The organism is Sulfuracidifex metallicus DSM 6482 = JCM 9184 (assembly GCA_032834875.1).
GTDB lineage: Archaea > Thermoproteota > Thermoprotei_A > Sulfolobales > Sulfolobaceae > Sulfuracidifex > Sulfuracidifex metallicus.
Genome location: CP135238.1, coordinates 1,880,514 through 1,938,011, shown reverse-complemented (window position 1 = coordinate 1,938,011; position 57,498 = coordinate 1,880,514). Strand labels below are relative to the sequence as shown.

The following is a 57,498-nucleotide window of genomic DNA, read 5'->3' as shown; positions in this document are numbered from 1 at the left end:
ATAAATATATTATTATAATTTAAAATCCTATATACTAATTATAGTCACATTTATTCGACATTTATTATATAATCTTATAGCTTTACAGAGAAGGGGGTTAAGGGGGCTAAGGGGGCGGAAAGCCTCGCCCTTTAGGGCGGGGATGGATAGCCCACTTATATTTAAATATTTCTTTTTCTTAAATTCCATTAATGGCTAGGAGGGGTAGTAAAGCGATCAGAGCAACTGTTTCGATGAAGATCGCAGTCTCAGACTCCCTCCTAGCCCTTGTGAATAACTACGTTAAAGCACTCCGTTTTTCGTTGTTTTGGTTAAAGGAAAATGTGAAAAACCCGGAAGAGAAGGGAGTGCTTTCAAAAGTCCACGAGGAGTTATACACGAGGTTAAGAGAAGAGTACAATCTACCGTCTAAAGTTGCTGAGGACTGCTATAGGGAAGCTCTCGCGACATACAAGGGTTGGTACAACAACCCGAGGAGGGGGCGTTTTCCAAGAGTGTATAAGCCAACTGTTTGGCTAACTCCTAAAGCGAGCTATAGCGTGAACTTCGAGAGGATGACTGTTAGGATTGCTGGTGTAGGTGAACTACCAATCTTGGGTTTCCCTAGAAACCTCAAGGACTACTTGAGTTGGAGGATTAAGGAGGCTAGGTTAGTGGTTAAGGATGGGAAGGCTTTCCTCAAAATTGTTTTTGAGAAAGAAGGAGAGAAGGTTGAGCCAAAGGAAAGTATTGCCGTAGACATTAACATGGCTGAAGTAGTCGTAGGGAAGGACGACAGAAACTACGTTAGGATCCCAACTCGTCTCGAAGAGGTTCACCACTGGAAGTCATTAGCTGAAAGCCTACAAAAGAAGTACCCTAGAAGGTGGAGGAGGGAAAATAAGAGGATCCTTCACAGGGTTCGTTCCTTCCACCTAAAGGCTAAGCGTATTATGGAGGATTTCGCTAGAAAAGTGGGGAAGTGGGTTGTCGAGATTGCTAGAGGTTTTGGTTCCAACATCATTAAGTTGGAGAACCTCAGGAACCTCCTCAAGAATGTTAACAAACTACCTAAGGAGTTTCACGATAAACTGTATCTGATGCAATATCGTCGTTTGCAGTATTGGATTTCTTGGCAGGCTAACAAACACGGAATGATTGTTGAGTTTGTTAATCCCAGTTATTCATCAGTCTCATGCCCTAAGTGTGGTAGAAGGATGGAGGAGAAAGGATATCGTTGGTTTAAGTGCTCATGTGGTTATGAGAACGACCGTGATGTAATTGCAATCATGAATTTAAATGGGAGGGGTTCTCTGAGCCTCTCGACTGCCCCTCAAATGAGAGATGTAAGAGCGAATCGATGAGGGGAACCCTCGCCCTTTAGGGCGGGGAGGAAGTCAGAGTAAACTTTTTAAAGCTAAAACAACTTAGCCTACTTAGATTGAACTTAGGTTTAATAAAAGAAAACATAAATTTAAATATTCTATTACTTAGATATATAAAGAACTATTTTAAAATTATTAAAAAATATTTGAATAAAGAAGGAGAAATAGACTTCGATGTAACATTTAGGAATAACTACTCTATTAAGATTAGAGATATTCATTCTCTTGTTTTTTTACTTAATCTTTTCAGTAAAGATGGGAAATAAAGAAATATTCGTCAGATCAAATATTATTATGCAAAGATATCTGCATTTACCTTAGAACTTTAAAAGGAGCTGATATACTTCACTTATACGAAATATTTGAGGAAAGGGCTTATGGTGATTCGTTCAAAGGTACTATAATTGATGTAGGAGCTTCTAACGCAGATTCATCTATTTACTTTGCAATAAATGGTGCAGAAAGGGTTATATCGTTAGAACATTTTCCGGAATCTTATGAGTTGGGTAAAATTAATGTTAGTATAAATAAGCTTCAGAATAAAATAGAGTTATTACCTTTTGCATTATCTGAAAGAGATGATAAGATACCAATATTTATTTATCTTCATCATCAAGCTTTCTATCCTCTCAAGGAGATAGAGTATCTGCAGCATATCTTCTGGGTTCATACTCTTTAGGTCTATATCAATTCTCCGCTCTGGTAGCAAGCGTACCTGTAATGTTTCTAGGAACTCTAGGAAACGTCCTCTTGCCTACTGCTTCGTTTTACAAGGCTCTCGGAAGCGACGAGAAGAAGATGTCATCGATCTCTTTCCGTGTATTTGCATTGATCTCCTTTCTGTCTGTGATAGTATCAATACCGGTAGCAATTTTCACGATTGATAGGTTCTTCCCTGAATATAAGAGCGGAATAAAGGTATTAATCCTTCTCCTGCTTGCATCGACTCTACCTTATCCTATTCTCTCTCACTAACATGATAATAGCTTCCAAGAAGAGCCTAACTCCATTCCTACTTCTTTCCCTGATAAACGCTGGACTAGTTCTTTCTACTTCTTTTCTCCTCATTCCTAGAATGGGGATAATAGGAGGAGCCATCTCGCAGGTTATAGTATCAATCATCTCTTCTTCTTACGTGTTGATTTACGCGTTGAAGACGTCTACCTTTGCTCCTACAGCGAAGAAGGTCTCTCTCATGGCCATGATGCCATTGATAGGAGCCTATGAGATTTTCGTAGATCCCCCTTACCTTGACCTTTTGTTAGTAGTGTTAACTCTCCTCGCTTTCAAGTCAATCAAGATAATCACTCCTGATGATGTGAAAATAATTGAATCTTTCCTTCCGAACAAGCTCAGATTCGTCACTTTCTTGTTGAGGATAATAGTATAGGTTACTAACCTTATTCCATTCTATGTAAAGTCGCTTTATATCGCCATATGTAAAAGTGGTTATATAGACAAGCTACATTTTTATGATAATTCCCAAGACTAAGATGATAAGCATGAAATATACCTTATATATAGAATAAAGCTTCTTCACAAGCTGGTAAAAGCTCAAATTTATTATATCATAAGTTAAGGGGGAGGAAGCCCCATAAGGGCAGGATAGTTCACTATATAGTCTTTGAAATGACAAAATGCTCTCTTTGCCTTCTTCCTCTCGTGTTTAACAATGTCTCCTTCTGGAAGGCTAGGACATGAACTCCTAATGAGGGTCGATTAGTCATCTTCTCGACGTTGATAAGGCATACTCGACTTTTTGCAAGACCCCGACCTTCAAACCTTGGACCTTCAAGATAGTAGAATTCAAATTTTCGTGTAAGACAATAGCCTTGATAAAGTTTGGTTATCGCGTGTACGAGAGACTGTTACGATACTTGTATCTTTGACGACAATCATAAACCCTTAACCTTGTTCCCAATTAACGGTTTCACGTGTTACAGAGGTAACATGGACATCAAGAGGAACTCCCTTAACAGAGTTCACAGACCGTTGGTCGACGGTAAAGAGGTGGAAACTCAGATAGCCATAGATGAAGTAGTTAAGGAATTGAAAAGGGTTTCCCCCCACGAGGTATTACACGTTGATTATGACGGGAACCAGGGGCTTTTAACGTGGTACTTTCCAGCCAGGCTGTGGTACGCACTTCACTCTGCTACAACTGACTATTCCATATGTAGCGCAGAAGGACATGAGGCGATATCCAGGGTTTACGGTTCGTCTTTCGGTGAAACTCCCGAGAATTTCTCCAAGTATAACGCCTTCGTAATATGGGGGTCTGACCCCAAGACCAGTTTCATTCACGGCTGGAAGCTAATGAAGGACAAGAGGAAGGTCGTCATAGACGTTAGAGTGAGCCAAACAGCGAAGGAAAGCGACAAGCTCTTCCTCATAAGACCGTCCTCTGATGCCTTCCTAGCTGTTGGGGTGTTGAAAGTATTACGGGATAGGGGTTACCTGAATCAAGGGATAGACGTGAGTTGGGAGATCATTGAAGACGAGACAGGGTTACGGAGGAGGGACGTGGAGGAAATGGCAGAATTCTACTTGGACATGAAGCCACTTACATTGATAGGGTTCGCCTTAGGTAGAACGTTCCAAGGAGGCAAGGCAATATCCCTCATTTCTACCATACCTTCAGTAATAGGCATGAAGGGGGGATTCTTCTATTCCAATTCGTCTTACGGGATAGACTTCTCATACCTTAGGGGGAAGTTCAACAAACCCTCGAGGGTCGTCCCCATGGCAGAGGTATCAAAGGAGGTAGAAGAAGGTAAGATCAAGTTCATGTTCGTTTGGAACTCAAATCCGGTGCATTCCCTCCCCGGTTCAGATAAGATAATTGAGGCGGTAAATGAGGGCAGGCTTTTCCTGGTAGTTCACGACCCTTTCATGAGTGAGACCGCTAAGGTAGCAAACGTGGTAATTCCTGCCCCTACTTATCTGGAGAAGGAAGACGTGGTGTACAGTTACTGGCACAGGCTTTTGGTTTACAACAAACCGATTTTGCCACCCAAAGGGATAGACGAGATAACGTTAATGAGGGACATAGCCCGCAGGATGGAGATAACTGACTGGTCAGTTTGGGAAGACCCTTGGGTAGCAGTCTCCAAGGCTACAGGGGTAAACGTCCAGCAACTGAAGGAGAAAGGGATTGCTAGGCTTCAGGATCCTCCCTTGAGGGAAGCCAGGGTTTCAATCCCTACCTTGGAGAGAATACCTAAAGGGACAGTCTTGGTGTTTGGTTCTCATCCCAGCTTCACTAACTCACAGTTCAAGGAAATCTTGAAGATGGAACCAACAGCTTTTAACAACAAGTATCAGGGCATAGGTTACGTGAAGAGTAAATGGGGGAAAATCAAGGTAAGGTTCGTCAAAAGCGACGACGTCCCCGAGGGTGTGATTTTCATGTTTAAGAACCAACTGGTGGATTTAGAAGGTAAGCCAGTTAACTCCATAGTTGGTCCAGAGAAGGGGGAAATGGCTGGGACTCCGCTCCTCAATTTCGTTAACGTTGAGGTAGAGATTACCCATCAGTGAAGCCTTGATATTGCGTTTTAGTGCCAAAGGTCATGACTAATATTTTAGAATAGGCCTAGGAGTGGATAAACTCGTAACTACCTCTGACGGTGTAGTAATAGAGAACCCCAAGGTTTTTGATAAGGTCGAGAAGAAGACGAAGATCTTACAAAAGTCTTTATCTACAAAGAAGAAGGGGTCTGGAAACTACGAGAAGGTCAGGGAAAAACTAGCTAAGCTTCACGAGCATATGAAGAACTTGATGAGTGATTATATTCACAAGGTAACTTCGTGGCTCATAGAACAGTATGATGAGATCTACGTGGGAGATCTTGATGTGAAGTACATGGTCGAGGACAGTGAAAGTAAAACTTTGAGAAAGCATATTCTTCATTCTAACTTCTCCAAGTTCATGAGTTACCTCTCCTACAAGGCTAAAAGAGCTGGTAGGAGAGTAGTGAAAGTAGATCCGAGGAATACTTCTAAGACATGTGCTAGGTGCGGACATGTTAAGAAGGACTTGACTTTGGCTGACCGTGTGTTTGTATGTCCTTCCTGTGGCTGGACTGTAGACCGTGACTATAATGCTTCTCTAAATATTCTTCGTGCGGGGTCGGGACCGAGAGCTTGTGGACAGGAGACCTCTGCTATACATACCCTTCTCTGAGGGTGTGTATAGTAAGTTTCCTGGAAGAAGCAGGAAATCTCCATCGCGAGGTGGAGATGCCCCGTCCGTAAGGAGGGGCAGTTCACAAGTCTTTCACGCAAAAGCTTAATACATGGCTCAACTAGTTAAACTATAGCGAAGCTAGTTTGACATTAAGGGTAGAGGTAGGGAAGAAGGGCTACATAATAATACCTAAGAACGTGAGGGAACTAGTAGGAATAAAAGAGGGAGATACCTTGATCTTAACCGTGAGTGGTAACAGAATAATCCTAGAATCAGAAAAGAGGATAGACAAGGAAGAAATAATAAAAAAATTCAAAGAGCATGAGAAGAAAGTCTCCATTAAGGCTAAGCTCGGTGACCTTAAGGGAACCGATCTTGAGGAGGAGTTTGAAAGTTGATCTTCCTTGACGCCAACTTTCTAGTTTACCTCAACCTGAATGTTGATGAGATCAGGGACTACTATTTGGAGCTTCTGGATCAAGAGTCCCTTTTCCTTGACCCATTGGTCATGGATGAAGTGATTTACGTATCTAGGAAAAAGTATAGCGTCAATTTCGTTGACACAATTAATTTCCTCGATGAGTTAGTCTCTCCTTACGTTGTCCTTTTATCAATAACCGCTAAAGAATACGAGAAAGCTAAGGAAGTCATGCTAAAGTATGGACTGAAACCGTCTGATGCGTTTCACGTTGCAGTTATGTTAAATAATTCAATCTTGACTGTTCTCAGCGAGGACTCTGATTTCGATAAAGTTAGTGAAATAAAAAGAGTATGGCTGAAAGTAAAAGGAGAGTAATATTATTTATTTAATAGCTCGGGCGATTCAGGGATCCATTGTGGACTGTGTTGATTTCGTCCTAACTGATATAATATATTCAGTTTAATTGTCATGACACTCTACTCACACACGTCTAAGATTGAAGTACTTTATCGTGGGTTATTTAAACAAAGTGAATTCGTAAAGGAAACCTGAATCGTCCAATACCTCACACAGTTCCTGAGTTTTCACACTTGTAATCTAAGTTGCCTCATAATAATATATTTTTGACGTTTCTATGTCTCTATGGATTTAATAGAACTACTCCAGCCCTTACTGACTGCATCCCCACCTCTCGGTGAGGATTTCCTGGTTCTCTGAGCGACCACGATTACCCTTCACTAACGGCAGAGGTTCCACCTAACGGAACCGTTCTTTGATACCCCGTGTGGAAGAGTTAGGGGGTCCACTCTCCACAAGCGTAAGTCTCCCATTCCCGAGGGTACTGCACAGCTCTTATAGGTAGGTCTGCAACTATTTTTGATGGTTATAAGAACCTCTATAAGGGACTGTCTACCCCTCACGGTGGCCTTCCGTCATCTTAACCCACGATATGATAAAAATTAGAGGTAATGTAAGATACCTTGACAAGCAGTGAAAAATAGGAAAAAACCCAAATAAAGACAGAGAAAGATAGCGTGAGAAAATGAGAAAAGTTACTGCAAACTATTATAAAATATCAGGCCAGCCTTGTACCCAATAGCCTTGGAGTTGAGCTTCGCCAAAGCCCTCATGTCCTCGTTCTGGGCATCATAATATGCGACCTTCACCTTTGGATAGACCGTCATATCTTCTAGGTGTGCAGTAAAACTTAACGTCAGTGTTAAAGCCCCATTAGTTTTGTTGAAACTCTCGGCAACGGAGAGCGAGAACTCCCTCCCCATTTTCTCTATCTCGTTCCTATCTGAGTCTGCGCTTTCTTGAAGCATTTCCCTTATCTCTTGTAATTTCTCCTTTATTACAATGTTAGCCAGTCCCCTTAATAGATCCTTTTTGCCTAAAGTAATCGACTTTATAGCTCCTATTTTTTGCGTCCAGACATCGCAAACCTTACCGCAGACCTCCCCGTAACATAGACCGCAGTACTTTCCAAGGAGCACCTTAGATAGTATTTCCCCCGTCCTTTTCACGTCGTAGTAATAATAAACCTCACCTTCCCTTATTGCTCTGTCTAAGTAATCGGAGAATTCTCCAGCTTCTTTTACCTTAGACTTTGACGTGAGGAATTCGTAAAACATTGCGTTTCTCTCAACGTTCCTCTTGTCCCCCGTCCTCATCATGTATTCCTCCAACGAGATGTCCTTTCCGTGAGTTACCTGCAGGAAGGAGACCTCACCGTTGGACTTCTCCACCATATCTATTACTCTGGCAACTGGTCCCTTACCGCTCTTCTTTTCCACTATGTAACTTACGTCAACTCCTTCGTTGAACAAGTTCCTCATGGCTTCGTCAAGGTTATCGTATTCTGGTGTCTTAGGCGTGAGCGTTACTACTAAGTATTTTAGTCCTCCCTCTCTTTCGTTCTCTCCCTTCCTGATTAGCCTGCCTAACCTTTGATAGAAGCGCAGCGGACTTTGAGGGACGTCTGTCATTATCAACAACTTAGCTTCTGGGATGTCAACTCCTTCTTCTCCTACTATGGTCGAAACTATCACGTCGACGTCACCCCTTTTTGCTTCGTTAACTATTTCCTTCCTTTCCTCCTTGCTTGCATCCCCCGTGAGGACTTTTACTTTGCCTCCAATTGAGGCTAAAGTAGCCTCAAATTCGTTGGCAGTAGCCTTTCTGGAGGTGAAAATGAGAACCGGTCTAAAGTCCTCGATCCTGTACGCCGAGAGCACCTGCTTCAGTGCCCTTGCCTTATGACCTGGTCCGTCGCTTGTACATAAACCTTGGAGCGACGGATGATCATCCTTAACCTTTTCCCTCAACCTTTCTAAGCTGTCACAGAATGCCCTTTTACCGTAGCTGTATAACGTGGACTCGAGGAACTTCACCGTGTCCTTGTTTCCCTTCACTTTACCCATCATCATTGCCTCGTATGCTAGATCTTCCAATCCGTCCATCTCAGAATCGAAGAGGTCAGCTATAGCTTTAGGTGGATGGAACGAAGGGTCTATCTCTGCAAGGGTTTTAAAATCGTAAGTAAGAAGTATAGGAGATCCGAATTTATTGTATATCCTAGTATCTAGTTTATACCTTCTGCTACTTGGTAGTAAAGCTGTGAATCCCACGATGAACTTGGGACTGAGATCGAAAATTGCGTCAGAGTATCTAGGGTCTCCGAAGGCGTGATGAACTTCATCTACAATTAACGAGTCCACCTTAGGAGCGCATTTGGACGCAGTGAAAGGCGTTGAAACTATCAAAGATTTCCCCTGTTGGAAGCTAGAGCACTCCCCTTCATATTCCTCTCCTACGTCTTGGAACACCTTGCTCCAGAAGTTGTGATACATTTGGTCGCAGAGTAATCTGGTCGGTTCCAGCGGTATAACGTTCTTGTGGCCGCTACGTATTAAGTAATACGCCACTGCCAGTTCTACCACAGTTTTTCCTGAACCGGTGGGCATTGAAACTACGACGAATCTGGAGTTCTTTAGGGAAGCTATCACGTCCTCCGTTACTCTCTCCTGATAAGGGTACATGGAAAATCCTAGGCTCTTCTCTAGAAGTCCCTTAAAGTCGTCTATCCAATCCATGGTATAAGCCAGTGGATTCAACTAAAATCCTTTCCTCTCCGGCTAAGTGTTGGAATATGCCTAATTTTACCCTTCGTTTTCTCCAGGCTCAACCTTTCAATTTCTGCTTAACTTCTCGTTCTCGTTAAAGAAAATCTCAGGTTCTATGCTGATACATACCTTATTATATTATTATGAGCATTTTCCTAAAGTGCAATAATTTTGAGAGAAACAAGGAGCCCGAACTAGTTCAGCTTGTTGTAAACAGGGATTTCAAGAGTTTCTTCCTCACTAGAGACCACGTCCGTGAGGCATTTTACAAAAGATTGAAAGGCTAACCATTCAGGGCTGGGAGGAGTTCAGCGTAAGCTATCCATCTCAGGTAAAAAAAGGGGAAAAGGTGAAGGATACAGTTCCTTAACGCATTAATCTTTACTTAGAAAAGCTTTTTTAGATTGTAGGAAAAGTATGAATTATGTTCGGTAAAAAGAAGAATAATAACAACAATAAGGATAGCAACTCAAAGGATAACGGAAACAACTTCAACGATCCTTTCGCAGAACTTTTTGAGAGAATGATAAAAGAGCAGGAAGAACTGCTCCGTTCCATGTTTGGTGACTTTCCTTCAGCTTCCAACTCAGTAGTAACTAAAGTAACTGTAGGCCCTGACGGTAAGCCAAAGGTAGAAAAGTTCGTGAACGGAGTTCCTGTAGAGGAGGAGACTCAGAACGACATAGAGCCAGAACTAGTAGAGTCAGGTGACAAGGTTATCGTGACCATGGAGTTACCCAATACGAAGAAGGAAAATATATCCGTGAAATTGAGGAACAAAACTAAGCTAATAGTTATGACTGAGGACGGGCTAAGAAAGGAAGTTCAGTTACCGGGTCCAGTATCTCCATTGAGCGCTAGGTATAAGAACGGGGTTTTATCGTGTACCTTTCATAAGGATTATCAAGACAGTGAGGAAAACATAGTGGTGGAGTAAGAAGAGATTTTTTCTTATCTTAAAATAAAAAAGATAGAGAAACATACATCATAAACATATGAACTATTAACATATTCTCTCAATTTTTGTTTAACCAGATTTTAGTTCTGTTCCACTCCGTAAAATAGATCTGTGCCGGATTATTGAAGCTAATTTATCTATTTTTTAATTAGTGTTAATGCTATAATAGCAATTTTCCCTAAATGGGAAGCTTAGTTACTATATGGGTACCAAGATATTGTACGTAAATCATTATTACTTAATACTTTAAAATACGTAGTGAGATATGTAGTAAATGGATTTAGTAAAGCTTACATCGAGACTCATAGAGTTACCCTCAGTTAATCCGCCCTCAAACTCTCTTAGGGAGACTGCGGAGTTTATATCGGACTGGCTTCATGAACACGGTGTAAACGCTGAGATACTGGAGCTAGATAGAGGATATCCTATAGTAGTATCTAAGAGCATGAAGACCTACAGCAAGAGCTTAATGCTGAACGGTCACTTTGACGTTGTTCCTCCTGGAGATTTAAAGGCATGGAAATACTCTCCTTTTTCACCTACTTTGGTAGACGGAAAGCTTTTCGGCAGAGGCTCGTCTGATATGAAGTCAGGTCTAGCAGTGTTCATGCAGCTTTACGTTGACTTGATAGATCGCGTAGATTACAACCTAATATTTACAGCAGTTCCAGACGAAGAGACAGGAGGAGAGCATGGAAGTAAAAAGCTGGCAGATATATATAAACCTGATTTAGTTTTAATCTCTGAGCCCACTGGAAAGGACAGAATAGTTCTTGGAGAGAAAGGAATGCTCACATTTAGGCTTAAGGCTAAAGGGAGGAGCTCCCACGGTAGTATTCCTTCACAAGGTGAAAACGCTATCATGAAGCTGACAAGGGACATCACTAACCTTTCGAGAATAAACATGGAGGAGACCTCGCCCCCCATGAGCACAGATCAGGAGTTTGAAAGCGACATGAAGAAGGTAACCATTAACGTTGGAGTTATTCGTGGAGGAATAAAGTCTAACGTGGTACCAGACTTCTGCGAGGCTGAAGTTGACGTAAGAGTTCCCCTTTCTTTCTCAATTGAGGACGTAATGGAGGGGGTCAAGAGTGTAGCCAAGGAATCGGAGATAGAATTAATTAACTCATCTCCTCCCAATTTCACTCACCCTTCGACTCCTTATGTGACATTCTTAGAGAAGGCCATAGTGGAAGTTACCGGGCTCTCTCCAAAAAAGGTTGCTGTTCCTTATAGCACGGACGGAAAGCACTTCAGAAAGAATGGCACATCTGTAATAGTATACGGTCCAGGGAGCATAAAGCAAGCCCATTCGGTGGACGAGTTTGTTGAAGTGGAAGAGATTAACTCCATTTATAACGTTTACAGCTCGTTTTTGAAGAGTTTGAGGCTATAGTTACACAGTTTTTAATTGTTTAGCTTTAGAAAAGCTTATATTTTCCTTCTCCTAGGGACTTTGAATGGAAAGGAGACAGAGGTTTATAGTTATAGGACTAATAACTATGCTATTTAACTCGCTATATCAGTATTCATGGAACGCACTCGAACCTCTCTTCAGGGTTGGCTTTGACGTTTCCTTAGTAGAGGTGGAAGTAGCTTTCACGCTGTTTACCATTTTCTCTACCGGGTTCCAAACTGTAGGAGGTCACTTTGCAGATAGGGACGGACCTAGAAAGGTGGGTGTGATCTCAGCAATCTTAGCCGCTGCCGGGTTTTTAGGAACTTCCTTTTCAAATTCAATATACCAGTTCTATGCTTGGTGGTCTTTAGGTAGCATAGGAGAAGGAATTCTATATGGTATAGCATCTAACTTAGCTGTAAAATGGTACCCTGACAGGAGAGGTTTCGCTACTGGTTTAGTGTCACTGGGTTTTGGCGTTGGTGCCTCCGCTATAAACCCTCTTATAGAAGGCTTCACTTCCTTCAGGGAGCCTACTTTAATCATAGGTATCGCTGAGATTTTTGCTATCCCTTTGCTAATGTGGTTCGCTGAGTATCCGAAGAAACAGAACCTTGGAAAGACCCCTGCAGACTTGTTAAAGACGTGGGGTTGGTGGGCTTTGTACTTGTCCTTCGTTATGGCCGCTGTCCCCCTAACTGTGATGTCATCATCTTTAGCTTACCTAGCAAAGGATTTCTCTCCTCAGTATCTGGCTTTGTTAATAAGCGTCTTTCCCTTCATGAGCGGAGTAAGTAGACCAATCATAGGTCATTTATCAGACAAGATAGGCAGAGTGAGATCCGTAGCTATGACAGACTTAATGATGTTCTTTGGCTCCCTGTTCCTATTTTACGGTGTGTTACCAATATCTGCAGTGATCATAGGGTTCTTCGGAGGTTCCACTATTACGTTATACTTCTCTTTGGTTGGCGACCTTTTCGGATCTAAGTACTCCACTTCAAATAATGCAATTCTGTATACTGGCAAGGCAGTTGCTGGAGTTCTAGGCGGAGTGGTTTTCAGCTACTTGTTCCTTGTTTCACATATAGACTCATTCATTTACGTTACGTCAACTAGCGTTCTAGGCTTAGTTCTTCTTTTAGTCTCAGTGAAGGTAGTTAGAAGTAGAGAGCAAAAGGATCAAATTACTACCCGTTGAGTGCTGTAGCCGTGGGAACACGGAAGCTAGACCAGTAAAGAGGAAATAAAAAAGAGACAATAATTTATGTGTTTCATTATTATTTACTCTTGTTTAACTTTCATGTTTGCTATTTTCTTCCTTGTCACTCTTGTCAGGACCTTTGAACACTTCTTCCTCCCTTTCCTTGTATCTATCAAGCATAGAAGTGAAAGTAAGCGTTCCCATCAGTTTTCCTCCATCTACCACTGGTACCGATGTAGATCTAGATGCAACCATTACCTCCCAAGCATGTTCTAAGGAAGAATCGGGAGATATTACGGGGACTCCCTTAATTACGAAGTCTCTAACTTTCCTTCCACGCTTTAGATTTCTGGTGTAAATTACACCTACGAAGTTATTGTTGTCATCAGTTACCGGGACGGATCTAAGTCCTTTCTCCTTTGTTATTCTTAATACCCTTTCTATTTGGTCGTCTTCTCTTACACTAGTCTCATCAAGGTGACATTCTCTTACTCTTATCTTTTCCAGGAGCGGAACTTCGAATTCAGCTGAATGCACGGGTGACTCTTTCCTAGATTCTGGCAGACCTTCAATAAGAGAATATCTTCCTGATACTATATACGAAATAGCTACAGCTATCATCGTACCAGGGAGTAGTTGTATACTGTCCGTAATCTCAGTTACCAGTATTATTGCAGAAAGAGGTACCTTTACTGATCCAGCAAGGAAAGACACCATTCCTATTACCACTACTGGAGCTACATAGGGGACTACAGTTGGCGTTATCTTGTTAAATATCAAGCCCAAGTCCAAACCTGCAAACGCACCTATAACAAGACCAGGGGCGAATATACCTCCGCTTCCTCCCGATCCTACTGTTAGGTCTGTGGCAATTATCTTAGCGAAAGGTAGAAAAAGTAAGATAAGTATGAAAGGAAGCGGAGATGAAGAGGAGAACTTGGTTAGATCTTGAAACTCGGCTAAGTCTATCCATCCATATCCTTTTCCTATAACTTCTGGAAATAGAATTCCGATTCCTCCCATGATTATTCCTCCTATTGTAGGGGATATCCATAGAGGTACCTTGGAAAAAGTTTCTTTCACCCATCTAAAGGATTTAACGTAAAAGATAGAGAGGATTCCGCTTATAACTCCCATTATGGCGTAAATGGGAAGTCTCAATGGGTCAAATGGTAAATTATAAAATCCTAGGAGTGGTTCGTATCCCGTGAAATAGCCGTAGATTACGTAGCCAGTAGAGGCTGAGATCAATGATGGAAATATGACGTCAGGTTCTAAGTCTCTTCTATAAAGTATCTCTGCAGATAGTAATGCGCCTGCTATTGGGCTCTTGAAGACTATCCCAATTCCCGTTCCTATACCTATTGCGATTGCTCTCCTGCTATCCTCTAATGGTAATCCCAATCTTCTCGTTAAAGAATTTCCTATGGACGCACTGATCACCGCCGACGGTCCTTCGTCTCCAGCACTGCCTCCAGAGCCTAGGGTTAAAGATGATGCAACGAGCTTAATTGGCGCTATGTACCATTTAATCTCCTTTGAATTATGATATGCTGAAATGGAGTAGTCGGTTCCGCTTCCTTTTATTTCAGGAATAAAGTATAAAATTATTCCTACCATTAGACCTCCCAATCCAACCGACAATGGAAGTAGATATATATATCCTCTAGGCAAGGGTAAACTCAAGGAAGCTACGTCACCGAACGCTTTAGGAGGCTCAATCCCGGAGATTGTCCTCAAAATCAATATAGAGAATAACTCAGTTGTAAAGTAGAAAAGCGTTATTGTTATGCCAGAGATTACTCCTATAAGGAATCCCGCAATTATCCATTTCTCGTAATATGGTAGCTCCTTTAACCCTATCTTCATCTTTCTCACCTAAGACCCCGTATTTAAGGGCGGGGCAGTTTAGTTCGCGTCTATACACTCATTTGATTATTTAAATCATTATGGGTATTATATATAGTCAACTTCTTAATAGTATCCAATAAATAGATAATATAGAAAATGAAAAAGGCTCTCAAATATCAGTAGCTTACGTTAATTGATGATGGCTAGATTGTGGAATAATTGGGATGCCTATTAGGAGGAGCTTCACGTCCAGTCTTCTCGCACCATAAAATTTCAAATGCTCAATTTACCTAAGTCTAAGTATATAAAAGAAAAATATTTACTCATGTATTATTTTCTAGGTATTCACTTAAAAACTTAAATTTATTTATTAAAATAATAATTTTCTAAGGAAATTTCCTAATACAAAGGCTATTATGACCGACATGACTATCCACATCGCCACAGCAGTAGACACTTCCTGGTTCAAATTAAATGGCGAAAAAGAGTAGACTGAGTTGGAATAGGCAGGGAATTGCAAGAGTAAAAAGATTGAGAAAATAGTGTCCACAATCATCCATAAAACGAAAAGTACCAACCATTTAAGAGTTGACATGGAAGACGTGGAAATACCTATAAGCATTCCCACTGCTACCATACTTACGTCGCACATTATCCTAAATAAGGTCATACTGCCTGCCATAGCATAGAAATATGGTAAGTGCCAAACAATTGCTATTGCGGCAGCTGGTATTATCAAAAGCTCTTTCCCTTTGATTAGCTTATATGTCAACAAGAAACCTGATATGGCTAGCAAGTAATGGCTCGTCATAAATAGCCATTCTTGTTGGGTCTCCAACGCTTCAGTCAGTGGATTGACCATGGACAAGATGATAGTTATGGCTAAGGGGTAAGTTAACTTCCATACCTTGTGGTCTTCTTTACGATCCTCTGCAAATATCTCTCTCATTATCATTACTTCTTCTTTAGTTCTTAAAAATGTTTCTATTAACATTTAAAAAGAATAAACAAATAAAATCTTATATATACATTTAAATAAAAATAACTTTGCTTTTAATTCTAGTTGAGATATATAATCATCTTGAATACACAACCCGATGATACAAGTTTATGGCGTAACCCCAAAGGAACATTATGACTCCCAAGTCGATTCCAGACAAAGTAGCCTGTATTCCAACGCTTGGCAAGGAGAACATCAGGAACATCAGTAAAACCGTGATAATGAAAATGACTGGAATTGCATAGAAACTAATCTCTCTATATACCCTTTCGTAAGAAGGAGATCCGAAAGCCTTGATTACCTTGTTCATGAAGTGGTACACGAAAACTGAAGCCAGGGGGATTAACGCTAATCCTGCTATGGAAGGTTTAACTAAGAAGTCGCCAAAAGCTCCAGCTAGCATCAGTATGCTAACTGATGCACCTAGAAATGAAGCCGGACCTACAACTGGTGCCTTTACACTGGGGCTCTCTAACGTTGCCTTCTTTCCTCTTCCTGTCGCATATATTAGACCTGCAATGATAATGGCAGGTATGCCAAGAATCTCCATTTGTTGAGCGAACGTAGCTGGAACTCCTGGCTGGAGGTAGCCCCATATGGAAAGAGCAATTAGCGAGTAGATAAACATAGACATTACCCAAGTCCAGAACTTGCGGCTACTTATGAACATGAGCTGGCTGTTCTCAAAGAATGGTATGAGCATGATAACTACAAGTCCAACTGTTAGGACGGATATTACCATTGAAGGCAGTAAAGGAAGTCCGTTTGGTAATAGGAAGTCCACGAATTTGTAAAGGAACAAGAAGAACCACGGTGGATAAGGTGCAGTATTGGTCGCTGCAGCGGTGAAAGCTTGAGGAGCAGGGAACGGGTTTATTACCAGAGGTAAAGATACTTGAATACCGAAGAATGTACCGTCATTTATGTTGACTAAGACGTTCGGCACTATAAGTATGACTCCCCAAGTCATTAAAAGGATAGATAACATGTAAACGAAGTTCCTAGGCCACCATGGGTTAAACTTCTGTTGCTCTTCCTTGGTGTAATAGGCTGGAACCTTGGGTTTTTCCCTAACTGATGGCGTCATGCCGTACCTTTCAGATAACATTAAGTGGACTGCAAACAGCAACCCTATGAGGGCCACGAGTATTATGTGCCATCCTAAGATCCTATCGAAGAATTCGCTCCTTACTATAGGATTTGACGATTGGACAGCGTCTATTCCTGGACCGAATAGCCAGCCTACTATGGTAGTTGCTCCTGGGAAGCCAGTACCTATTAGAAGGGACGAACCTATGTCTACAGCGTCTATTCCTAATACATCTCCCACTAGACTGTAACCGAAGAAGGATGCTCCTAATGTTAATGCCAGCAAAAGTACTCCTGTGACCCACTGTAATTCCCTTGGTTTCTTATAGGCACCTTTGAAATAGTTCCTAAACATGTGAACGTAAACGAGCACTATCATTATGTAAGAGCCATATAGGTGGCTGAAGAGAAGCACCGAACCGTAAGGTATTGAGTTAATGATTACTTGAGTTTGTCCATAAGCGTTGGCTGGCTCGTAAAGGAGCAGAAGTATCAACCCAGTGATTACGGTAAAGAAAAAGCTCGCCGCTACCATCGCTCCAAGCCAGTAAGACGCGTTATACATATAATCAGGTGTCCTGAATAGGGGCGCCTCGTTTATTCCCACCCTATCTAGAATCTCGTCGAACAGACTGTGTCTTTTCGTCTCAGGGTTATTGGTCTCTTGAGATACTTTTCTGTCTCCAGTTATCTCTTCTCTCTTTATCTTTCCTTCATCCTTATCCTTGTTTTCCCTTCTTTCATTTTCCTCCAATTTTTTCACCTCTATTTACGGGTTTATTCCCAATTTCCTTCACCGTTTCCCTCATCTCCTTAAAAGCCATGAAGGACGGTGGAGGCGGAGAAGGTGAAAACGCGTTCACCCTAGAGGCGGATGAACCTGCCTTTAGGTACTCAGCGATGGCAGTAGAAATAGTGAGGACTAAGCCTGGAATTCCTACCTCAGCTAAGAATGACATTAACTGCATGTAATCTGTGAACATCGGTGGATATGCGATAACTCTCCTCAGTAGACCCAAATAACCGGCCATGCTCATGGTGTATCCTACTCCCACGAAAGGCACCGTCCATAGAAGTATGCCTATTAACATGAGTTTTCTCGACTTTACGCCATATTCAAGATTGGGTCTAGAAGCCTTCAATAGATCCAGAAAGACTCCCGTAAAGCCTACCAGTATTAACGTCCATATGACCAGGTGGAAGTGTCCTACTACATAATATGTGTTGTGAACTACACCGTTTATGAGATTGACAGGAAGTGGTAAGGCTTGTACTCCTCCTATTATAAATCCTATTAAGGCAATGAGGAAGGTCATACCTAGCGGATCCTTGTAATTATATCCTTTACCTGTTAATATCGTAAGACCCAAGTTTAGCACAGTTAATCCTGACCCTGATGCTAACACTAAGGTAGAAACTGTAATCCACGCTCTAAGGTCTGTGGGAAGAGGGAAGGTCTGTAGGTGATGTACCCATATCAGCATCGATCCTATTGCAAGGAGGAAGATGTTTAACCTTGCCCATCTCTCGCTAAACAGAGGCCTCCCGGCATAAATTGGAATGTAATAGTAAAGGGCACCAAAAAGTGGAAATGGAACATAATATACTACTGGATGTCCGTAGAACCAGAACAGTATTACCCATAACAATGGGTTTACCTTTATCGCTGAAGGAAACCATATTGCAAGTACATACCAAAGTTCAGATGCTGTTAGTGCAGGCAAGGTTACTCCAATGACAAGGGAGAATGCAACTCCATACGCTGCGAATATGTTTATTTTCTGGTCCTTCTTTTTGGTCAGATATGAATCTACTACAAGCACGAGGGCAGCCATTGCACCAGCTGCGCTGTTCAGTGCAAGAAACAGATAAGCCAGCCCCATAGTAGCTCCATGATAAAGCCTGAAGGCTTGAAACGCAGCGTTATCGGTAATAGCTAGAGGAGGGTACATGTACCATCCCATGTCTGGTCCACCAAACAATGCTAAAGCCAAGGAGATGTTTGCTATCCAGAATAAGGTTGTGATAGCGCGAACGTGAACTACTGAAAGATCAGACTTATACATAGAATAGAGTATTACCGCCAGTGCTGCATCTGGAACCAAACCCAGCATAGCAGACCATCCATGGATTGTTAGGAACGTATAATAGATCGGTCCTATTGTTGGGGAGTTTGAGTTGTAAACTAAGTACGTCCTCATGTTCATTGCAGCAACTCCCAGCGTTATTAGCCATGCAATTGACCCCAGCATGAAAAGCCACGTAAGACCTAAAGTGTCCCTAGGTCTGGCTACGCTTAGTATCTTCCTTAAAAAATCGCTCAATTTATCTTTTATTGCATCACTTTTTAGGAAGTTCAAGTATTCCTGCATCACCTTATTTCACCTCCAGAGTTCCGGTCCAGTAAGAGAAGTTATACCCAGAATATTCTGGATCCCTCCAAGTGTAATTCCCCGGCTGAGAAGGAGTCACAAAATACACATAACTCGTGTACCCCGGCACTACGTTAACGTTTACTACTCCGTCTTGAAACCTCATGAAGAACCCAGATATAACTTGAGGCGACTTGAGTATCACGACAACTGGCTCGCTGGAGTTCGCAACTATCACATCTGGGCTAAATCCCTTGAAGGTTACGCTCATGTTAACGACCAAGACTCCGTTTACGACCTCCTGAGACGAATCAGGTCTGGATTGGTACTCATCAACTGCCTTCTGTGCATTTTCAGGAAGTCCACTCTTTAGGGGCAATCCGTATCTATAACTGGTGCTGGATCCACTAGTCACTCCTGCTATGTTCCACCCTACGAAAACTGCAATAATTACCAACATCACTACGAACCACGATACTTCCGCGTGCTCCTTTATCTTCTCTAGGAAACTCATATCTCTCAAGCTTACCTCTTTATTTGAGCTTAAAAATGCTTTTTTAAATAAATTAAGATGTTTTCAATAGTTTCATCAATATGTAAACTTTGTTACGTTTTATAACGTGTAAAATTTAATTAAAATATTAAACTATTTAAGCGACTTACTTTCTAAATTTTCTACATGATAAATTATTTTTATAAAATAAATTGCTAAAACGAATTAGTTAATGATAAAAAATATTGAAAATTGCATTAGAAAAGCTTTTATCAGGCACACTTTAAAAATCTAACATGATGTAACCTTGAAAAAGGTAATTATAAGCAGGGACGAGCTCGCTTTTGCTTGGAAACTTCTATGGAAGATGAGACACGGGAAGGAAAAGTTCGACGAAAAGAAGTTCGTCAAGGTAGGAAGAGATTACTTATATAATTATGCTGAAAACAACGTGGAACCTTTAAGTCCAGGAAGGAGAGCCTTCCTCAAAGGAGTTCTAATAGGAGTTGGTGTTGTAACGGTAGCATCAGCGTTGCCCATACTTTCAGTTCTAAACCCTCAAGAGGTCCAGTTGAAAAATTTTCCATGGATAATAATAGTAGATTCAAACGGTACACCGATAAAGGCGTCGTCTGTGCCAATTAATGACCCAACCATCATGCTTTTCCAATATCCTATGTTGGGGGACATAACCTTCTTACTGAACATGGGAGACGAGAATAATAACCCAGTTTCCATACCTCCAACTAAGGTATTAATACCACAGAACGGCGCCACTTATGATTTTCCTGGAGGAGTAGGTCCTTTCAAGTCCATAGTAGCGTACAGTGCAATATGTCAACATTTGGGTTGTGCACCTCCGGAAATTCATTTCTATCCTCCCAAGTACTTCTCCCCTGGAGGAAACGTTCCCAATTACTTACCTTCAGAAGCCTACCAAGCAGCTTTAAGTGCGGGAGCTAAAAGCGTAATTCATTGTGACTGTCACGGTTCAACTTATGATCCTTGGCATGGAGCAGGCGTTCTCACTGGACCTACAGTGAGGCCTTTACCTTACGTTCAACTTTACTGGGATTCAAATACAGACTACATATACGCAGTTTCCATGAATACTAAAGCCCCTCCAATTATAGATCATCCCTCAGATCTAGAAGGTGCAGCATACCTAGACTCCTATAATAAACAAACAGAGTGCGGGAAGTTATTATTGAACAAGGGGGAAAAGCCAAGCGATTGCTACACGCAACTTCAGAGCGACGGAAACACTTTCTCGGGTGGATCCTGATGAACAAGCTGGGCTTATTGATAATAGGTCTAATATTCGGTGCTACGGCAGCTTTGGCTGGTTTTATAGCCTACACCATAATATGGAACTCCTCTCCTCCAGACCTCATTGAACTTATCCATACGTTAGAAACATTTATTAAGTAAACTTTTTTAAAAATGATAATTAGTGGTCAAACTATGAAATCTAATCTCACCTTCATGGTAGTTGTCGCAGTGTTTTTTCTGTTTCTTTCAATACCAATGGACTTCGTGTTATCATCCATTATAGGCGTAGGGTATACTACAATTATAGATACTGCTTTGTATATAATTTTAGCATCAGCGGCCTTCTTTGCCGTTTTTTATAAAGAGTTTTACTAATTACAAAAGTTTTGAAAATAAAGCTTTTAAACTCTTTTTTCTTAATTTTACCTTGATTCGTATGAGCAGGTCAGTTCTAGATATGTATGAGAGAGTAAACTCCATGATGTCAAGAAATGATTATACACCTGGAATAGCTACCCTAGAGCTAGCGTCACTTCTTTTCACTTATATAGCAGGAATGGGAATAGCGGTGTATAAGCTCCCGCTTCTTGGAATTCCAATAACCATACACATTTACGCTGCAGCAGCAGATGTAGTACTAGCAATATTCCTTTACGGTTCATCCACAAGAAGTGGCAACAACGTTCTTAGGATAGTATCAATTCTTGACATAGTTTCCGTTTTAGGAGCGGCGTTCTCTGGGCTATTTTACTTCGGGGGTTTCGTAGTTCCAATTTACGCATTGGGAATGGGGACTGGATTCGTTCTAGGAATTGCTTTCACATCTTTCCTCCTCTTCTATTCCATAAGAAAATGAAACTAATGTTGGAAAGTTAGCAGAAATATTTATTTACTGCATTTTAGAAGAATAACTTGATTATCATGACAGAAAGCCTAAGTAGAAATAGGCCAGTTCTCGTAGCTTCGTCTGTGGAGACATTGTTACTAATAGGTGCCTTCATAGCCGGTACGTCTACCCTCTTGAATGATCAGTTTCCGTTGACGCAAACATGGATGGCCGCTCTCCTCTCTTCTCACCTCAGTTTGGCTATCCTCAGTGGGCTGGGTGCGGTATTGCTCTTTGCTCTTACTTACCTCAGTGAAAGGCGGGATCTTTTTTACTTAGGTCTTGCTACAGTACTCGCTGTGGGCATTGCAGCTGCGGGTGGTTTGGCGTTTTATAGCACATATAACTACGATTTCTCTTACTTGATGGCCTTGTCTTTCGTGATAGCAATAATTCCAGCGTCAGGTTGCTTGGCTCTTTCAATTTGAGGTCATATAGTTGGTTCCCATATCGTTTGCGTTAAACGTAGTTCACGGTTTCTTCGGCATCATTTATTACGGAGCTACTACCGTTTTTGGGATAGCGATAGCTCCGCGTTTAGCCAAGCTATCTTCTGAAGCAATCAGAGAACTGATGAAGGGATTTTTGCCTTCTGTTCTTAGCTTTATAGAGTCTTCTGGAATTGTTACCATAGTTTTTGGGGCTGGGCAATTCCTTCATTATATGATAGGTTATTACAAGGCTGGAGGAATGCCTGAAGTGGAGAGTGTCCTTTTTAGTACTGGTTGGGGAATTAGTATACTTCTGGGTGGGATAATAGGCCTATTTGGATTTCTTGTTGGGCTTTCAGTCAGGAAAGACATAAACAAGTTAGCGTCGGTTTATCGTAACATTCTTCCAGACGATGCGCAGGTTAACGAAGTGAAAACGAACCTTATGAAGGTATCCTTAATAGGTACCACACTTTTAACTATCTCAGTAATACTAATGCTAGTAGGTGTTACCTTCCTTCCATTGCCTGAACATTAATTTTTCAGGGGTAACAGAGGAAGGTAATTACTCCTTTTTAATGCAGATATTAAATATAATTTTATTCATTAATATTAATAAAAGAGATTCTTTTTATCGATGTAAAATATTTTTTTAAAGATATAAAAATAACAATAGTTTTATAAATAGATGTTATATTGCCACATTTACAGTCATGGAGAACCTTTAACGTTCTACAACCCTTCACATCCTACTTTAGTTAATTTTCCTTCCCTAACTTTTTCGTAAGCTATGCGCGTCATTAGATCTGCTTCTTTATTGAATTCTCGTGGAACCCATTCAAATTTGGCGTTAATCTCTCGGGCTATCTCGACAGCCTTCTCGTAGAGATGTTTTATTCTTAATGATTTCACCTTGTATTCTCCTTTAAGTTGTCTTATTACTAATTGACTGTCTCCTCTAATTTCTGGATCCTTAGCACCTAGTTCCTTCATTTTAGTAAGCAGACACAATACTCCTGTGTATTCCGCTACGTTGTTAGTAGCAGAGGAGGAGAAAGGTTCTGCGGCTAAACCGTAACCTTGAATCTTTTTCTCTCCATTTATTATCACATAACCGAAGGTTGCAATACCCCCAGGATTTTTGGGTTCGCATAAACCATCAAAATAGCCTATCATTTTCTTCTGTATAGTGTAAACTTGATTTTTTATAAACAAGGTTGGTTCAAGGAGAACCTTGAGCCAGAGTAGCTCATATTCTTTGCATTCTATTCTCTTATCGGTCTCTTTTCCTTTACGAAGTTTCCCTGTCTCAATTCCCTTAGTGCGGTTTGAATTTCCTCGTCTGAATTCATCACTATAGGTCCATACCATGCTACGGGCTCTCTGAGAGGTTTACCTCCTAAGACGATGATTCTAGTTCCCCTTTTTCCTGCCTTGATTGTAAGTTCATCTCCCTCACTGGTAACTACAAGTTGTCCTTCCTCTATCCTTGGGCTGTCCTCTATTGTCATATGTCCTTCCATTACGTATACTAACACGTTTCTACTTTGTCCTGGGTTGAATGTTATCTCGGATTCGGGATTAATCCTCATGTCTATGTAGATGGGATCTACTTTCTTGCCAGCTCTAACTGGTCCTTCAACTCCCATGAATTCTCCAGCTATAACTCTAAATTCTCCCCAGTGATCCTTTTCAGTTGCTGAATCTCCTTTTATGTCTCTATACACAGGGTATGTCATCTTATCGGAGGCTGGAAGGTTGATCCATAACTGGAAACCCCTGACTTCTGTGTTCTCTCCAACCGGCTTTGGCATTTCCTGATGGAAAATTCCGCTTCCTGCAGTCATCCACTGAAGATCACCCTTGTGGATTACACCCTTATTTCCTTCACTGTCCTCATGTTCTGTCATTCCCTCTATTTGATACGTTACAGTTTCTATACCTCTATGGGGATGCCATGGAAAACCGTTAATGTAATCCGAAACGTTATCCGAACCGAAGAAATCTAGTAGAAGGAACGGATCGGTAATGTTAACCGTAGATGGACCGCCGAAGACTCGGTACAACTTCACGCCTGCACCGTCTATGGTATGCTTTCCTTCTAACAGATATTCAGCCCTTCTTTTCATAGCTTCAATTTTGGGCCCGTGGACAAAAAGGCTTACGTAACTTTTAGGTGAGTATGTGTAGTAATGTATATCACGGGTAAGGTTTCATACGAAAAAGTTGTTTCTTTAAAATTATTTTATTATCTTCTTTTTTCCTAATTTTCTCAAAATCTCTTATTAATTGCTTATTCTCGTTTTAGAAAGAGGTAATGAGATAAGAAAGCCTAAAGTAATCCGTTTTTCTCAAATTTATTTGAAGAAAAGATATTAAATGACAACATTATTTTTCTTCCACTCTCTTTTTCCTGTCTAACTTCCCTGCCTCTCAAGGAAGAAGAAAACAATGCCAGTGAGAATTACCAAACACAGTATTAGTACGTAAGACAAGTCTTGAGTTATAGTAGGTAAAGCTAATTATAACTACGATTGGATTTTTAGCAAACATAAATAGTACTAAGCAACAAAACAAGGTTACCAAGCTATCTCATAGATGAACTTAGATTATGCACTTGTAAGCGAAGAAAACGTGTTATGTTAATATCTATAACTAGAATAGGAATTTATTGAATTATATTAATGATATTATAACATATTGCATTCTTTATGTCTTCTATCTGCTTATTTTAAACTTTAGTAACTCCACTCCTTTCCTTGTCTTGCCTTATAGCTCTAAGCGCTTCCTCCGGATGTCTTGCAGGGTTAATCTGGGAATTGTAAACGTGAATTACCTTTCCTTCTGGTGATATCACGAACGTCGTCCTAGAAGGGCCTAGAAAGCTCTTAGCTCCGTACATCTCTCTTATTTTACCTCCCTCGTCACTCACTAGGATGAACGGAAGGGAATATTTTTCCTTGAACCCCTTATGTGATGAGGCTGAGTCTGAGCTTATTCCTATTACAACTGCACCTTCCTTCTCCAGCTCATCATGTCTATCTCTGAAGGATATTGCCTCCCTAGTACATCCAGGTGTGTTGTCCTTAGGATAGAAATACAGAATTATATATTTCCCTCTAAATTGAGAAAGACTTATCTCCTTACCTTCATCAGTAATTGCCTTGAAATCTGGAGCCTGGTCACCTACGTTTACTTTCATAGTTTAATAAAAAGTTGGAAACATTAAAAGGGGTTGTTCACATTTCTCGTAATTTTTGTCGGTTAGAAAGTTCGCAATCTTAACCTTTATTCTCCTAATTAAGAACTAAGGCTAATCCCTAAAAGTTACCTTGAAAAATATAATTCTCTATGTAAAGAAGATTTAACATTATCATTAAAAGTAACTAATGATTCTAAAAAGTAATTAGAATCTATCCTGCTTGTTATTAACATAATCCGTAATACCATCTCAGAAATAGTGTCAACAATATAGTCGTTCTAATCTAAAAAGTCTTTTAAATATCTTGAGAATATGTTAGAATAGATCTAAAATGGCAGGCAAGAAGGATAAGGGTCAGAAGAAAGACCAACCAGCTCAAGGTCAGAAAAAACAATAGACTAATGTTAAGCTAAAGTAAACTTATAAAAGTGATTATTCTTTTTTAAGGTGTTGTTTAGTCTGTGGTTATTTTTTCGGCATCCGCTAATGCTTTATTCTTTCCTTGGGAGAGTAGTACGCCCAGCATAGAATTCTTCTAGGCTGTGATTATATGAATTAGCATACAGAATTGATATATATTATGCCTAAGAATAAGCTATATCTTTAATTTAATAGATCTAAGATAAATATTTTATGTTTGACATCATGTTGAGAAACACTAAAAACTGATCCTAATAAATAGGGGTAAATTGCAAAACATAAACTATAGAGGCATTTTGATACAGTATAAAAAAATAACTATTTACAGAAATCTTTTTAACTAATTGCCTTGATTGAAACTCAGTGACAAGTATACTATATGTTAACATAGGGGAACCAGAGACATCGGGTGCAACAACCACGGTGGTGGAATTGCTGAAGAGATTACCAAAATTTAACGTTAAGGTAGGTTTAGAAGAACTTCTCTTTTCTGGTGAAAAGGGAATAGCCGACAAGTTTCCGGATGCAGTACGAAACTTAAGGTATCACAGGAAAGTCATGCCTTACAGGGAATCATTTATAGGTAGATACCTTAGATTTATTTATAAAAATACATTTTTTAGAGCTTATATTGATAATATATCTAAGAATTATGACTTTACATTAGGTTTCTATACACATAATTCAATAATAATGCATTATCTTGAACCTTATATTTCTTTTCCTATATATAAACATTATTTCAAATTAGTGAAACAAACCAATCCAATAGATGGAACTTTATGGTTTGCTAAAACGTTGATCGGATTAAGGAGATATAGAAGAAGTGAAAGGAGCATATGTGCAGGCAAGGTACTTCAGAACAAAGTTAAGGAATTGGGAATATCTTGTAAGGTATTAGATCCTCCCGCTGGAGTTGACTTGGAACTCGTTGAGTCCTCTCCTATTCTTGAAGGATATGATTTAATTCATGTAGCTAGACAAGGGCTCATGAAGGGAAACTCCAGAAGCAATTGAGGTAGCTAGAAGGCTCGGTCTTTCAAGCGCATTCATAGGTAAAGTAGATCACGGTTTCTCAATGCCACATGGAGTAAACTACCTAGGCATGATACCAGATCAAAGAAAAATATATGGTGTAATGAAAGGATCAAAGGTTTTCATTTATCCTTCTCACGTTGACTCCTTCGGAATAGTTGTAGCTGAGGCTCTGTCTTGCGGTCTTCCAGTAGTTGCTTACGACATACCTGCATTACGTTATTACTACGGTGACTGTGGTGCAGTAAAGCTTGTGAAGGAAGGTGATATTGAAGGGATGGTGAATGCAGTGAAAGAGTTCTTAAAGGGTGAATATCACGACGTTGCAAAAGCATGCGCGAAGAAGTATCCCTGGGATAAGGTTGCCGAATCCTTTAAGGAAATCCTTGAGGGGTTCTCCTCGAAAGAGTTATCTCAAGTAGCATGACTTATCTACCTTGAGTTATGACTTGAACAACCGAGATCTTCCCCATCATTGTTTCCCTTTTAGCTTCCCTGAGAGCATCCGGGACCTCACATGGTTCCTCAACTAGCCTATAAAACCCGTTAAATGCCTTCACTGTTTCTCCTATTTTAAATCTCTTGTACTTGACTCCTTCTAAAGGAGTTCTATCGGTAACGGCTTCTACGTTTTCCTCTACAGCTAAGTATCCAGAATTGTCGTAAATTACCACAGTAACTGGAATAGAGAGTGAAACTGCCAGATCGTAAAAAGCCTCTGGTACTCCTAAGATGAAGGCTCCGTCTCCCATGGTTACGACGGAGTAACCTCCCGAAACCAATGCTCCGCCTATCGATGCTCCCAATGTCCATCCTAAGTGGTTCGAAGAAAGGTCTGCGAAATAAGATGCAAAGTTCTCCGGCATTGCATAAACTGGGTTTAGCACATACTCGTTGTAAATCGTATCGGGTTTCAATCTTCCGATCTCCCATGATAGGTATCTAGGATTCACCTTTGACATTGAGGAAAGCTTTTCCACCTCCATCTTCAGCTCTTTTCTCCAATCCTTCACCTCAAAGTCTTTTTTCCTAACTTGTAGGTTATCGAATAGACTTGACACAGTGCTTTGGATACACAAAGTACAGTCGAACCCGTATGTGGGTAGATACGAGTAGAGCGGATCTACATCTACCTTAATTACACTACCCTTAACCTTATCTGGAGGGCTCCATGGGACCTCACTCTCAACGACTATTATGAGGTCGTTCTTGTTTAGGTCTGCATTCACTATCGACATTTTCCCTGTAGATGGATAGTTCAATACCTCTCCGGCAAAGTTCATCACGGGTATGTTCGACCTTTCGGCAAAGCTCTTTAAGGAGTGGAACCACTGCCTTCTTCTACCTGCTCTCCACGTTACTATTATTGGATTTTCGCTCTCCTCGATCATTTCCTTAACTTTGTTTATCTTGTCTAAGGTAGGCCCTGGTTCATAATAGGAAGGCTTCTTATTCCTAATCTGACTTTCTCCTAAGGATACCTCCCTAGAGAAAGCAATGTAAACTGGACCTCTGGGCTCACTCATGGCAACCGAATAGGCTCTGACTAGAACTTGTTCTGCCATCAATGGATCCTTTATTTCCATGTCCAGCTTGGTGATCTGCCTTACGATTTCTCTCTGATCCTTCACCTCTTGTGTCCAATGTGTTCGCAAGTTCTTTCCTATTCCACCTTCTGTTATAGGAGCTATTCCAGCCATGATTATGAGAGGAATTCTTGACGTGAATGCGTTCATTATAGCACCCAGAGAGTTTCCAGTTCCTGGTACTGTATGAAGCAATGCACATCCCATTTCTCCCTTTAACGACGAACCTATTGCAGCAGATATTGCCTCAAGTTCATGCTTCACTAAAACTAGCTCTGGGAAGTCCTCCACCAGGAAAGCAACGTGATCCGTACCCGTGGTTGAGAATACCCTCTTAATACCTAGCCCTCTTAAAGTCTTTATAATAACTTGAGCCGCATTCACATCTATAGAGAGACCTAATGTTATTTTAGGTTTGACTACACGAGAATTTACATAAATATTGAGTTAGGGGGAATTAAGTTGGCGGAAAGTCTAGCCTTCCAGCATAGGGAGGAAATCAGACGACTTTCTATTGTGGCTAGGTTCTAGTCTTCGACAAATCAGCAGCTCTTTTATGCTAGATTCCTATTGGATAGGATAACGTTTAATATATTCTTTAGTTCTCCCCATTTTATCTCCATTGATTCAACACTTCCTTTTCTCGATCTTATTGCAAACGGGAAAAGTTCCACGAAAACTAGGTAGTTCAAAATAACAAAGGAAGGTTCTACTTCGCCTTCTACAAAGTTTTCCTTTGTTGCTAGACAGAAGTTAACTGGCACGTCATCTGGCATTAGCTTAAGTTCAAGCTCTTTCATATGTTAACTAATGTTGAGGAGGAGTAAAAACCTTGATTTAAAATAATTAGAATGTTAGGAACGACTTAAGAATTATGTTCTAATTAAAAGTTTATATACAATTTTAAGAATTAAAAGGTTAGACACTAATGTGATTTAGGGATAAATATAAGGAACTTGCAATCTAATTTATGGAAGTAACAGTTTTAGGCTTAGGAACAATGGGATGGAGGATAGCGAAGAACTACGCCAAGGCTGGAATGTTAAAGGGTGTCTGGAATAGAACGGAGGAGAAGTCTAAACTTTTCTCAAAGGAATTTGGGGTACCCGTTGTAAGTTTAGATAAAATATCGTCTCGTTTCATACTGTTATCGCTTTCTGATGATGACGCTGTTACATCGGTTGTAAGGAAAATTGATGTGAAGGGTAAGGTTATAATAGACACTTCTACAATCTCTCCTAGAACGTCTAAATCTCTAGCTAAAGAAATAAGTTCCATGGGTGGAGTGATGTATGATGCTCCGGTGACCGGATCAACGGGAATTGAAGAGAGAAAAGCTACAGTAATGCTCGGCGGACCTAAAGAGGGAGTTGAGGAAGTGATTTCCTTGCTTAAGGTAACAGCAAACAAGGTCATTTACGTTGGAGATAATGGAAGTGGATTGTATCTAAAGTTGGTTAATAACTTAATAGCAGCTAGTTATATGGAGGCTTTAGCCGAAGCCTTTACCTTGGCTGAAAGGGCTGGACTTGATCTTGAAATAGTCTCGTCATTTCTCTCTGATGGTTCCATCATAAGTTCTCCCCTATCGTCCATGAAGTCAAGGATGTTAAAGGAACGGAACTATATTACGCAGTTTAGGCTCTCCTTAATGGCTAAGGACCTTAGGATAATTGATCAGGAATGCTCATCCTTAGGAGTAGCTAATATGACTTCATCTGTCACGGCAAAACTTTTTGCGTCAGCGTTGCGTTCAGGCCTAGGAGATTTGGACATGGCTTCAATTTACGAGCTTATAAGGAGTCTGTAATTATATAAATGTTTTATTAATTTATAACTATAAAACTATATATAGCATATCTATAACAGTGATTTCACACATAGCGAATGAATGAGTAACATCTGACTTATCTGACTTCCTCCCGCCTTAAAAAGCGAGGCTTTTCTCTTCCTTAACCACAAAATTTGGTAAAGACGTCAATCACGATTTTATGTTAAGTTGCCTATATATAAGAAAATAAAACCTTATTATTCTAAGTAATGAAGAAATAATATTACTTTTAACTCAATCTCTACATATAAAGAGAAATTATAAAAAACTAAAAAATTCTATTAACGTAAGGAGAATCAAATGGTTGAACCACTCACCTTTTCCATCTCCTCATCTATTGGCTGCAATATTCTATGTGTAGGAATGCCATCCAGTATGGATTTTCCGTAATCAACTGTCTCCTTATAACCTTGACTCTTCATGAAATTTCTGAAGGCTTCCAACGAGGTCCATTCTGTGTATATCATGTATTCTTGAGGATCCATTACATTCTTGTAAAGTTTAGCAGATTTCATTCCTTCTACATTGCTGGAAACTACATCCCAGAAACGACCTTCAAATTCCTTCTCATGACCTTTCTTTACCCTATAATAAAAACCTATGTTGATCATTTTTCTTTCACTCTCTACTTAAAACTCAATTGTCAAAAAAATAGGTATTATTCGTAGGACTCATTTGGCTTCTTATACACCACGTAATGGTATAGTGATATTGCCTCGCCTAGCATTATGAAGAGCAGACCAAGGTCTATCCCCCACATGTTTGACTCGAATCCCGTAGAAGGTATGGTCCACATATCAGCTGCTATTATCGCGCTCATTATTAGCAACACGCCTATCATATAGGTTGCTATTCTCTTTTTCCTCTCAAGTTTTATTACATCTGTGGAATTTATCGTTTCAGATGTGCTGTCAGATGCGCTTGAATCTCCTTGCGGCATAGCCTTGATAGCAACCGGAGTTAGCGCCTTAGCGTAAAATACAAATAGCGATAGAATTGGAAGGAATATCGCCGCACTCAATGGGCTTGGTGAAGCTAAGAATAGTGTAGCTGCGCCTGCCATTAACATTGCCAAAATCATAAATAATAGCACGGCAATGGGACTAGAGAACTGTGCCTTCTTAAACATGGGAACCTTAGTTCTAGTGCTTCCTTTTTCTCTGTAAGGCAGGAAAGCCATACCTATCGCAACTATTATTGCTGGAGGCAAATATGCTAATACTTGTTCTGCTACGCTAACTTGTATTCCAGGCTGTATGTCTCCCCATATTGAAGTCTGAACTAAGTAAGTTATCATGAGTATTCCAATTCCAGTGAAGACTCTCCTCTTAAGTGGATGTAGTTCATCGGTTCTGTCTATGAAAGGAACTAAGAGTAAATATACTAACGGAATTATCACACCTATCAACAGGAATAATACCACGTCGCTTGTGAAGTCAGCAATCTTATAAACAAATAGGAAGAACCACGGTGGGTAAGTGGTTACTTGGGCTGCCAATGGACTACTTGGTGGTGGTGCAGGCTTGGGATTAAGGAATGGATCTAGCTCTTGTGGAAGTCCATTTAAGTATGCTAAGGCATTGGGTATTGCGATTATGAACCCCCAAGTAAGGAATATCAAAGACATCATGTAAACGAAGTTCCTAGGCCACCATGGGTTAAACTTTTGGTCCTCTTCCTTAGTATATACTGCAGGAGCCTTTGGCTTAACCTTCCTGGATGGCATCATTCCGTACCTTTCGGCCATGAGAAGATGGAAGACGAATAGAAAACCTATTAAGGCGACCAGGATAATGTGCCATGCTAGTACTCTGGTGAAGTCTCCACTGTCGTAATTTCCAAATAAGATAGGCAATAGGAAGGAAAGCTGAGGTACTGAAGATATTATTCCTGCACCTACGTCGACTGCACTTGTAGCTAAAACGTCGCCTATTAGGCTATATCCTAGGAAAGACGCACCTAACGTTAGGACGAGCATAAGAACTCCAAATATCCATAGTAATTCCCTGGGTTTCTTGTAAGCACCGGTGAAGTAGTTTCTGAACATATGTATGTAAGCCAAAATTATCATTGCGTATGATCCGTACAAGTGGCTGTAGAGGAAAACTGATCCGTAAGGTACGGTGTTTATTATAGTTTCGGTTGCATCGTATCCTGCTTCTGGGTTGTAATATAAGAGCAGTATTAAGCCCGATATCACAGTGTAGAAGAACGCACCAGCAACTAAGGCTCCCAGCCACTCGTTTACATGGAACATATAGTCTGGGGTTTTAAAGAGAGGTAGGTCATCTAAGCCTAGCCTATCCTTAAACCAATTTGATACCCTAGAGGAAAGGCTTTCCTTGCTCATGGTTCAAACACCTCAATTTCAGAAGAAAAGGATTTCACGTTGTACTCAAGACGAAAATGGGTTCTCAGCTTCCTTCACCTCAGTTTTATCCCCAACTGAAGAACCAAAATTGCTTGATAGATCCACAGTAGGATTCTTAGACGGAACTCCGTTAGCTCCTTCTGGGTATATTCCTACGCCTAAAGATCCTAAGGCATATAAGTAATCCGTTGAACTATCCCATTCTAGAAGAACAGTAGGTAATGGTCTAACAGTTGGTCCTGTTAGAGGCTGTGCTCCATGATAAGGATCATAGGTAGACCCGTGGCAATCGCAGTGTATGATGGCTGGGGCTTTTGCACTCTTAGCGCTAGCTAATGCCTCAGCAGTTAACGTATCAGGTTCAGGCGCAGTAAGCTGAGCTGGAGTCAGATACTTGGGGGGATAGAAGTGGATAAATGGAGGCTTGCATCCTAAGTGTTGACATATTGCACTATACGCTACAATAGACTTGTTTGGACCTACACCTCCAGGGAATGTATATTTGTCTCCCGTTTGAGGTACCGTAACGGTGGAGGAAGGTACTTCAACGGGTTTGCCTGAGCTGTCTCCTAGATTAAGGAGAAAGTTAGGCTCGCCGCTAAGCGGATAATTGAATAGCATAATAATTGGACTATTTACAGATATTGATGATGCCTTTAATGGACTACCGGAGCTGTTAAGAAGTACGCTCTTGGGAAAACTGGAAACCGCAGATACGTTGGGCGGAACCAAGACTCTGAGCCCAGGTATAATTCCAGCTACCGTAACTACGCCCACGCCTATAACCATTGCTTTCAGAAAGTTTCTTCTCTTTTCGTCTATTCCTGAAGTGTTTTTTTCTGCGAAATTAAACAAATAGCTGTCTCCTTTCTTGACGAATTCCTTAGGATCGAATCCTTTGTTTCTTATTGCGAAAGTTAATTCCCTTATAAAGTGGAATTCGTCAGGGCTAAGAACCTTCTTGTCTCCTTTCTTAGAATGGAATGATAACATTCATGGTCGTGTTATTCTCTCAAGAATTTCTATTAAGGTTTAGACGTTAGACTGAAGATTAATATCCACATTTTTGACGTCCTATTTTAGCGTTCTAAACTTATAACTCTAGATTTCTCCTATGAATTTTCATTAGTAAACTAAAGATAAAAGCAGATTTTTTAAATTAATATTTTATTAAAACTAAAGGAAAATACTAATTTAATATTATGTATTTGATGCAGGAGTTTCCTCCTTTTTTATAGTCTTCTTCTCAACTTCATTTTCCTTTCCATCACTTTTTAGTGTGATTAGTGAGAAGCCAACAGCTACTAATAACATGTACTCTATTAGATGATATCCTGTAATTCCCATGAAAACATCACTTATTACAATAAAATATCCAAGTCCTGCGGTCGGATTTCCTTTTAGAGCTATTACAACTGAAAGATACGTTGACAAGCTTAATAACAAAATGAAAAGGCCCAGATTATCTGGATTGTTAAAAGATATGCCATAAATTGCCGAGAAAGTCATGTCCATTATCATAAACATGAAACGATTATCTTCAACCATAAAATAGAGTGGCAAGAAGAGAAAAAGTGCAGGAATAGAAGCTAGATATTTCAAGACGCTCCTTTTGTTGTTCTTGCCCCATAGAACCGTGTAAAGCACAAAAGATAAGGAACTTATTAGAAACATAAATGAATAGCTAGGGTTAAAAGTAAAACTCAATAAATCTATTGTAAATGCTGAAATCATTGATAATAAAGCCATGACGAGGATAGGCAATAATAAGATTCCTTTTACTTGTCTCTGACGTAAAAATGACTCTACAATTACGATTGAGGATGCTGCAATACCTAGTAGAGTTATTTCAACTGAATGTGATAGGATAGGTGAAAGTACGTCTGTTGCAAACAACAGCAACATGGATTTGATTCTAGTTGACAAGGAAAGTGATACAAGAGCGATAGCTCCGTAACCTAGGTAAAGTCCTGCCGTACCCACGTATTCCATGGGCAACTTTTCAGGGATTGAAAGAGGAAGGTAAGATATGGGGAAAATTACCTGATAGACAAATTGCATAAAAAATACTATACTAAGAAAAACTAAATAATATTTTAAATCTTTTTCCATTTTTAAGTCAAACATTTAAAATCACCTTCTATATTTTATCCATAATATTCCTAGCCCTATTAGAGATATTATGATTCCGGGTAAAGTTATATAAAGTATTATATCCATTCATTTCACCTCCTAAACGAAATCCATATTGCAGCCAATGCAATTACTGCAATTACAACACCTGCTGTAGTTATGTCAACTATCTCTGGATTTACAGCTAGGACTGGAGACTCAGGCTTTGGTAGAGAGCTGAGAGACAGCAGAAGGAAAGACGACGTAATACTTTTATCAAAGAGAGTTTCTCCTTCTGCTCCTTGCCACACAGCGAATGCTACATCGTAGGTCTTTCCAATTGTTATATTTGGCATGTATTGGGAATAGTTCGTGGGAACTGCAAGAGGTCTGACCAATTCTAATGTCCAATAGCCATTGGAATAAGTTGCACCACTCTCTATGAAGAAAAGACTGCCCTCTAACCCTGAGCTCTTTACTGGGGCATACCAAATTCCGGAGCAATCTACTTCATACATATTAGTGTTATTAGTGTAAAGTGGTACTGCGAAACCGGTTCCATTATTAGTGTATGGTAATCCAGTCATGCTCTTGTTCTCCCAGACGTTGTATTTGAAAGCAGGATCTTCAGATTTATTGTTCCATGTAGCGCCAGATACCCACATCCAAATGTTTGCGGCGCCTCCAGGCTGTTTCAGGGCACCTCCGGCGTAAGTGAAGTTCTCGCCGTCGAATGTCTGACCTGGGAACTTGCCTCCTATATGCATTCCGTCCATAGTTGGAGTTCCTGAACCCATATACCACATCATAGCAGCTCTATCTGGATAATACCACGTAGAGTTTGTGTAATATCCATAGAATAATCCAGAGTCGTAAAGTATTCTCTCTATAGGTCTAAGTGAATGATAGAACAAAATGGTTCCGTTCCCTAACACTTTGATTTGGCTTCCGTTGGGCATAGCCTCAGATATCCCATCGTAAGAAAGGAAAAGTCTACCAGTTTCCTTGGTTCCATTAACTATAGTATAATATGAAGTATAGTTTGACATGACTTGATATTTAGCTCCAGGGGTTATCTCAATGATTCTAAATAATCCTGGTCCAGAAGCGTTAGGATCAATTCCAGCTACAGCTGCGGACCATGCCCCGAAGGCTGGATTAGGTGCGTTCCATCTAAGAAGTATGAATATGTCCGTTCCATTCCATGCAGCCTTAACTGATAAATTATGCGTAAGCCCAGACGTAGGCGCGTTAGGTATGTTTGCTGAGAGAGAAAGATTTGTCCAAGGAATGTTATTCCAGAATGATTCTGTTCCTGGAGCTTTCAAATTAGCTGAACCGACTTCCTTATACACGGTTATTTGTGATGTCGTCTGAGCCATAGGTACGTTCATGAATGCCATCAACAATGAAAGAATGGACGCAATTAAGATAAGGGAGAATACTGTTCTTACCTTTCTCAACTCAATTCACAATGGAGTTTAACTCCCAACAAGAATTAAGGATAAAACGTTGGACTGATTATATCATAAGTTAATGCAAAGAACAATGTGTAACCGAAGATGTATTTTTATCATTACTAAAGCATATATTACTTTTCTGAATATTTTCGCTATGGTATAACTTACTTTATTAGTTTAAAATCCTAATGTAACTAACGTATATTCTGTATTTAAAAATTCTTTGCTTTTATCTGATCATTAAAAACCTAAGAATCTATAATTGTGACTAAATATCTTATAAAACGTTTTAAAACTAATATAAACACAGTTAATACACAAGACGTGGTTCCTATTATATATTTATATTAAGAAATTTAAGATGCTAAACCTACATACTCTTTATGTGCATATTTTTCGCTTCTAAGATAGAAAGACCCATAAACCCTGAAAAAATTATTATGTTAAAGAATAAAGAATTTTCTAAGTTGGGAAGAGAGAACATAATTTCCGTAATAGCAAGAGAGAGACCAGAGGGTTTAAGCAAGAGCTATTATTACTTTGTACTGAATAAATTAAAGGAATTGGGATTAATGAAGGATAATAGCATAAACTTTAAGGCAGTTATACCAATTACAGACGATTACTCTCATTTAAGAGGTATTTTATATATTACAAATGAGAGAAAGTTAATTTACATAAATTTGGAGGAACGTGGAAATAATAGGTGTAGGGACTGTGTAGTTAAGGAGAGTTGTCTTTCTGCAGTTAAGGTAATTTCTAAGGAAACTAAGATAAAACTGAGGAGGGAGAACTTGAGGGAAGCTTGGGAGGAGTTAATAGAGGAAGCATGGAGCAAAATAGTTAATCCTGCTGTCGCTTTGAACGTTTCAATTTCTCAGACAGATCTCTTAGACGTTAAGGCTGACTCTAAGTAATTTATGTTATTTTTATTAACTCTGTTAATAACAGAATGATTTTAAATATTAAGCATGAGATAATAGCATATGAGGCTAGTTGTAGGAACAAACTTCGATGATTCTCTTCTCGAAGAGTTAAGGAAATTTCCAGTCAAATACATATTCGGCAGCGAAACTGTTACCGTGACGGGTCACGGTCGTGCGTCCTTCGTGCTTCCCAAGGTAGACGAAGAGAGGTTAAAGCAACATGCTTCAATTGCGAGGTCTTACGGAATAAAGTTTCTTTACACTATGAACACTGCTACTTTACAAGGTAGGGAGTACTCCTCATCTTTCATGGATAAAGTTAAACGCGAAATTGACTTTCACGCTAACATTGTGGACGGATTCATTGTCGCAATGCCCCTCTTAATATCCTACATTAGAAAGGAATATCCAGATATAGAAATATCCGTATCATCCTATTCAAGGGTTTATAATGTAAGGGAGGCAGAGGAGTACATCTCCATGGGAGTAAATACCATAATAGCTCACGAAGATGTGAACAGGAACTTTAAGGTATTGAAAGCCATGAGGTCCTTAGCTGACGTTGAAGTTATTACAAATAACTCTTGCCTTTGGGGATGTCCCTACAGAAGGACACATGATCTGATATCTTCAATGACGTCCAGTCAACAAGGAGAAAAGGGAATTTGGTTCGAATATCCCATAATGTTCTGTGCTACTGACGTAAGAAACGATTTAGCAAACCTAATTAGAATGAGATGGATAAGACCGGAAGACTTAACCTACTACGAGGAAATTGGCATCGATAGGTTCAAGATTGCAGGAAGGAACAAGAGTACATCTTGGATAGTTAGGGCAGTAAAGGCTTACTCTGAAAGGAAATATGAAGGCAATCTTCTCGACATAGTCAGTTATCCACAGGGGAGGGCCGTACCAAAGGTGATGAGAAAAATTGGCGGCCCTTCATATTACGACGTCTTGGAAAAGGTAACAATCGATAATTCGCAGTTCCCTGAAAGGTGGTTGAACTTCTTCAAATATAATGATTGTGAATCTAAGAGTTGTGTCCAATGCAAATACTGTGACATTATAGCTGAGAGGGTTCTAAAGGTAGACGGAGAATCTCCTGGAAAAATGGAGAGATTGTCTCCTCCTATAGAACTTATACCGAGGTTTGAGCATGAGGATTGAAGTAATAAAACTAAAGGAAGAGAACTTCTTTGGAAAGGTTTTACCTCATAACGTAGTAGCTATAGTTGACGATGGTTTAACCTTAGTTGACACATCTCTACCTCAAAATCTAGACCAGTTAGAACGAGGATTACGTAATATAGGATTTTCATTAGACGATGTAGGATTTATTCTTCTGACTCATTCTCACCCGGATCACGCAGGTAATGCTGAGATAATTAGAAGAATTTCTCATGCAAAAATCATAGCACACAAGCTAGAAGACTTCACACCCAAGGAATTTAATTTAAACTATGAAGATGTGGTAAGGGAATTAAATGTTTCGAGAAACGAGTTCGAGTCCACCATAAAGAGGATAAATGAGATCACCTACGAACCTCCACGAATTGATGTAAGAGTTAACGGAGGGGAGGAAATCTCAGGGTTCAGGATTATACATGTCCCAGGTCATACTCCAGGCCATATAGCTCTCTTCAACGGTGAAACGCTAATTACAGGAGACGCGCTTAGAGTGGACGGAGGTATCAGACCCCCGTTGTCATTCTTTAACTGGGATCAAGGGAAGGCTTTGAAATCATTTAATTTTCTAATTTCTCTTCCATTTAAGAGATTAATACCTTACCACGGTGAATTAAATTGATGCCCTCTGTGGTGGTTTGGGAAAGTACTAAAGCCTGCGATTTCAACTGTAAGCATTGTAGAGCCTTCAGTTTGAAGGAGAGACTTCCGGACGAGCTTACAGCTCACGAGATAGAAAGGCACGTGATAGATCGCATACACGGGATGTTTGTTATCAGTGGAGGTGACGCATTGAAAAGGGATGATATATTCGAAATAGCAAGGTATTCATCGTCAAGAGTAATGACAGCGTTATCACCCAGCGGATCTAGGATATCAAAAGATGTAGCTAAGATGATTAAGGATGCAGGAATCAAGGCTGTATCCATAAGTATTGATGGTCCAGAGACAATACACGATAGCTTTAGGGGAGTTCAGGGTGCATTTCGTATATCAAGCGAGGCAATAAAGAACGTAAAGGAGGAGGGTGTCTGGCTTCAGATCAACACTACCATTAGCAAGTTCAACATAGACTACTTGGATCAAGTTAAGGAAACGGTAATGTCATTTTACCCAGACAGTTGGGACATATTCGTCCTCATACCTACTGGAAGGGCTACTAAGAGTATGGAAATTCTGCCAATACAAAACGAGATGTTAATGCTCAAAGTGAGGCAGTGGAGGAAGGAGGGATTAAACGTGAGAATGACTTGTAACCCATACTTCGTGAGGTTCAGCGCAGTGAGAGGTGACGTGATACCGGGGTATGACCCTGAAAAAGGTAGAGGTTCTGCAGGTGGAGCGAGGGGATGTATGGCGTCAAACGGTTTCCTCTTCATAGCTTACAACGGTGACGTATATCCGTGCGGCTTCCTTCCGATTAAACTAGGCAATGTGAGAGAGGAGAGACTAGATGAGATATATAACTCTCCTCTTTCCAAGGAGGTAGGAGATCCCAACTTGTTGGAAGGGAAGTGCGGAATCTGTGAATACAAGCTATACTGTGGAGGTTGTAGAGCTAGAGTATACTCAAAGACTAAGAACATTCACGCCCAAGATGATTTCTGTCTATATCATCCAAAGGTGATGTATCATGATAAGCGTTTCCAGATTAGTTAAAGGAAAAACAGAATCTGGGGATTCGGTAAGGTTCTCGGGGGATTCCAACTACCCTAAGGTTCTGGTTTTCAACGTCACTAGAAACTGCAACCTCAGGTGCAGTCACTGTTATTCATCGTCTGGAATGGACCACTTCGATGATCTGGATATAGAATATTGGCTGAGGGCCGTTAAAGAAGCTGCTGACATGGGAGTTAAACACATTCTTCTTTCAGGTGGAGAACCCCTTGCTAGACCCGACATAGACATAATTGCAAAGGAAGCTTATGACTTAGGTATCACCGTGGAACTTTCCACCAACGGAACCATGCTTAAGGGAAAATTAGACAAGTTAAAGAAGTACATTAGCTACGTGGGAATTAGCCTAGATGGCCCTGAGGTAGTACACGATAGTTTTAGGGGGGTTCAAGGGGCATTCAAAAAGACGATGGAGGGAATAAGATACTCGAGGGAACTCGGATTGAAGACCGGAATAAGATTTACTATAACAGCCAAAAATTACTCTTATGTAGATTTAGCCCTAGATATAGTAAAGAGAGAAGGTCTACAAAGGATATGCTTCTACCATTTAGGTTATGCAGGGCGTGCTACTCGAAATTTAGACATTGATAATAACAAGCGGTTGAAGATAGTGTCTCACATTATAGATGAAGCTAAGCATGCAGATTTTGAAGTGTTAACGGCAGACAATCCAGTTGATGGCGTTCTAATTTATCATATAACAAGGGACGATAAAGTTCTGGATTTACTAAGAAGGAACGGAGGTAATAGATCTGGTGAGAGGATAGCTGATATATCTCCTAACGGAGACGTTTATCCAGACCAATTCACGCCAGTAAAGATGGGGCATATCAGTGAACTAAGAAAGATATGGGATGAACCTTCGGACGTGCTTGTAAAATTACGGAAAAGAAAGGAATATTTAAAGGCATGTTCGTCCTGTCCTTTTCTTGACATTTGTAACGGTGGACTAAGAGGAAGAGCCTTAGCTATGGGAGATTTCTGGGGTAAGGACCCTTCATGTTATTTACAAGAAATAAGGCGAACCTTTTATGACAATAATTCGTAATATAAATATCTAAATAGATTTTTATTAGTAATCTATTATCTGGATTTTGTGAAACTATAATATATAGTTGAACGGAGTAGGCGATCAGTTGATAGAAAAACGTATTTTTTATAATTCGATAATCCTTGTGTGAGAATCAAAGCTCTTTTATCGCTGATGGAAGAAAATGGAATAGATTATGTTATCATTGGACCTACAAGCAACATGTTCTACCTTACAGGATTTTCAGAGGAACAAATGGAAAGACCTCTTCTTTTGATTGTAGGAAAGGGTGAAGCATATTTCTTAGCGTCTAAAATTTACGAAGAGCAACTATCAAGTTTGGGATTTCCAGTTTTTTCTTATAATGATGGCGAAGATCCTTACTCGAAACTGAAAATAGAGAAAGGTTCCTCAATTGCAGTAGATGATCAACTTTGGTCTAAGTTTACAGTTGAAATAGCGAATACGTTCTTGCCGAGAAAGCTGTTAAGCTCGTCTCCCCTCATGAGCACGTTGAGAGTTAGAAAAGATGAGAACGAGGTAAGTATCATGAAGGAAGGGTTGAGAATAGCTGAGGACAGCTTTCTATCATTTCTGAACAGAGTAGAAGAGGAAGCTGAAGAATGTATGTTAGCTAAAAGGTTAGAGGAGGAGTTCTACTTAAGAGGAGTAGAACCCTCATTTAGGCCAATAGTTACTTCTGGGCCTAACGCTTCCATGCCCCACCTACGTTGTACCCAAAGGAAAGTGAAAAGGGGAGATGCGATAGTGGTCGACTTTGGCGTTAAATATCGAGGTTACTCCACGGATACAACCAGGGTAATATCTATCGGAAACCCTTCGCAGGAAGTGAAGATGGTTTATTCCCTAATTCTGGAAGCGCAGGAGAAAGCTGAGGAAGCAATTGAAGGCATGAAAGGTAAGGAAATAGATAACTTAGCTAGGTCCATCATTAAAAGAAATGGGTTTGGAAGTCGTTTCATACATAGGACGGGGCATGGCATAGGAATCGATGTTCACGAGAATCCCTATATATCTCAAGATAGCGAGGAAATTATAGAAAGAGGCATGACGTTTACCGTAGAGCCAGGGATATACCTTCAAGGAAAATTCGGTGTGAGGATAGAGGATATGGTAATTATGGACAGTAAAGCTAGAAAGATGAACACCTTAGAAAAAGATATCTTCATAGTTTAGACGGTTGCTTTAGCGGACATCTTGTACCTTATTCCCTCTGCAACTGATCTTAATTCCACAAATCCGAAAGGATCTCTACCTAGATACGAAAGAAATCTATCGTCAGTATTAACCGTCAATTTCCTTATTTCTGATCTCTTTTTCATGACATATCCTATTTCCTTTCCTAGAGTTAGGACAGCCTTTAACTTAGCTCCCCTATTTGGGGCCTTGAATGACTGGAGAAATCTAATCATATAAAGTGGTATGAAGTTAGATACTATTTGTTTCTTATTATAGTATGTTAACAGGAGTATCAATTGATTTCGCATGGTAAGGTAAGAGGTAAACTTGGAAGGTAATTTCTTGAAGGTTCCGTGTGCTTCATGATATACCCGAGACTTAGGAACCATTAGGACCTTGTATCCAGCCCTATATAGCCTCCACGAGAGCTCCGTGTCCTCCCAGTAAAAGAAGTAATGTTCGTCAAATCCTCCAACCCTCTCTAACACATCCCTCCTAGTGAGGGCTGCAGCAGTCGAGAACCAAGGTATTTCAGACGGCTGATCTCCCCATGTCCATTCAGTGTATACGCTCTGAGTAGCAGCAATCTTTTCTTCTCCTTTTATTACGTCTACTAAAGGATTCAACCATTCCTTTGGAACTTCTACATCGTTATCCAGAAATGCCATAAACTTGGTTTTATAAGTCCTTATTGCAACGTTTCTTGCATAAGAAGGACCATAATTTTTGTCTAGAGATATGGTCTTTACTCCCTTGGACTTGAGGTATTCTACGCTACCGTCCTTGGATCCATTGTCAACAACTACTACCTCGTTTGGGTATTCCGTGTTGAGTACGCTGTCAAGGTAAGACTTCAGCAGATGTAGTCCATTATAATTAAGGACGACTATAGGAATTTCTTCCATTAGAATGAGATATGTTGTCTGATATTAAAATCTTTTTTATTATTTTGGAATGATGATAGCGTTAGTAGAGCTAAAAATATCCTCTAAATTCCACTCTTAACGTATTCCACGTACCCCTTGAAGTTACCTAAGTCATATACTTGCGAAACTTCGACTGCGGTGAACTCCACACCGTCCCTTATTAGTTTCTTTATACCGCATGTCAGTTGAAGCTCGTCCTTATAATCTACGCTTTTTAGGGAAGTGAAAATCCTCCTGTCGAAGACGTAATATGGAACTATGATCAGATTTGACTTAGGAACTTTAGGTTTCTCCTCAACGTCAGCCACTCTATTTCCGTTCATAGTCACCACTCCGTAGCTCCTTGGATCATCTACCTTAGTTACGAGGAAGGAATTAACGTTCATTTCCTCTAACTTGAAGTCCTTAACTATGGTGTCGGCTGCAGCGACTAGGAATTCCTGATTGGCGTAAGGCTCAGCTCTGAGTACAGCGTCACCAAATCCCTTAGGTTCATGCTGATTCACGAAAGCCAAATTGCTTTTCTCAATCTTTCTATAGAATTGCTTAAGCCCCCTACTTTGTTCTATTTTTCCTTTAAATTCCAAGTAATTCACGAAGTCGTAATCTGGCGTGAAGTAATCCTCTATTACTCTCTTATTTTTGCTCACTACAAAGATGAAGTCCTTCACTCCGTTGTCATATAATTGTTCGAAAATAACTTGAACTATAGGCTTCAACTCGCCGTTAAATGGAACAGGTAACATTTCCTTAGGTATTTCCTTACTTATTGGTAACATCCTAGTTCCTAATCCAGCTGCAGTGATTATTCCCTGAGAAATCAAGCTTCACTCACCTTGGATGCTAGGAGTTCCTAGGCCTATAGCCCTGAACTTCGTCAAATCCATTTTAGATGGATCTAAGAGTCTTCTTCCATCTACGACGTATTTACCCCTCAATTTGTCCTCAATTCCCTTGAAGTGGTTCCATTCAGTTGCAATTATGACTCCCTCGCTTTCATCTATACATTGTTCCATGGAGACCATTGTAACGTTTGCTTTAGCTTTAGGATCATATGCTACCACTTGAGCACCTTCTTCCTTTAGAATGTCTATGACCTTTAGAGCTACGCTTTCCCTTGTATCGTCTGTGTCAGCTTTAAATGCAACTCCTAGAACACACACTTTTCTTCCTTTAAGTTGACCCATAATTTCCTTTAGGAGAGTTACGGCCCTTTTAGGTCTTTCATTATTAACTTGTATTGAAGCATCTACGGTTCTAAGTGGGGTCCCCAGTGAGCGTGCAAAGGTAGATATAGCCAGCGTATCCTTGGGGAAACACGAACCTCCCCAACCTAATCCAGCCTTAAGGAAGTGAGGAGATATTCTCTTGTCTAATCCTATTCCTTCGGCTATTTTATTTACGTCGCAATTAGGTATTCTCTCGCACAAATTAGCTATTTCATTTATGAATGATACCTTCATTGCTAGGAATGAGTTTGCAGCATACTTTATCATCTCCGCTTCCTCTGGAGTCGTCCTAACTATAGGAGCACCAGTGAACTTCCATATGCTCTCTACAACATCGCCGGCTTCCTTAGTGTAACTGCCTATTACGACTCTGTCCGGATTGATGCTGTCCTTGATTGCACTTCCCTCCTTTAGAAACTCTGGATTCGAAACCACTTCTCTGCCCGTAATTTCCCTCACTTTCCTAGAAGTTCCTGGTAGAACTGTGCTCTTCATTACTATCAGTGAATCCTTCCTCAGAACTTTTGCAAGGGACTTGGAAGCAGACATAACGTATTCCAAGTAGATTTCTCCGTTGACTGTAGGCGTCGACACTGAGATGAAAGCAACGTCTACGTCAGAAAGCTTAGCGTAATCCGTGGTGAACTGCAACCTATCCTTGTTCTTAGCTAAAAGCTCGTCCAAACCCGGCTCATATATTGGATTTCTTCCACATGATAATCCCTCAACCCTCTTAGAGTCAACGTCAACTCCTACCACTAAATGTCCCTGATCAGCTAACACTGCAGAGGTAACTAGACCTACGTATCCTAAACCTATTATACCAATTTTCATGAAATCACCTGCTTGAACCAATCAATTGTCTTCTTCAAGCCTTCCTCAACTGGTACCTTAGGCTCCCAGCCAAGCTTCTCCCTCACCTTAGTTATGTCCGCGGCCCTTCTGGGCGGATCATCTGGCCTTGGAGGAAGGAACTTTATTCTGGATTTTGAGCCGGTCATATTTAGGATCAGGTTAGCTAAATCCACAATCTTCATTTCCTTGTTTGATCCCACGTTGAAGACTTCTCCCTTAAGGCCCTTGATGAACATGATTTTAGTTGTAGCTTCAACCCAGTCATCAACGTAAAGGAAAGCCCTAGTTTGAGACCCATCGCCGAAGATTGTTATATCATCCCCCTTCAAAGCCTGGTAGATAAACCTTGAAACTACCCTTCCGTAACTTCCATCCTCTCTGAGTCTAGGACCGTACACGTTGAATGGTCTCTGAATTCTAACATCTAGTCCGTATTCCCTATAATAGGAGAGTATGAGTGCCTCGGAGAACCTCTTGCTTTCATCGTAACAACTCCTAATTCCTATTGGGTTAACCTTTCCCCAGTAAGTTTCAGGCGTTGGAATGATCTCAGCGGATCCGTAAACTTCTGAGCTTGAAGTGTAAACCATTACTGCATCGCTTTTTCTGGTTATTTCCAGCATTTTGTAAGTTCCCATGGAGTTAGACATCGCTGTTTCTACAGGGTGCTGAATATAATCCTCAGGAGAAGGTCTGGCGGCTAGGTGTACTACGTAGTCAAATTTATCATTTATTTGAACGTCCTCAATCTTTCCCTTAATCAGATTAACCTTTTCTGGTAATGCACGATATTTAACGGTTGAGAAATCATCAATTACCGTAATTTCATGTCCATCATTAATCAATCTGTCAATTAAAAATGATCCTAAGAAACCTGCCCCTCCACTGACTAAAATTTTCATATGAACATATAACGAAAATAGGAAAAAAGCTTTTTGGATCAATCACTATGTTAATCTTTTTCTAATTTTAAGGTCATTTTTTTAAGAAAATAGACACTTGCTAATGATTAAGCTTGATTTCAAAATAATACTAATGCTTCAACGAGGATAAATTAAGTTTAAACTATGATACAAGACTTTATAAAACTTGGAGAGAAGTATAGTATAGGTGAAACAAATGAAAGCAATGCTTTTACAGAACGAAAAAAGTAAGGAGATTAACAGAAATATAGAACTGCAAGATATGCCAGCAGCTCATCTTGATAGAGAAAGGAAGAGAGAGGCAATTATGATTCTGGATAACCCGTTACTTTACTTGAAGGTCAACTAAAGGAATACATATAACACATGTAATTTTTGTTGCATTATGATTTTTGTGTAAAATCTTCTCTTGAAAAAAGAAAACGTGCAACTTTTTAGATAAATTAAAAGAAGGTTTGATAACTTATATTAAAATAATTTATATCTATATTGCACACATCTACGTATCTACTGCTTGTTATCTATAATTTCATTATTGTTATTCTTGGTACCTTGTTCTAGTTCTTTATCATCTTGGTACCTTGTTCTAGTTCTTTATCATAGGTTCCAATAACCAAGTATAGGTTTCCTCTTTTCATCTCCTGTCTCCTGATGAATGTTATCTTAGACTCTCTTTCTGAAATTAGAGAAGCAGCTATCATTGTCTGAACGAAACCTATCATACCTACTGGGTCAGAAGGTTTGGGCTTAAATATGATCACATTGAAGTTTGGTCCGTCTTCCTCTACTTTCACGTCTTCACAGAAGTCATAAAGTTCAGACATAGCCTTCTTTAGAATAAGTTGAGGGTCCTCCGTCATCGAAACTCCACTCCTTTTAAGTTCCTTAATCAAAGCTGTTCCAGGAGTTTCCATGAACACTCCGAAAACTCCGTTAAAGTTCTGTATGAACTTTCTTTCAACTTTATCTATTTCTATGGGAAGTTCTCCAATAACAACATACCGTTTTCTCCCATAGATGAAGGCACGAAAACTCTGTAAAAGGTCCTCTTATCGTAAGTTCTGAAGGCTAACTCCAAGTTATCGTACATTATTTGCCTAAGTAATTCTCCCTTCTTGTCTGTATATTTTCCCAACTGAACTCCATATACTGCCAATCCTCCTGCAATTAAAGTGGTTCCAAAAATAGCTAATGGATAATATGAAATTATGAATAGACATAAAACTAGAATTGTAACTCCTATCAGAATTATATAAGCCCAATCAAACTTATAGATATTTCAGTGAAGGAAATCTACCCGATTATTGTATAGGTATGTATGGACCTCTGAATATAACTGATCAACGGGTCATTCAGTATCTTCTTTCCTTCCCGGTTCCAGTAAACGTAAGACTATCAAATGGAACTTACATGAACTTTGCATCTCAATGGATAAACGAAGGGTTAACTGTTCAGGTTTTACCTTAAACCGTCTATACTGATGGAGATGAAGTAAGATATGTGATATCATCCCAAAATTTTTCTGCTCTAGGAAATCTAACATACTTGAAACAATATCTTCTAAATATTCAAAGTCCCATAATAAAAAGTAAACGGCACTAACTCTACCTTATCTATATCTTGGATAAATGCAGGTATTAATGTTACTCTTTACAAGGTCTACTACATTAATTCAACTACTAGAATGTTCTTGTTGAGCACTAACACTATGGGGTTCATAATGAACTCTCCCGTCAATGTATCTGCTACTTATCAGCTACAGGACTATGTACAAATTTATGGAAAATATTCAACAAGCGTAATATATACCTTTAAATCATGGGAGCCTTATGGCTCGGTCGTTCAAGTGCCATCATTTGTGACCTATGACGGAACTCTATTTCAATTAAACTCAACTACAACCTCATTAGTAGTTAGATCTCCCGTAAATATATCCCTTAACTTTGAGCCGTTAAACATAACCTCAACTCCCATTCCTCCCAATAGTAACTCAGTTAGCCCCAATACTATATTTATCATTGCTTCTGTGGTCGGTATAGCTGCTATAGCAGTTCTGATTTACGCTGTAGTTACTAGAAGAGGCCAATAATAAACGCAAGTAATTTTTATTCATATTTGTGAAATAAGGCAAAACTTTTTATATAGTGCTTCTTGTTAAAACATATGAAGGCAGTAATACTCCATGGTGGACAGGGAACCAGACTTAGACCATTGACGCATACGGGACCAAAACAACTTATAAAGATAGCTGGAAAACCGGTATCTCAATGGGGAATGGAAGCTTTAAAGGAAGCCGGAATTACAGAGTTCGGAATTGTACTTGGAAATAACCATCCTGAAAAGGTTGTAGAATACTACGGAGATGGATCCAAGTTAGGTATAAAGATAACTTACATCTATCAAGGGGAACCACTAGGCTTAGCTCATGCTGTAATGAAAGCTAAAGACTTCGTCGGTGGTGATGATTTCATTGTTTACTTAGGAGATAACGTTATTTTAGAAGGTCTTGATAAGCTTACAAATTTCCGCGGAAGTGCATCAATCCTTTTAGCTCCAGTGGACAACCCGCAGAGATTTGGAGTCGCCGTAGTGAAGGAAGATAAGATAATCAAGTTAGTTGAGAAACCTAAAGAAAGGATCTCCGATTTAGCGTTAGTGGGAGTATACGCATTTACTTCAGACATATTTTCTGCCATATCTAACATAAAACCCAGTTGGAGAGGAGAACTAGAAATTACTGATGCAATTCAGAATTTAATAGATCAGGGTAAAGAGGTCAACTTTCACGTAATTAGGGGGTGGTGGAAGGACACAGGAACTCCTGAGGATCTCCTAGATGCTAACATGAAGTTATTGGACACTTATCTTAAAGAAGACGTTAGAGGAGGAGTGGCTTCCTCGAAGATAAAGGGCAGAGTATTTATCTCTCCTGAAGCTAAGGTTATCAACTCTGAACTTAGGGGTCCGGTTTACATTGGAAGAGGTTCTATTGTAGAGAATTCATTCTTAGGTCCCTTCACAACTGTAGGGGATAATTGTCAGATAAGGGATTCGGAGATCTCTAATTCCCTAGTTCTGGACGGATCTACTCTAAATGGTGTAGATTTAATTGATTCTATAATTGGGCAGAATTCCACTCTTGTAAGAAGAAAACAAAGGTTCCACGGTTCAAAGTTTGTAGTTGGCGAGAACTCCTCAGTAGAACTAGAATGAGGACGCATTAAATTTTTTTAACCGATTAAGTTTTATCACAATAACATCTCTTTTTTAAGAGTAAAATTCTCACTAAGAGTGTGCTAAAAACCTTAAGTTTCGCTTTAAGGATGTACTTTAATAAACCCTAATGGTAAAGTCGTTTATCCTTCTCGTTTATTAATGTATAGCTATATAAAGGTAAAAATTTATAGATGTGTATATGTTCTAATAAATACTAATGAAAGCTACAAAATCTCTAGTGGTTTTACCACCAATGTTCTTCAACAGTGAAGCGAGAACAGCGGTGGCATTCATAAAGGCATTAAGAGAGTTTGGAGTAAAGGAGATAGTTGGAGTTACACCTAGAGTAGACGATTCACCTCAGGTTGAGGAAATGCTAAGAGAAATTAAGGACGTAAAAATGTCTTCGTTTCCAGTAATTATAAGGTCCTTTGATATCAGGTCCGCTTGACTATTTTCTCCTGAACATTAAGAAGCTTATTGGCGGATTTGACTTCTCTCTGAACTTGTATTATGTAGACGTTCCAGTAGGTTTAGATGCATCTTATATAATATATCCCCCATCAGCTTTAATGTCTAAGAAGGATATAATTTCTCGTAGATCAGGCATAAAGAAAATGTATGCTAGTTTTATGGAGAAAGTAGTTGAGAGAACGGCAAACTCTGAGCATCTGGTTTGCAGCTCAAATTATATTAAGCAGATAGTTAAAAACGATTTCAATTATGACTGTTCTGTAATATATCCTTCCGTGGACGTTTTTTTGGAAGCCCTATGTTGCTAACGACAAGGAAGATCTAGTAGTAGGTATAGGAAAGTATGTTGAACCTAAGCATTGGGACGAATTCATAAATGTAGCTAAGATTGTTAGAGAGAAAAACAAGGAAATAAAGTTCAAAATAATTGGAGGTTTAGATAACGTTAGGTCGTCTAGAAATCTCTTGAACTTTGAGTTGGTGACTAACATAAACATGAATATCGAAATGTGGATATAATACTCGCTATCTTTGTTTTCAGTTGTTGCCTTTCCCTTATGATAGCCTGTTTCATAAGGGAAATACTTCACCTTGTAGCCGTTATGGTAAAGCTCTAGACCTAATGCACTTGCATCGAAATGGAGGAACGGTAAATCATAGAAAATGAATCCCCTTCTTCTGGGAAATTCGGCCCTTAACATCATCATTGCTCCTGAAACGTAACTCACTAGACTTTCTTTGTTTGGATCTATTCCTGCAGAGTGAAGTCTAATAACGCCGCCGTCGTCTTCTATGAATCTACCCGTATCTATCTTTCCCTTGTCAGTCCTGAACTTACCTTGTATAGCACCAAGTTTTGAATCAGACTCCATAAGTTCCACTAACTTTTTCATGGAATCCGGATAAGGCAAAGCATCTGGATTTACCAAGAAAAAGTATTTCGATTCAGGGGGAAGCATACTTAAAGGCTATGTTATTTCCTCCACCAAAAAAGGTATTTGTATCAGATCTAATTATCTTAAAACGAGAATCATTTATATTCTCGTCCAAGAACTCAAACGTGTGATCACTGGAACCGTTATCTACCATAATTACCTCATAGTCAGGGTAATCCAATTGAGATAATGCCTTAATGTTTTCTTTAGCTAGATCTTTTGCTTTCATTGAGTTGAAATGGACTACAAAGACTGATACTTTAGGATACACAGTAATACATCCCTTTTCTTATATAAAAGCTTATTTATATTTTATATATTAATCTTAATCCAATTATAGATTAAATATAGCTGAAAAATAACTTGACAAAACTTTACAAAGGAGATAAATGTAAGGTCAAAAAACAGTAATTAATGTAATCCCATTTCAGTTACTGCTTTAGAATTCCTCTTACTCTTGTTATCGAAAACTTCAAGTACGCTTTTCTTAATTTTTTCTGCCTCCTCTAAATGTTTTTCATATTCTTCAATTCTCTTTGCAAGAAGTTTACCCTTCTCAGTAGTTTGAAATCCCTTATTTGCTGTTTCTGAAATTAGCCCTCTTTTTATTAATTCATTTAAATAATAGGAGATAGTTTTGTGGTTTAAGTTTACTGCATACATTAGGGCAGTCTTTTGTATTTCGTTTGTTGCTGAACTAAGTATAGACCTTATTATGGCTATCTTATTTCTCCTAGTTCTTCTTTTCATGTGAATCTCTAACGTAAAAGATACATATAAATATTTTCCTAGGTTAGGTCTTTTAGATTCTATAGTTATATTGCTTAATATCTATATTATAAATATAGCTAATTTATACTTCCAACTATCTAGGAATATGCATTAAATACCGTCCTTATTTTATTTTTAAAACTTTATTAATCAAAGCAAACGAATATAAAGATAATAAAAAAGAAAATAACTTGAATATTTTAGATATGATGGAACAAGTTTGGAATTCCTATTCCAATGAATGACAGGATAAAAGCAACAATTATAAATATAATCACTGATATTATGACAATTCCCAGAGCACCCAACCATCCAACATCGAAAACCAGTTTGAAGACTAGTAAAAGACCTATGAAGGCTAATATAATGCCGATGAGCGAAGCTAGAGGACCAATAAATACTGCTAATCCTATAGTAAATATAGCAAATACTGTAGCAAATACTATAATTCCAACCAATGTAGCTACCATTGCCTTAATAAAGCTATCTTGATTTGAGAAAAATTTTGCAGCGAGCCAAACAGGAATGGAATCAATTATCCATGCTATCAAAAAAGTTATAATAGCTCCTACTAAACCACCAAAAACAAAGCTTACCATAATTATAAATAGTTGAAAGTACTTAATAAAGCTAATCAAATGAATAAATTTAGTTTAAATTTACATTAGATATTATTATGCTAAAATATAAAGTATTTTATTAAGTGAAAGATAAAACTGAATTATAATGAACGAGTCTTTTTATATGAAATACGTGATTGCAAGAATAAAATTATGCGTTAGAAATAGAATTGATTTTAATTATCTTAAAACGGAGAAAAACTCTAAGATGCTATAAAATTTTATAATTGAATAGAATATTTAGTAATTTAGTTACATATTGAACTATAAAATCAACATACGCAAAAAATAAGACGCATAAAATTTGTCCTTCTTACTTTCATACTTATTTAGGCTTTCGTTCTAATAGTCTTTCGTTCTAATAGTAAAGTTAGCCTTTTTGGTATATTGGGACGTCCAAGGTACTGAATATTAGAGATTGTAGAGAAAGAAGGTGAGTTAATAGAAGTGCTGAGAGAAAAGCATGAAAATAAATCTCATTTAAGCTAGAGATGATAATCTTTAATTTAACTTTCCTCTGTATACATAGCATTTAATGTATTCTTATTGTATCGGATGGACTAATTTATCTTAAAAAACAAACTGCTAAAAAAACCAGACCTATCTTATAAGATTATTCATAGTATAAACTTATTAATAGTACAAAGGTGGTGAAATCCTCTATATAAGTTTAGTTGAACTTATGAAAGACAAAGATTTAAATAGAGAAATAAATGAGTAATAGATAAACTAATACTAAATAAAATTTCTGTATTTAAGATCACTTAGATAAAGTTTATTGTTTAAAATTATTAGAGATTATGGCTTAAAGTAATAAATAAAAAAATTAAAAGATATTTTCTATACAAAATCTATAAATATAATAACTTTTATTTAATTAATTTTTTTAAATTATATATTAACTTGTTTGCAGCAAATGTAGGTGAGTGCTTCTCTTTAACCAATTTCATGTTTTCCTGAAAATTCATGCTCTCTCCATTCTTTAGAATTTCTTCAATAGCATTTGTAAATTCCTCTTCTTTTTCGGCATGAATGTAGTTAATTTTGTCTATACCCTCAACGGCCTTATGTGTGGCTATGATGGGTTTTCCAGATGCCATATATTCCAAAGTCTTTAATTTAACTCCTCCTCCTCTCTTGATGGGTGCAATACAAATATCTGCCGCTTTAATGTAAGCAATAGTTGACTCTACATAACCTGTTGAATAAATTGGAGGACTTGTAGGAGGAGGAGAAGGTCCAACTAAGTAAAAATTAATGTTCCCTTTCCCTTTTTCTTTAAGTATCTCTGAAATTCTCAAAATAGATAGAGCGGCCTCCCTATTGGGAGGATATCCCATTCCCCCTACGAAAACTACTGCAGGTCTCTTGAGCTCTACTGGCTTAACTGTCTGGAACGCGTCAATGTCAATGATGTCTTGGCAGAATCTCAGCGAAATTCTTTGACAGAAGTTCTCTTTCAATTTCGGAAGTGAACGAGAAGTTCTGTCACAGAATTTCGCTTAGATCCTGTCAAAGATCAGTGACATTAATTTTTTCCAGAAAATGAAAGCCCCGTGTCCTGCCTAGATTCAACTGAATGTAAATGCAAAACACATGGTGATGAAGAAAGTTTAGAGCCTAAAATTGAAGGGATTATAGGCCATGCAGTTTCAGATATCACCGCGTCATATTTGTTCCCCTTGATTTTAGAAATGAAGGAGGGTGACATCTCTCTTAACCATAACATTTTCTTTCCTCTCTCATCTACCCTTCTAGTAGAATAAGGAATTATCTCGGCGTCAAAACTCATTTTCTTTAGTTCTCTAGTAAGTAAGAACACTTGCTCATGTATTCCTCCTCTCTGCGGATAAATACTCTCCATCATTACGAAAGCTAGTTTCACACATGGAAACTATTTTCCTATTTTTTAAAATTTCTTTCTAGTTGCATAGACGTCAAATAGAAATAATTAAATATTAAGAAGTTACTAATACAGTAGTGTCCTCAATTGGAAGTTACGGTTGCCATACCAACGCATAAAAATGATGGGAAAACTATATTCTTCACTTTGCAAGCTTTGTCGAAGCAGACCTTTTCAGATTTCTCATTACTGATGGCTTATAAACCTAGTGAAAACGATCATACACTCGACGTAGTAGAAAAGTTCACCAAGGAACTTGACATAAAAGTGCTTATTCAAAGTGAAGGATATCTGGATGAGGCAATGAACTCAATATATTCAGCTTCGAAGGGTGATATTTTAATCACTACGGACGATGATTCAGTTCCATCATTAAATTGGGTCGAAGCTCACGTAAATGCCCATGAAAAGCACTATGATTCAGGAGTGTTAGGACCTTTTTCAGGACTTGTCAGGCCTTCATCTTTCTTAAGAAGTATTTATGGAGATATCTTTGAGATTCCCTTAGAGAGTGACATGCGAACTTTCAATAACTACTTTTCGAAGACAGGTCTATTAGTTAGGAATCATTCCTTACCTCGAGAAAACTACAAGGTGAAGACATTCAATCCAATAGGTGTAAATATGAGTGTAAAAAGGGAGGTCTACTCTGACTTCAGGCTTCTTCCAATGACAATTAGGGGAATAAATAACGAACCTTACCTTTGTCTTCACGCTTATGAAAAGGGACTTCCGTGTGCATTGATTAATGATAATTTATCAGTAGAGCATTTCGATCGTGATTCAATGAGCCGTCCTAAAACATTGAACGGCGTTATAGAAAGGTTTGCGGAAGCTTCTCTTTCTATTTATTATCTAGCTAAGAAAGGTTATACTCTAGACTTGAGAAGATTAAAAATGGATTTATTCTTCAAGTCAATTCCATGGAGACTCAGGAACAATCCCTTAACGAAAGCACAGCTACAAGGGATTATGACCGGAATAAAAATATCCCTTTATGCTTTGAAGGAGAATAAGGATGAGGTCTGGATAAGAAATACTTTGAAACAGATTCAGGGCGGAAAACTGGATCCAATAGAAATAGCGGGTAATTTTAATGCCTAAGGTCTCCAGAAGGGTATTTATAGGACTATTAGCATCAAGCGCAGTAGCCTCAGCTGGTTTAATATTAGATCTAGATAAGAGAGGAACTCAGAAACAAGAAGCTATAACTACGGGTGAGTCGAGCGGTAATACAACCACAGTGACTACAACTAAAAACGGCTCGACCTCCGTTAGTGGTGTTTCTACTTCTGTCAAGACGTTAGGAGCCATTCCAATAGTCAAGCTTATAGGCATTTCTACCTTTCAAGCTATATCTTCAAGTGGAGACGTGATATTCTCGGGCTCATGTTCTGAAGGAAGTGGAACTTGCGGAATTTACGAAGCCATGACATATGTTAAGGATAACTATGGCATAGGTAGAGTGGAGCTATTGGGTAGTTTCTATCCTGTTGGATCACCTTCTCCAGTTCAAGGAGTTCAGCTTCACGGCGATGCAACGATCTATCTATCTCCAACTAGCCTACCTTTCGTGCTTTCCTCTCAGAGGGCGGGTTCCATTAAACTCCTATGGTATCAGGACGTTGGAATAGTTAACACGTTGTTGTCAAAAACTCCTTCATTCTCCCTTTCTCCCTACGTATATTTCCCCAGCATGGCAAGTTCCCTCTTCTTCGCCAACGGAAACCAATCCCTAGGTACTCCTTCCTCTTTCACTGTAGCAGCTTGGGTAAACGGAGGTCAAAATAACAATGCTGGATACGTTGTAACCTACGGTTCTCTCAACGCTGGCATCTCCTGGACAATTCAATATGGATATGGCTACGTAATCTTTAATACACCATATAAAACAGTTCAATATAGTTATGACTCCTCTCCTTTTCACGTCGCAGTTACATATGATAACGGTGTTGCGAACATGTACGTAAACGGCGATCCAGTAACTTCATCATCGTGTACCATATCTTACGTAAATCCATCTTACCTTTGGATAAGTAACTTCCCAGCTAAAAACCAGCAATCAGGAATCTCCCCTACATCAGCATTTCCAACCATAGAAAACGTCCAGTTCTACAATAAGGCTCTTTCCCCATCTCAAGTTAAGGCGATATCATCTCCTACAGCAGATCCCGTCGACCCATCAATCTCATTCTGGGGACTATATCGTTACATCTTCTACGTAGGCGACCTTATTACTGGGATCGGATTTCAGAGGATGGGAGGACCCCTAGAGGGAGGTGTATTCTAAATGATAATTATATCAGATCATATGGATCCCGACGTTGACTTTTACGTTCCGCCTGGCTCAGACGCCACTGAGGCTTTGAGTGAAGCTTTACAGCTTGGAAACGTTTACGGAGTGGCCCACATAGTGGTTAGAGGGCGTCTTTATCTGTACGCTAATGGTAATACCTTGTTTACACTAGAGCAGACAAAGCATTATGTTTTTGAAGGAGACGGGTTAGGTGAGATATATTACGTTAATCCAAATAACGTTCAGAACCCAGGTCCAGTCTTTTCTGTAGGATCAATTACATCAACCCAAATGAAGTATATAGGTGACGTCGCTCCAGTAATAGATCCACAGTTCGCAGCTTATTCAACTGGAGGGTGGATGATCGCATTTAAGAGTCTAAGGCTTGTGAATCAGACCTCTCAGAGATGGTTCATCATAACGGGTTTTGCTGGAATGCACTCCTTAATGATGTACTTTGATAGTGTAGAATTTCTTGCAAGTATCTGGATAAATGAAACTACTGAGGTAGTTGTTTACAATTGTTATGTTAATGGCAACGAACTTCTTTTTGATTCTCAGTCCAGGGAACTAGTGGTATTTGGTTCTAGATTTGAACAGAATGGTGTCCTTGCCATGTCAGCTAGAGGTTGGTCGGTAGTGGGATGTGTTTTCATAGGAAAGAATTCGTATCTTAATCCTGGAAACGATGGTAATGACGGATCGGTAGTAGGTTGTGTGTTCGATGGTGCTACTCTAATTACACAAGGAGCAGCTAACTTAAAGGTTGTAGCTTGTCAGTTTCAGAACGTCACCTTTAGTGGTTATCAAGGTTCTGCGCAGATTACCTTAGGGTGGAACTACGTTATTGTGGGCTGTTCATTTATACAATATCCCTTGTCTATAACCAATGTATACAACGGTCATACAGTGGTTGTAGCAATGAATAACTTCGATTATGGTTCTAATCTTGTAATAGGTGTCTGTGACGACGGTTATTTGGATTCTCTTATCATAATGGGAAACATCTTTACCTCTCAGAATTAAAACTCGTCGCTTATTTTCATAACTGGAGACCCTCAATACCAAGGATCAAGCAATACCATAAACTTTACAGGGCAGATCAACATGTTGCAAATAGCCTTCAATACGTTTACAAATTCCTCAAACAAAGAGGGTGTTACAATAGGAATATATGCTACATCAAACCAGAGACTTCATGCGCAAGCTTACATAAACATGGGAATATCTGCAAAATACGTCTACGTTTCAT

At 39.3% G+C, this 57,498-nt stretch carries 61 protein-coding genes and 2 pseudogenes (1 of these 63 cut by a window edge); 35 read left to right on the top strand and 28 right to left on the bottom strand.

All coding sequences use genetic code 11. The features are described from left to right. Positions 1-191 precede the first annotated feature (191 nt). From RQ359_RS10495 to RQ359_RS10465, 7 genes and pseudogenes are all read left to right on the top strand, one after another. Positions 192-1,343 carry an RNA-guided endonuclease TnpB family protein gene (locus RQ359_RS10495; RefSeq protein WP_156016515.1) on the top strand — a complete coding sequence of 384 codons (1,152 nt, stop codon included), beginning with the start codon at positions 192-194 and terminating at the stop codon, positions 1,341-1,343. A gap of 283 nt (positions 1,344-1,626) precedes the next feature. After that, complete coding sequence (locus RQ359_RS10490) at positions 1,627-2,043, top strand: FkbM family methyltransferase (RefSeq protein WP_173571500.1); 417 nt, start codon at positions 1,627-1,629, stop codon at positions 2,041-2,043. After that, positions 1,959-2,754: pseudogene (locus RQ359_RS10485) on the top strand (lipopolysaccharide biosynthesis protein); the annotation flags it as partial. The gene RQ359_RS10490 and the pseudogene RQ359_RS10485, both read left to right, overlap by 85 nt. 452 nt (positions 2,755-3,206) lie before the next feature. Beyond that, positions 3,207-4,904, top strand: a complete 1,698-nt coding sequence (locus RQ359_RS10480; RefSeq protein ID WP_156016516.1) for a molybdopterin-dependent oxidoreductase — start codon at positions 3,207-3,209, stop codon at positions 4,902-4,904. Positions 4,905-4,953: 49 nt separating this feature from the next. Then, positions 4,954-5,659: pseudogene (locus RQ359_RS10475) on the top strand (RNA-guided endonuclease InsQ/TnpB family protein); the annotation flags it as partial. Between the two features lie 37 nt (positions 5,660-5,696). After that, a complete protein-coding gene (locus RQ359_RS10470; RefSeq protein WP_156016517.1) occupies positions 5,697-5,951 on the top strand; it encodes an AbrB/MazE/SpoVT family DNA-binding domain-containing protein in 255 nt (84 codons plus the stop codon). Continuing rightward, complete coding sequence (locus RQ359_RS10465) at positions 5,948-6,349, top strand: type II toxin-antitoxin system VapC family toxin (protein WP_054838487.1); 402 nt, start codon at positions 5,948-5,950, stop codon at positions 6,347-6,349. Before RQ359_RS10470 ends, RQ359_RS10465 begins: the two co-directional genes overlap by 4 nt. Before the next feature lie 677 nt (positions 6,350-7,026). Here RQ359_RS10465 and RQ359_RS10460 read toward each other — a convergent pair. Then, entirely contained in the window at positions 7,027-9,069 is a 2,043-nt protein-coding gene (locus tag RQ359_RS10460; RefSeq protein WP_156016518.1) for a DEAD/DEAH box helicase, read from the bottom strand. Positions 9,070-9,523: 454 nt separating this feature from the next. On the opposite strand from RQ359_RS10460, the gene RQ359_RS10455 reads away from it, so the two are divergent. The 3 genes from RQ359_RS10455 to RQ359_RS10445 all read left to right on the top strand — a co-directional run bounded on the left by RQ359_RS10455 (position 9,524) and on the right by RQ359_RS10445 (position 12,660). Then, positions 9,524-10,036: an Hsp20/alpha crystallin family protein gene (locus RQ359_RS10455; RefSeq protein ID WP_054838488.1), complete on the top strand. Its 513-nt coding sequence runs from the start codon at positions 9,524-9,526 to the stop codon at positions 10,034-10,036. A 295-nt stretch (positions 10,037-10,331) separates the two neighbouring features. Further along, positions 10,332-11,456, top strand: a complete 1,125-nt coding sequence (locus tag RQ359_RS10450) for a M20 family metallopeptidase (protein WP_054838489.1) — start codon at positions 10,332-10,334, stop codon at positions 11,454-11,456. Positions 11,457-11,520: 64 nt separating this feature from the next. Continuing rightward, a complete protein-coding gene (locus tag RQ359_RS10445) occupies positions 11,521-12,660 on the top strand; it encodes an OFA family MFS transporter (RefSeq protein WP_156016519.1) in 1,140 nt (379 codons plus the stop codon). A gap of 93 nt (positions 12,661-12,753) precedes the next feature. Here the strand turns inward: RQ359_RS10445 and RQ359_RS10440 are convergent, their stop codons facing one another. The 5 genes from RQ359_RS10440 to soxA form a co-directional block, all read right to left on the bottom strand. Continuing rightward, positions 12,754-14,532, bottom strand: coding sequence for a chloride channel protein (locus RQ359_RS10440; RefSeq protein ID WP_156016520.1), 1,779 nt, complete (start codon positions 14,530-14,532; stop codon positions 12,754-12,756). A gap of 352 nt (positions 14,533-14,884) precedes the next feature. After that, on the bottom strand, positions 14,885-15,463 hold the full coding sequence (locus tag RQ359_RS10435; RefSeq protein ID WP_162308976.1) for a DUF1404 domain-containing protein: 579 nt from the start codon (positions 15,461-15,463) through the stop codon (positions 14,885-14,887). A 127-nt stretch (positions 15,464-15,590) separates the two neighbouring features. After that, on the bottom strand, positions 15,591-17,294 hold the full coding sequence (gene soxC / locus RQ359_RS10430) for a proton pump complex cytochrome B SoxC (protein WP_054838519.1): 1,704 nt from the start codon (positions 17,292-17,294) through the stop codon (positions 15,591-15,593). A gap of 49 nt (positions 17,295-17,343) precedes the next feature. Beyond that, a complete protein-coding gene (soxB, locus tag RQ359_RS10425) occupies positions 17,344-18,975 on the bottom strand; it encodes a proton pump complex quinol oxidase subunit SoxB (protein ID WP_156017921.1) in 1,632 nt (543 codons plus the stop codon). A 4-nt stretch (positions 18,976-18,979) separates the two neighbouring features. Further along, positions 18,980-19,489 carry a proton pump complex quinol oxidase subunit SoxA gene (gene soxA, locus RQ359_RS10420; protein WP_054838492.1) on the bottom strand — a complete coding sequence of 170 codons (510 nt, stop codon included), beginning with the start codon at positions 19,487-19,489 and terminating at the stop codon, positions 18,980-18,982. 346 nt (positions 19,490-19,835) lie between these two features. Between soxA and RQ359_RS10415 the strand changes: the two genes are divergently transcribed. From RQ359_RS10415 to RQ359_RS10390, 6 genes are all read left to right on the top strand, one after another. Then, positions 19,836-20,753, top strand: a complete 918-nt coding sequence (locus RQ359_RS10415; RefSeq protein ID WP_156017923.1) for a Rieske 2Fe-2S domain-containing protein — start codon at positions 19,836-19,838, stop codon at positions 20,751-20,753. Beyond that, positions 20,753-20,899 carry a hypothetical protein gene (locus tag RQ359_RS10410; protein ID WP_170267525.1) on the top strand — a complete coding sequence of 49 codons (147 nt, stop codon included), beginning with the start codon at positions 20,753-20,755 and terminating at the stop codon, positions 20,897-20,899. Before RQ359_RS10415 ends, RQ359_RS10410 begins: the two co-directional genes overlap by 1 nt. A 33-nt stretch (positions 20,900-20,932) precedes the next feature. Further along, entirely contained in the window at positions 20,933-21,115 is a 183-nt protein-coding gene (locus tag RQ359_RS10405; RefSeq protein WP_156016521.1) for a hypothetical protein, read from the top strand. 61 nt (positions 21,116-21,176) lie between these two features. Next, positions 21,177-21,596 carry a hypothetical protein gene (locus RQ359_RS10400; protein ID WP_054838494.1) on the top strand — a complete coding sequence of 140 codons (420 nt, stop codon included), beginning with the start codon at positions 21,177-21,179 and terminating at the stop codon, positions 21,594-21,596. A gap of 65 nt (positions 21,597-21,661) precedes the next feature. Further along, positions 21,662-22,054, top strand: a complete 393-nt coding sequence (locus RQ359_RS10395) for a hypothetical protein (RefSeq protein ID WP_054838495.1) — start codon at positions 21,662-21,664, stop codon at positions 22,052-22,054. Positions 22,055-22,064: 10 nt separating this feature from the next. Further along, positions 22,065-22,595: a hypothetical protein gene (locus RQ359_RS10390; RefSeq protein ID WP_054838496.1), complete on the top strand. Its 531-nt coding sequence runs from the start codon at positions 22,065-22,067 to the stop codon at positions 22,593-22,595. Positions 22,596-22,789: 194 nt separating this feature from the next. Here the strand turns inward: RQ359_RS10390 and rnhA are convergent, their stop codons facing one another. From rnhA to RQ359_RS10375, 3 genes are all read right to left on the bottom strand, one after another. Next, positions 22,790-23,233 carry a ribonuclease HI gene (gene rnhA / locus RQ359_RS10385; protein ID WP_156017925.1) on the bottom strand — a complete coding sequence of 148 codons (444 nt, stop codon included), beginning with the start codon at positions 23,231-23,233 and terminating at the stop codon, positions 22,790-22,792. Between the two features lie 89 nt (positions 23,234-23,322). Beyond that, complete coding sequence (locus RQ359_RS10380) at positions 23,323-24,186, bottom strand: pirin family protein (RefSeq protein ID WP_156016522.1); 864 nt, start codon at positions 24,184-24,186, stop codon at positions 23,323-23,325. 602 nt (positions 24,187-24,788) lie between these two features. Next, complete coding sequence (locus RQ359_RS10375; protein WP_054838498.1) at positions 24,789-25,259, bottom strand: peroxiredoxin; 471 nt, start codon at positions 25,257-25,259, stop codon at positions 24,789-24,791. Positions 25,260-26,042: 783 nt separating this feature from the next. Between RQ359_RS10375 and RQ359_RS10370 the strand changes: the two genes are divergently transcribed. Together RQ359_RS10370 and RQ359_RS10365 are read left to right on the top strand one after the other, a co-directional pair. Continuing rightward, positions 26,043-26,696 (top strand): hypothetical protein, encoded by a 654-nt coding sequence (locus RQ359_RS10370; RefSeq protein WP_240900045.1) that lies wholly within the window; start codon positions 26,043-26,045, stop codon positions 26,694-26,696. A gap of 61 nt (positions 26,697-26,757) precedes the next feature. Continuing rightward, the gene (locus tag RQ359_RS10365; protein WP_240900046.1) at positions 26,758-27,141 is read left to right on the top strand and encodes a glycosyltransferase; all 384 of its coding nucleotides are present in this window, start codon (positions 26,758-26,760) and stop codon (positions 27,139-27,141) included. A 1-nt stretch (position 27,142) separates the two neighbouring features. On the opposite strand, the gene RQ359_RS10360 is transcribed toward RQ359_RS10365, so the two are convergent. Both RQ359_RS10360 and RQ359_RS10355 read right to left on the bottom strand, forming a co-directional pair. Further along, positions 27,143-28,684, bottom strand: a complete 1,542-nt coding sequence (locus tag RQ359_RS10360; RefSeq protein ID WP_054838499.1) for a thiamine pyrophosphate-binding protein — start codon at positions 28,682-28,684, stop codon at positions 27,143-27,145. Positions 28,685-28,854: 170 nt separating this feature from the next. Further along, positions 28,855-29,100, bottom strand: coding sequence for a hypothetical protein (locus tag RQ359_RS10355; RefSeq protein ID WP_156016523.1), 246 nt, complete (start codon positions 29,098-29,100; stop codon positions 28,855-28,857). Between the two features lie 170 nt (positions 29,101-29,270). Between RQ359_RS10355 and RQ359_RS10350 the strand changes: the two genes are divergently transcribed. Continuing rightward, on the top strand, positions 29,271-30,110 hold the full coding sequence (locus RQ359_RS10350; RefSeq protein WP_054838500.1) for an NAD(P)-dependent oxidoreductase: 840 nt from the start codon (positions 29,271-29,273) through the stop codon (positions 30,108-30,110). Positions 30,111-30,427: 317 nt separating this feature from the next. Here the strand turns inward: RQ359_RS10350 and RQ359_RS10345 are convergent, their stop codons facing one another. The 5 genes from RQ359_RS10345 to cbsA form a co-directional block, all read right to left on the bottom strand. Next, positions 30,428-30,742 carry an antibiotic biosynthesis monooxygenase family protein gene (locus RQ359_RS10345; RefSeq protein WP_156016524.1) on the bottom strand — a complete coding sequence of 105 codons (315 nt, stop codon included), beginning with the start codon at positions 30,740-30,742 and terminating at the stop codon, positions 30,428-30,430. A 47-nt stretch (positions 30,743-30,789) separates the two neighbouring features. Continuing rightward, positions 30,790-32,481: a proton pump complex cytochrome B SoxC gene (gene soxC / locus RQ359_RS10340; RefSeq protein WP_156016525.1), complete on the bottom strand. Its 1,692-nt coding sequence runs from the start codon at positions 32,479-32,481 to the stop codon at positions 30,790-30,792. Between the two features lie 45 nt (positions 32,482-32,526). Next, positions 32,527-33,495 carry a Rieske 2Fe-2S domain-containing protein gene (locus tag RQ359_RS10335; RefSeq protein ID WP_156016526.1) on the bottom strand — a complete coding sequence of 323 codons (969 nt, stop codon included), beginning with the start codon at positions 33,493-33,495 and terminating at the stop codon, positions 32,527-32,529. Between the two features lie 207 nt (positions 33,496-33,702). Further along, positions 33,703-34,629 (bottom strand): cytochrome b558/566 subunit B, encoded by a 927-nt coding sequence (gene cbsB / locus RQ359_RS10330; RefSeq protein WP_156016527.1) that lies wholly within the window; start codon positions 34,627-34,629, stop codon positions 33,703-33,705. A 98-nt stretch (positions 34,630-34,727) separates the two neighbouring features. Beyond that, complete coding sequence (cbsA, locus tag RQ359_RS10325) at positions 34,728-36,083, bottom strand: cytochrome b558/566 subunit A (protein ID WP_054838504.1); 1,356 nt, start codon at positions 36,081-36,083, stop codon at positions 34,728-34,730. A 458-nt stretch (positions 36,084-36,541) separates the two neighbouring features. Here cbsA and RQ359_RS10320 point away from each other — a divergent pair, with 458 nt between their 5' ends. The 6 genes from RQ359_RS10320 to RQ359_RS10295 all read left to right on the top strand — a co-directional run bounded on the left by RQ359_RS10320 (position 36,542) and on the right by RQ359_RS10295 (position 42,095). Further along, positions 36,542-36,991: a hypothetical protein gene (locus RQ359_RS10320; RefSeq protein ID WP_156016529.1), complete on the top strand. Its 450-nt coding sequence runs from the start codon at positions 36,542-36,544 to the stop codon at positions 36,989-36,991. Positions 36,992-37,060: 69 nt separating this feature from the next. Further along, complete coding sequence (locus RQ359_RS10315) at positions 37,061-38,170, top strand: peptidase U32 family protein (protein WP_156016530.1); 1,110 nt, start codon at positions 37,061-37,063, stop codon at positions 38,168-38,170. Continuing rightward, entirely contained in the window at positions 38,160-38,810 is a 651-nt protein-coding gene (locus RQ359_RS10310) for an MBL fold metallo-hydrolase (protein ID WP_054838507.1), read from the top strand. The genes RQ359_RS10315 and RQ359_RS10310 overlap by 11 nt, the downstream gene beginning before the upstream one ends. Then, positions 38,810-39,847 carry a radical SAM/SPASM domain-containing protein gene (locus RQ359_RS10305; RefSeq protein WP_156017927.1) on the top strand — a complete coding sequence of 346 codons (1,038 nt, stop codon included), beginning with the start codon at positions 38,810-38,812 and terminating at the stop codon, positions 39,845-39,847. Before RQ359_RS10310 ends, RQ359_RS10305 begins: the two co-directional genes overlap by 1 nt. Beyond that, the gene (locus RQ359_RS10300; RefSeq protein WP_156016531.1) at positions 39,822-40,916 is read left to right on the top strand and encodes a radical SAM/SPASM domain-containing protein; all 1,095 of its coding nucleotides are present in this window, start codon (positions 39,822-39,824) and stop codon (positions 40,914-40,916) included. Before RQ359_RS10305 ends, RQ359_RS10300 begins: the two co-directional genes overlap by 26 nt. A gap of 129 nt (positions 40,917-41,045) precedes the next feature. After that, positions 41,046-42,095, top strand: coding sequence for a M24 family metallopeptidase (locus RQ359_RS10295; protein WP_256201992.1), 1,050 nt, complete (start codon positions 41,046-41,048; stop codon positions 42,093-42,095). Here the strand turns inward: RQ359_RS10295 and RQ359_RS10290 are convergent. The 4 genes from RQ359_RS10290 to RQ359_RS10275 all read right to left on the bottom strand — a co-directional run bounded on the left by RQ359_RS10290 (position 42,092) and on the right by RQ359_RS10275 (position 46,010). After that, complete coding sequence (locus RQ359_RS10290) at positions 42,092-43,003, bottom strand: glycosyltransferase family 2 protein (RefSeq protein ID WP_156016532.1); 912 nt, start codon at positions 43,001-43,003, stop codon at positions 42,092-42,094. The genes RQ359_RS10295 and RQ359_RS10290 overlap by 4 nt on opposite strands. Before the next feature lie 83 nt (positions 43,004-43,086). Next, positions 43,087-43,848 (bottom strand): sugar phosphate nucleotidyltransferase, encoded by a 762-nt coding sequence (locus RQ359_RS10285; protein ID WP_083476958.1) that lies wholly within the window; start codon positions 43,846-43,848, stop codon positions 43,087-43,089. A gap of 3 nt (positions 43,849-43,851) precedes the next feature. Then, positions 43,852-45,087 (bottom strand): UDP-glucose dehydrogenase family protein, encoded by a 1,236-nt coding sequence (locus tag RQ359_RS10280; RefSeq protein ID WP_054838508.1) that lies wholly within the window; start codon positions 45,085-45,087, stop codon positions 43,852-43,854. Beyond that, entirely contained in the window at positions 45,084-46,010 is a 927-nt protein-coding gene (locus tag RQ359_RS10275) for an NAD-dependent epimerase/dehydratase family protein (protein ID WP_054838509.1), read from the bottom strand. Before RQ359_RS10275 ends, RQ359_RS10280 begins: the two co-directional genes overlap by 4 nt. A gap of 217 nt (positions 46,011-46,227) precedes the next feature. Between RQ359_RS10275 and RQ359_RS10270 the strand changes: the two genes are divergently transcribed. Beyond that, a complete protein-coding gene (locus tag RQ359_RS10270; protein WP_156016533.1) occupies positions 46,228-46,380 on the top strand; it encodes a hypothetical protein in 153 nt (50 codons plus the stop codon). A 208-nt stretch (positions 46,381-46,588) separates the two neighbouring features. Here RQ359_RS10270 and RQ359_RS10265 read toward each other — a convergent pair whose 3' ends face one another. After that, on the bottom strand, positions 46,589-46,945 hold the full coding sequence (locus tag RQ359_RS10265; RefSeq protein ID WP_156016534.1) for a hypothetical protein: 357 nt from the start codon (positions 46,943-46,945) through the stop codon (positions 46,589-46,591). A 59-nt stretch (positions 46,946-47,004) separates the two neighbouring features. Further along, positions 47,005-47,187, bottom strand: coding sequence for a hypothetical protein (locus RQ359_RS10260; protein ID WP_054838511.1), 183 nt, complete (start codon positions 47,185-47,187; stop codon positions 47,005-47,007). A gap of 158 nt (positions 47,188-47,345) precedes the next feature. Between RQ359_RS10260 and RQ359_RS10255 the strand changes: the two genes are divergently transcribed. The 5 genes from RQ359_RS10255 (at position 47,346) to RQ359_RS10235 (ending at position 50,029) form a co-directional block, all read left to right on the top strand. Beyond that, positions 47,346-47,498, top strand: a complete 153-nt coding sequence (locus tag RQ359_RS10255) for a hypothetical protein (protein WP_156016535.1) — start codon at positions 47,346-47,348, stop codon at positions 47,496-47,498. A gap of 253 nt (positions 47,499-47,751) precedes the next feature. Next, positions 47,752-48,120, top strand: a complete 369-nt coding sequence (locus tag RQ359_RS10250) for a hypothetical protein (RefSeq protein WP_156016536.1) — start codon at positions 47,752-47,754, stop codon at positions 48,118-48,120. A 74-nt stretch (positions 48,121-48,194) separates the two neighbouring features. After that, the gene (locus tag RQ359_RS10245) at positions 48,195-49,244 is read left to right on the top strand and encodes a glucose-1-phosphate thymidylyltransferase (protein WP_156016537.1); all 1,050 of its coding nucleotides are present in this window, start codon (positions 48,195-48,197) and stop codon (positions 49,242-49,244) included. Between the two features lie 220 nt (positions 49,245-49,464). Then, positions 49,465-49,698, top strand: a complete 234-nt coding sequence (locus tag RQ359_RS10240) for a hypothetical protein (protein ID WP_054838512.1) — start codon at positions 49,465-49,467, stop codon at positions 49,696-49,698. Next, positions 49,679-50,029: a hypothetical protein gene (locus RQ359_RS10235; RefSeq protein WP_156016538.1), complete on the top strand. Its 351-nt coding sequence runs from the start codon at positions 49,679-49,681 to the stop codon at positions 50,027-50,029. The genes RQ359_RS10240 and RQ359_RS10235 overlap by 20 nt, the downstream gene beginning before the upstream one ends. Here the strand turns inward: RQ359_RS10235 and RQ359_RS10230 are convergent. The 6 genes from RQ359_RS10230 to RQ359_RS10205 all read right to left on the bottom strand — a co-directional run bounded on the left by RQ359_RS10230 (position 50,018) and on the right by RQ359_RS10205 (position 53,932). Next, positions 50,018-50,680 (bottom strand): glycosyltransferase family protein, encoded by a 663-nt coding sequence (locus RQ359_RS10230; RefSeq protein ID WP_162308977.1) that lies wholly within the window; start codon positions 50,678-50,680, stop codon positions 50,018-50,020. The genes RQ359_RS10235 and RQ359_RS10230 overlap by 12 nt on opposite strands. Next, positions 50,667-50,927: a glycosyltransferase gene (locus RQ359_RS10225; RefSeq protein WP_156016540.1), complete on the bottom strand. Its 261-nt coding sequence runs from the start codon at positions 50,925-50,927 to the stop codon at positions 50,667-50,669. Before RQ359_RS10225 ends, RQ359_RS10230 begins: the two co-directional genes overlap by 14 nt. Positions 50,928-51,067: 140 nt before the next feature. Continuing rightward, complete coding sequence (locus tag RQ359_RS10220; RefSeq protein ID WP_156016542.1) at positions 51,068-51,406, bottom strand: winged helix-turn-helix domain-containing protein; 339 nt, start codon at positions 51,404-51,406, stop codon at positions 51,068-51,070. Between the two features lie 221 nt (positions 51,407-51,627). Then, the gene (locus tag RQ359_RS10215) at positions 51,628-52,026 is read right to left on the bottom strand and encodes a hypothetical protein (protein WP_156016544.1); all 399 of its coding nucleotides are present in this window, start codon (positions 52,024-52,026) and stop codon (positions 51,628-51,630) included. 890 nt (positions 52,027-52,916) lie between these two features. Then, positions 52,917-53,510: a glycosyltransferase family 4 protein gene (locus tag RQ359_RS10210; protein ID WP_457921199.1), complete on the bottom strand. Its 594-nt coding sequence runs from the start codon at positions 53,508-53,510 to the stop codon at positions 52,917-52,919. A gap of 65 nt (positions 53,511-53,575) precedes the next feature. Next, on the bottom strand, positions 53,576-53,932 hold the full coding sequence (locus RQ359_RS10205) for a hypothetical protein (RefSeq protein WP_457921198.1): 357 nt from the start codon (positions 53,930-53,932) through the stop codon (positions 53,576-53,578). 105 nt (positions 53,933-54,037) lie between these two features. Between RQ359_RS10205 and RQ359_RS10200 the strand changes: the two genes are divergently transcribed. From RQ359_RS10200 to RQ359_RS10185, 4 genes are all read left to right on the top strand, one after another. Continuing rightward, on the top strand, positions 54,038-55,054 hold the full coding sequence (locus tag RQ359_RS10200; protein ID WP_457921197.1) for a glycosyltransferase family A protein: 1,017 nt from the start codon (positions 54,038-54,040) through the stop codon (positions 55,052-55,054). Next, a complete protein-coding gene (locus RQ359_RS10195; protein ID WP_054839169.1) occupies positions 55,047-56,240 on the top strand; it encodes a LamG-like jellyroll fold domain-containing protein in 1,194 nt (397 codons plus the stop codon). Before RQ359_RS10200 ends, RQ359_RS10195 begins: the two co-directional genes overlap by 8 nt. After that, positions 56,241-57,272: a hypothetical protein gene (locus RQ359_RS10190; RefSeq protein WP_240900048.1), complete on the top strand. Its 1,032-nt coding sequence runs from the start codon at positions 56,241-56,243 to the stop codon at positions 57,270-57,272. It abuts the gene before it with no gap. A gap of 81 nt (positions 57,273-57,353) precedes the next feature. Beyond that, positions 57,354-57,498, top strand: the 5' end (the start) of a protein-coding gene (locus RQ359_RS10185) for a hypothetical protein (protein WP_256202153.1). 197 nt of this gene lie beyond the right edge of the window; 145 of the gene's 342 nt are visible here — the first part of the coding sequence; it begins with the start codon at positions 57,354-57,356; its stop codon lies off the right edge, out of view.

Excerpts from the sequence above, each read along its gene's own strand:
- RQ359_RS10495 (WP_156016515.1), top strand. The coding sequence starts at position 192 with ATGGCTAGGAGGGGTAGTAAAGCGATCAGAGCAACTGTTTCGATGAAG.
- RQ359_RS10460 (WP_156016518.1), bottom strand. The coding sequence starts at position 9,069 with ATGGATTGGATAGACGACTTTAAGGGACTTCTAGAGAAGAGCCTAGGA.
- RQ359_RS10455 (WP_054838488.1), top strand. The coding sequence starts at position 9,524 with ATGTTCGGTAAAAAGAAGAATAATAACAACAATAAGGATAGCAACTCA.
- RQ359_RS10450 (WP_054838489.1), top strand. The coding sequence starts at position 10,332 with ATGGATTTAGTAAAGCTTACATCGAGACTCATAGAGTTACCCTCAGTT.
- RQ359_RS10445 (WP_156016519.1), top strand. The coding sequence starts at position 11,521 with ATGGAAAGGAGACAGAGGTTTATAGTTATAGGACTAATAACTATGCTA.
- RQ359_RS10440 (WP_156016520.1), bottom strand. The coding sequence starts at position 14,532 with ATGAAGATAGGGTTAAAGGAGCTACCATATTACGAGAAATGGATAATT.
- RQ359_RS10435 (WP_162308976.1), bottom strand. The coding sequence starts at position 15,463 with ATGAGAGAGATATTTGCAGAGGATCGTAAAGAAGACCACAAGGTATGG.
- soxB (WP_156017921.1), bottom strand. The coding sequence starts at position 18,975 with ATGCAGGAATACTTGAACTTCCTAAAAAGTGATGCAATAAAAGATAAA.
- soxA (WP_054838492.1), bottom strand. The coding sequence starts at position 19,489 with ATGAGTTTCCTAGAGAAGATAAAGGAGCACGCGGAAGTATCGTGGTTC.
- RQ359_RS10415 (WP_156017923.1), top strand. The coding sequence starts at position 19,836 with ATGAGACACGGGAAGGAAAAGTTCGACGAAAAGAAGTTCGTCAAGGTA.
- RQ359_RS10410 (WP_170267525.1), top strand. The coding sequence starts at position 20,753 with ATGAACAAGCTGGGCTTATTGATAATAGGTCTAATATTCGGTGCTACG.
- RQ359_RS10405 (WP_156016521.1), top strand. The coding sequence starts at position 20,933 with ATGAAATCTAATCTCACCTTCATGGTAGTTGTCGCAGTGTTTTTTCTG.
- RQ359_RS10400 (WP_054838494.1), top strand. The coding sequence starts at position 21,177 with ATGAGCAGGTCAGTTCTAGATATGTATGAGAGAGTAAACTCCATGATG.
- RQ359_RS10395 (WP_054838495.1), top strand. The coding sequence starts at position 21,662 with ATGACAGAAAGCCTAAGTAGAAATAGGCCAGTTCTCGTAGCTTCGTCT.
- rnhA (WP_156017925.1), bottom strand. The coding sequence starts at position 23,233 with ATGATAGGCTATTTTGATGGTTTATGCGAACCCAAAAATCCTGGGGGT.
- RQ359_RS10380 (WP_156016522.1), bottom strand. The coding sequence starts at position 24,186 with ATGAAAAGAAGGGCTGAATATCTGTTAGAAGGAAAGCATACCATAGAC.
- RQ359_RS10375 (WP_054838498.1), bottom strand. The coding sequence starts at position 25,259 with ATGAAAGTAAACGTAGGTGACCAGGCTCCAGATTTCAAGGCAATTACT.
- RQ359_RS10365 (WP_240900046.1), top strand. The coding sequence starts at position 26,758 with ATGCCACATGGAGTAAACTACCTAGGCATGATACCAGATCAAAGAAAA.
- RQ359_RS10355 (WP_156016523.1), bottom strand. The coding sequence starts at position 29,100 with ATGAAAGAGCTTGAACTTAAGCTAATGCCAGATGACGTGCCAGTTAAC.
- RQ359_RS10350 (WP_054838500.1), top strand. The coding sequence starts at position 29,271 with ATGGAAGTAACAGTTTTAGGCTTAGGAACAATGGGATGGAGGATAGCG.
- RQ359_RS10345 (WP_156016524.1), bottom strand. The coding sequence starts at position 30,742 with ATGATCAACATAGGTTTTTATTATAGGGTAAAGAAAGGTCATGAGAAG.
- soxC (WP_156016525.1), bottom strand. The coding sequence starts at position 32,481 with ATGAGCAAGGAAAGCCTTTCCTCTAGGGTATCAAATTGGTTTAAGGAT.
- RQ359_RS10335 (WP_156016526.1), bottom strand. The coding sequence starts at position 33,495 with ATGTTATCATTCCATTCTAAGAAAGGAGACAAGAAGGTTCTTAGCCCT.
- cbsB (WP_156016527.1), bottom strand. The coding sequence starts at position 34,629 with ATGTTTGACTTAAAAATGGAAAAAGATTTAAAATATTATTTAGTTTTT.
- RQ359_RS10315 (WP_156016530.1), top strand. The coding sequence starts at position 37,061 with ATGAGGCTAGTTGTAGGAACAAACTTCGATGATTCTCTTCTCGAAGAG.
- RQ359_RS10310 (WP_054838507.1), top strand. The coding sequence starts at position 38,160 with ATGAGGATTGAAGTAATAAAACTAAAGGAAGAGAACTTCTTTGGAAAG.
- RQ359_RS10305 (WP_156017927.1), top strand. The coding sequence starts at position 38,810 with ATGCCCTCTGTGGTGGTTTGGGAAAGTACTAAAGCCTGCGATTTCAAC.
- RQ359_RS10300 (WP_156016531.1), top strand. The coding sequence starts at position 39,822 with ATGATAAGCGTTTCCAGATTAGTTAAAGGAAAAACAGAATCTGGGGAT.
- RQ359_RS10290 (WP_156016532.1), bottom strand. The coding sequence starts at position 43,003 with ATGGAAGAAATTCCTATAGTCGTCCTTAATTATAATGGACTACATCTG.
- RQ359_RS10280 (WP_054838508.1), bottom strand. The coding sequence starts at position 45,087 with ATGAAAATTGGTATAATAGGTTTAGGATACGTAGGTCTAGTTACCTCT.
- RQ359_RS10275 (WP_054838509.1), bottom strand. The coding sequence starts at position 46,010 with ATGAAAATTTTAGTCAGTGGAGGGGCAGGTTTCTTAGGATCATTTTTA.
- RQ359_RS10270 (WP_156016533.1), top strand. The coding sequence starts at position 46,228 with ATGAAAGCAATGCTTTTACAGAACGAAAAAAGTAAGGAGATTAACAGA.
- RQ359_RS10265 (WP_156016534.1), bottom strand. The coding sequence starts at position 46,945 with ATGGAAACTCCTGGAACAGCTTTGATTAAGGAACTTAAAAGGAGTGGA.
- RQ359_RS10255 (WP_156016535.1), top strand. The coding sequence starts at position 47,346 with ATGTATGGACCTCTGAATATAACTGATCAACGGGTCATTCAGTATCTT.
- RQ359_RS10250 (WP_156016536.1), top strand. The coding sequence starts at position 47,752 with ATGAACTCTCCCGTCAATGTATCTGCTACTTATCAGCTACAGGACTAT.
- RQ359_RS10245 (WP_156016537.1), top strand. The coding sequence starts at position 48,195 with ATGAAGGCAGTAATACTCCATGGTGGACAGGGAACCAGACTTAGACCA.
- RQ359_RS10240 (WP_054838512.1), top strand. The coding sequence starts at position 49,465 with ATGAAAGCTACAAAATCTCTAGTGGTTTTACCACCAATGTTCTTCAAC.
- RQ359_RS10230 (WP_162308977.1), bottom strand. The coding sequence starts at position 50,680 with ATGCTTCCCCCTGAATCGAAATACTTTTTCTTGGTAAATCCAGATGCT.
- RQ359_RS10220 (WP_156016542.1), bottom strand. The coding sequence starts at position 51,406 with ATGAAAAGAAGAACTAGGAGAAATAAGATAGCCATAATAAGGTCTATA.
- RQ359_RS10215 (WP_156016544.1), bottom strand. The coding sequence starts at position 52,026 with ATGGTAAGCTTTGTTTTTGGTGGTTTAGTAGGAGCTATTATAACTTTT.
- RQ359_RS10195 (WP_054839169.1), top strand. The coding sequence starts at position 55,047 with ATGCCTAAGGTCTCCAGAAGGGTATTTATAGGACTATTAGCATCAAGC.
- RQ359_RS10190 (WP_240900048.1), top strand. The coding sequence starts at position 56,241 with ATGATAATTATATCAGATCATATGGATCCCGACGTTGACTTTTACGTT.